This window comes from Methylobacterium sp. P5_C11 (genome assembly GCF_054049775.1).
In genome coordinates this window covers 1-46,733 of the sequence record NZ_JBFULS010000047.1, presented here as the reverse complement: position 1 = coordinate 46,733, position 46,733 = coordinate 1, and the positions used below count along the sequence as shown (strand labels likewise).

At 67.6% G+C, this 46,733-nt stretch carries 36 protein-coding genes, 1 tRNA gene, 9 pseudogenes and 1 other annotated feature; of the genes and pseudogenes, 15 read left to right on the top strand and 31 right to left on the bottom strand.

Features of this window, described 5'->3' with window-relative positions; all coding sequences use genetic code 11:
- From ACXJKQ_RS21000 to ACXJKQ_RS20990, 3 genes are all read left to right on the top strand, one after another.
- Positions 1 to 784, top strand: a 784-nt coding sequence (locus ACXJKQ_RS21000; RefSeq protein ID WP_457107647.1) for a thermonuclease family protein, incomplete at its 5' end; no start/stop codon positions are given.
- 5 nt (positions 785 to 789) lie between these two features.
- Complete coding sequence (locus ACXJKQ_RS20995) at positions 790 to 2,274, top strand: M48 family metalloprotease (RefSeq protein ID WP_457107646.1); 1,485 nt, start codon at positions 790 to 792, stop codon at positions 2,272 to 2,274.
- Between the two features lie 73 nt (positions 2,275 to 2,347).
- Positions 2,348 to 3,028, top strand: coding sequence for a glutathione S-transferase family protein (locus ACXJKQ_RS20990; RefSeq protein ID WP_457107645.1), 681 nt, complete (start codon positions 2,348 to 2,350; stop codon positions 3,026 to 3,028).
- Between the two features lie 22 nt (positions 3,029 to 3,050).
- On the opposite strand, the gene ACXJKQ_RS20985 is transcribed toward ACXJKQ_RS20990, so the two are convergent.
- The 5 genes from ACXJKQ_RS20985 to ACXJKQ_RS20965 all read right to left on the bottom strand — a co-directional run bounded on the left by ACXJKQ_RS20985 (position 3,051) and on the right by ACXJKQ_RS20965 (position 7,728).
- Positions 3,051 to 3,206, bottom strand: a complete 156-nt coding sequence (locus ACXJKQ_RS20985; RefSeq protein ID WP_457107644.1) for a hypothetical protein — start codon at positions 3,204 to 3,206, stop codon at positions 3,051 to 3,053.
- 75 nt (positions 3,207 to 3,281) lie between these two features.
- Entirely contained in the window at positions 3,282 to 3,719 is a 438-nt protein-coding gene (locus ACXJKQ_RS20980) for an EamA family transporter (protein WP_457107643.1), read from the bottom strand.
- 205 nt (positions 3,720 to 3,924) lie between these two features.
- Positions 3,925 to 6,192, bottom strand: coding sequence for a xanthine dehydrogenase family protein molybdopterin-binding subunit (locus ACXJKQ_RS20975; protein ID WP_457107642.1), 2,268 nt, complete (start codon positions 6,190 to 6,192; stop codon positions 3,925 to 3,927).
- Positions 6,193 to 6,199: 7 nt separating this feature from the next.
- Positions 6,200 to 7,207, bottom strand: coding sequence for an FAD binding domain-containing protein (locus ACXJKQ_RS20970; protein WP_457107641.1), 1,008 nt, complete (start codon positions 7,205 to 7,207; stop codon positions 6,200 to 6,202).
- Positions 7,204 to 7,728 (bottom strand): (2Fe-2S)-binding protein, encoded by a 525-nt coding sequence (locus ACXJKQ_RS20965; protein ID WP_457107640.1) that lies wholly within the window; start codon positions 7,726 to 7,728, stop codon positions 7,204 to 7,206. Before ACXJKQ_RS20965 ends, ACXJKQ_RS20970 begins: the two co-directional genes overlap by 4 nt.
- 274 nt (positions 7,729 to 8,002) lie before the next feature.
- On the opposite strand from ACXJKQ_RS20965, the gene ACXJKQ_RS20960 reads away from it, so the two are divergent.
- Positions 8,003 to 9,388 carry a M20/M25/M40 family metallo-hydrolase gene (locus tag ACXJKQ_RS20960; protein WP_457107639.1) on the top strand — a complete coding sequence of 462 codons (1,386 nt, stop codon included), beginning with the start codon at positions 8,003 to 8,005 and terminating at the stop codon, positions 9,386 to 9,388.
- Between the two features lie 12 nt (positions 9,389 to 9,400).
- On the opposite strand, the gene ACXJKQ_RS20955 is transcribed toward ACXJKQ_RS20960, so the two are convergent.
- On the bottom strand, positions 9,401 to 10,105 hold the full coding sequence (locus ACXJKQ_RS20955; RefSeq protein ID WP_457107638.1) for a nucleotide-binding protein: 705 nt from the start codon (positions 10,103 to 10,105) through the stop codon (positions 9,401 to 9,403).
- A gap of 702 nt (positions 10,106 to 10,807) precedes the next feature.
- On the opposite strand from ACXJKQ_RS20955, the gene ACXJKQ_RS20950 reads away from it, so the two are divergent.
- The 3 genes from ACXJKQ_RS20950 (at position 10,808) to ACXJKQ_RS20940 (ending at position 13,261) form a co-directional block, all read left to right on the top strand.
- Positions 10,808 to 11,977, top strand: a complete 1,170-nt coding sequence (locus ACXJKQ_RS20950) for an SMP-30/gluconolactonase/LRE family protein (protein ID WP_457107637.1) — start codon at positions 10,808 to 10,810, stop codon at positions 11,975 to 11,977.
- A 6-nt stretch (positions 11,978 to 11,983) separates the two neighbouring features.
- Complete coding sequence (locus ACXJKQ_RS20945; RefSeq protein WP_457107636.1) at positions 11,984 to 12,427, top strand: MEKHLA domain-containing protein; 444 nt, start codon at positions 11,984 to 11,986, stop codon at positions 12,425 to 12,427.
- A gap of 366 nt (positions 12,428 to 12,793) precedes the next feature.
- Positions 12,794 to 13,261: a hypothetical protein gene (locus ACXJKQ_RS20940; RefSeq protein ID WP_457107635.1), complete on the top strand. Its 468-nt coding sequence runs from the start codon at positions 12,794 to 12,796 to the stop codon at positions 13,259 to 13,261.
- Positions 13,262 to 13,387: 126 nt separating this feature from the next.
- Here the strand turns inward: ACXJKQ_RS20940 and ACXJKQ_RS20935 are convergent, their stop codons facing one another.
- The 8 genes from ACXJKQ_RS20935 to ACXJKQ_RS20900 all read right to left on the bottom strand — a co-directional run bounded on the left by ACXJKQ_RS20935 (position 13,388) and on the right by ACXJKQ_RS20900 (position 24,645).
- Positions 13,388 to 14,368 carry an ABC transporter ATP-binding protein gene (locus tag ACXJKQ_RS20935; RefSeq protein ID WP_457107634.1) on the bottom strand — a complete coding sequence of 327 codons (981 nt, stop codon included), beginning with the start codon at positions 14,366 to 14,368 and terminating at the stop codon, positions 13,388 to 13,390.
- Positions 14,365 to 15,345, bottom strand: a complete 981-nt coding sequence (locus ACXJKQ_RS20930) for an ABC transporter ATP-binding protein (RefSeq protein WP_457107633.1) — start codon at positions 15,343 to 15,345, stop codon at positions 14,365 to 14,367. The genes ACXJKQ_RS20935 and ACXJKQ_RS20930 overlap by 4 nt, the downstream gene beginning before the upstream one ends.
- A gap of 142 nt (positions 15,346 to 15,487) precedes the next feature.
- On the bottom strand, positions 15,488 to 16,459 hold the full coding sequence (locus ACXJKQ_RS20925) for an ABC transporter permease (protein ID WP_457107632.1): 972 nt from the start codon (positions 16,457 to 16,459) through the stop codon (positions 15,488 to 15,490).
- Between the two features lie 181 nt (positions 16,460 to 16,640).
- Positions 16,641 to 17,621 (bottom strand): ABC transporter permease, encoded by a 981-nt coding sequence (locus ACXJKQ_RS20920; protein ID WP_457107631.1) that lies wholly within the window; start codon positions 17,619 to 17,621, stop codon positions 16,641 to 16,643.
- Between the two features lie 9 nt (positions 17,622 to 17,630).
- Complete coding sequence (locus ACXJKQ_RS20915) at positions 17,631 to 19,244, bottom strand: ABC transporter substrate-binding protein (RefSeq protein ID WP_457107630.1); 1,614 nt, start codon at positions 19,242 to 19,244, stop codon at positions 17,631 to 17,633.
- 372 nt (positions 19,245 to 19,616) lie between these two features.
- On the bottom strand, positions 19,617 to 22,775 hold the full coding sequence (locus ACXJKQ_RS20910) for a multidrug efflux RND transporter permease subunit (RefSeq protein WP_457107629.1): 3,159 nt from the start codon (positions 22,773 to 22,775) through the stop codon (positions 19,617 to 19,619).
- A gap of 18 nt (positions 22,776 to 22,793) precedes the next feature.
- On the bottom strand, positions 22,794 to 24,098 hold the full coding sequence (locus ACXJKQ_RS20905; RefSeq protein ID WP_457107628.1) for an efflux RND transporter periplasmic adaptor subunit: 1,305 nt from the start codon (positions 24,096 to 24,098) through the stop codon (positions 22,794 to 22,796).
- 133 nt (positions 24,099 to 24,231) lie between these two features.
- The gene (locus ACXJKQ_RS20900) at positions 24,232 to 24,645 is read right to left on the bottom strand and encodes a hypothetical protein (RefSeq protein WP_457107627.1); all 414 of its coding nucleotides are present in this window, start codon (positions 24,643 to 24,645) and stop codon (positions 24,232 to 24,234) included.
- Between the two features lie 222 nt (positions 24,646 to 24,867).
- Here ACXJKQ_RS20900 and ACXJKQ_RS20895 point away from each other — a divergent pair, with 222 nt between their 5' ends.
- The 4 genes from ACXJKQ_RS20895 to ACXJKQ_RS20880 all read left to right on the top strand — a co-directional run bounded on the left by ACXJKQ_RS20895 (position 24,868) and on the right by ACXJKQ_RS20880 (position 28,403).
- The gene (locus ACXJKQ_RS20895) at positions 24,868 to 25,428 is read left to right on the top strand and encodes a L,D-transpeptidase (RefSeq protein WP_457107626.1); all 561 of its coding nucleotides are present in this window, start codon (positions 24,868 to 24,870) and stop codon (positions 25,426 to 25,428) included.
- Positions 25,429 to 25,655: 227 nt separating this feature from the next.
- On the top strand, positions 25,656 to 26,204 hold the full coding sequence (locus ACXJKQ_RS20890; protein ID WP_457107625.1) for a formaldehyde-activating enzyme: 549 nt from the start codon (positions 25,656 to 25,658) through the stop codon (positions 26,202 to 26,204).
- Positions 26,205 to 26,327: 123 nt separating this feature from the next.
- Positions 26,328 to 27,680, top strand: a complete 1,353-nt coding sequence (locus tag ACXJKQ_RS20885; RefSeq protein ID WP_457107624.1) for an L-serine ammonia-lyase — start codon at positions 26,328 to 26,330, stop codon at positions 27,678 to 27,680.
- 90 nt (positions 27,681 to 27,770) lie between these two features.
- Positions 27,771 to 28,403, top strand: coding sequence for an outer membrane protein (locus ACXJKQ_RS20880; protein WP_457107623.1), 633 nt, complete (start codon positions 27,771 to 27,773; stop codon positions 28,401 to 28,403).
- 30 nt (positions 28,404 to 28,433) lie between these two features.
- Here ACXJKQ_RS20880 and ACXJKQ_RS20875 read toward each other — a convergent pair whose 3' ends face one another.
- Genes ACXJKQ_RS20875 through ACXJKQ_RS20865 form a run of 3 tightly spaced genes read right to left on the bottom strand, consistent with a single transcriptional unit; the run spans position 28,434 to position 30,457 of the window.
- Complete coding sequence (locus ACXJKQ_RS20875; RefSeq protein ID WP_457107622.1) at positions 28,434 to 29,066, bottom strand: N-acetyltransferase family protein; 633 nt, start codon at positions 29,064 to 29,066, stop codon at positions 28,434 to 28,436.
- 32 nt (positions 29,067 to 29,098) lie between these two features.
- A complete protein-coding gene (locus ACXJKQ_RS20870) occupies positions 29,099 to 30,142 on the bottom strand; it encodes a MaoC family dehydratase (protein WP_457107621.1) in 1,044 nt (347 codons plus the stop codon).
- Positions 30,143 to 30,154: 12 nt separating this feature from the next.
- Positions 30,155 to 30,457 (bottom strand): YggT family protein, encoded by a 303-nt coding sequence (locus tag ACXJKQ_RS20865; RefSeq protein ID WP_020091350.1) that lies wholly within the window; start codon positions 30,455 to 30,457, stop codon positions 30,155 to 30,157.
- A 123-nt stretch (positions 30,458 to 30,580) separates the two neighbouring features.
- Between ACXJKQ_RS20865 and ACXJKQ_RS20860 the strand changes: the two genes are divergently transcribed.
- Positions 30,581 to 30,656: transfer RNA gene (locus tag ACXJKQ_RS20860), tRNA-Ala, on the top strand.
- A 319-nt stretch (positions 30,657 to 30,975) separates the two neighbouring features.
- On the opposite strand, the gene ACXJKQ_RS20855 is transcribed toward ACXJKQ_RS20860, so the two are convergent.
- The 6 genes and pseudogenes from ACXJKQ_RS20855 to ACXJKQ_RS20830 form a co-directional block, all read right to left on the bottom strand.
- On the bottom strand, positions 30,976 to 32,580 hold the full coding sequence (locus tag ACXJKQ_RS20855) for a recombinase family protein (protein WP_457107620.1): 1,605 nt from the start codon (positions 32,578 to 32,580) through the stop codon (positions 30,976 to 30,978).
- Positions 32,577 to 33,143 carry a DUF2924 domain-containing protein gene (locus ACXJKQ_RS20850; RefSeq protein ID WP_457107619.1) on the bottom strand — a complete coding sequence of 189 codons (567 nt, stop codon included), beginning with the start codon at positions 33,141 to 33,143 and terminating at the stop codon, positions 32,577 to 32,579. The genes ACXJKQ_RS20855 and ACXJKQ_RS20850 overlap by 4 nt, the downstream gene beginning before the upstream one ends.
- Before the next feature lie 27 nt (positions 33,144 to 33,170).
- A complete protein-coding gene (locus ACXJKQ_RS20845; RefSeq protein ID WP_457107618.1) occupies positions 33,171 to 33,719 on the bottom strand; it encodes a DUF3489 domain-containing protein in 549 nt (182 codons plus the stop codon).
- 112 nt (positions 33,720 to 33,831) lie between these two features.
- Complete coding sequence (locus tag ACXJKQ_RS20840) at positions 33,832 to 34,074, bottom strand: hypothetical protein (RefSeq protein WP_457107617.1); 243 nt, start codon at positions 34,072 to 34,074, stop codon at positions 33,832 to 33,834.
- 530 nt (positions 34,075 to 34,604) lie between these two features.
- Positions 34,605 to 34,970 (bottom strand): annotated as a pseudogene (locus ACXJKQ_RS20835) (IS481 family transposase); the annotation flags it as partial.
- Between the two features lie 51 nt (positions 34,971 to 35,021).
- Positions 35,022 to 35,635 (bottom strand): annotated as a pseudogene (locus tag ACXJKQ_RS20830) (IS3 family transposase); the annotation flags it as partial.
- Positions 35,238 to 35,354, bottom strand: a sequence feature (AL1L pseudoknot). It overlaps the preceding pseudogene by 117 nt.
- Positions 35,636 to 35,683: 48 nt before the next feature.
- Between ACXJKQ_RS20830 and ACXJKQ_RS20825 the strand changes: the two are divergent.
- A pseudogene (locus tag ACXJKQ_RS20825) lies at positions 35,684 to 36,058 on the top strand (transposase); the annotation flags it as partial.
- Between the two features lie 53 nt (positions 36,059 to 36,111).
- Here ACXJKQ_RS20825 and ACXJKQ_RS20820 read toward each other — a convergent pair.
- Together ACXJKQ_RS20820 and ACXJKQ_RS20815 are read right to left on the bottom strand one after the other, a co-directional pair.
- Positions 36,112 to 36,411, bottom strand: a complete 300-nt coding sequence (locus ACXJKQ_RS20820) for a hypothetical protein (protein WP_457107616.1) — start codon at positions 36,409 to 36,411, stop codon at positions 36,112 to 36,114.
- A gap of 1,893 nt (positions 36,412 to 38,304) precedes the next feature.
- Positions 38,305 to 38,955, bottom strand: coding sequence for a hypothetical protein (locus tag ACXJKQ_RS20815; RefSeq protein ID WP_457107615.1), 651 nt, complete (start codon positions 38,953 to 38,955; stop codon positions 38,305 to 38,307).
- A gap of 1,834 nt (positions 38,956 to 40,789) precedes the next feature.
- Here ACXJKQ_RS20815 and ACXJKQ_RS20810 point away from each other — a divergent pair.
- Both ACXJKQ_RS20810 and ACXJKQ_RS20805 read left to right on the top strand, forming a co-directional pair.
- Positions 40,790 to 41,744: pseudogene (locus tag ACXJKQ_RS20810) on the top strand (IS630 family transposase).
- Positions 41,745 to 41,758: 14 nt separating this feature from the next.
- Positions 41,759 to 42,097, top strand: a pseudogene (locus ACXJKQ_RS20805) (DDE-type integrase/transposase/recombinase); the annotation flags it as partial.
- A 575-nt stretch (positions 42,098 to 42,672) separates the two neighbouring features.
- Here the strand turns inward: ACXJKQ_RS20805 and ACXJKQ_RS20800 are convergent.
- From ACXJKQ_RS20800 to ACXJKQ_RS20775, 6 genes and pseudogenes are all read right to left on the bottom strand, one after another.
- A complete protein-coding gene (locus tag ACXJKQ_RS20800; RefSeq protein WP_457107614.1) occupies positions 42,673 to 43,254 on the bottom strand; it encodes a GNAT family N-acetyltransferase in 582 nt (193 codons plus the stop codon).
- 702 nt (positions 43,255 to 43,956) lie between these two features.
- A pseudogene (locus ACXJKQ_RS20795) lies at positions 43,957 to 44,097 on the bottom strand (IS6 family transposase); the annotation flags it as partial.
- A gap of 33 nt (positions 44,098 to 44,130) precedes the next feature.
- Complete coding sequence (locus ACXJKQ_RS20790; protein ID WP_457107613.1) at positions 44,131 to 44,742, bottom strand: hypothetical protein; 612 nt, start codon at positions 44,740 to 44,742, stop codon at positions 44,131 to 44,133.
- Between the two features lie 556 nt (positions 44,743 to 45,298).
- A pseudogene (locus tag ACXJKQ_RS20785) lies at positions 45,299 to 45,635 on the bottom strand (transposase); the annotation flags it as partial.
- A gap of 290 nt (positions 45,636 to 45,925) precedes the next feature.
- Positions 45,926 to 46,396, bottom strand: a pseudogene (locus ACXJKQ_RS20780) (transposase); the annotation flags it as partial.
- Positions 46,397 to 46,494: 98 nt separating this feature from the next.
- Positions 46,495 to 46,733: pseudogene (locus ACXJKQ_RS20775) on the bottom strand (transposase); the annotation flags it as partial.

Below are 46,733 nucleotides of genomic sequence, written 5' to 3'. Positions count from 1 at the left end.
CGCCGCGGCGTCGACGCCGTCGGCCCGGGCCGCGCCGCGGACCAGCGGCGCCGCGTGCGCGGCTGGACCCGCGCGGGTCGAGGCCGTGGCGGGAATCGGACCCCGGGGGGAGATCCGCCTGGAGTCGGGCGCCCGGGCGGTGCCCGATTCCCTGCGGTGGCCGGACGCGCCGGCGGCTGCCGCCGCAGCGCAGGCGTGGCTCGAGGCCTGGCGGGGGGCCAGCGTCACGGTGGTCCCCCGCGGGCAGCCCGACCGCTGGGATCGGGAGCGGGCCGATATCCTGACCGCCACGGAGGACGGGGATCTGGCGGGCGCCCTCATCGCGGCGGGGCTGGCCTTCGCGGACGCGAACGAAGCCGATGCGCTCTGCCGGCCCGCCCTGCGCCTCGCGGAGGCCGCCGCCCGGAGGCGCGGGCTCGGCCTCTGGCAGGAGCCGCTCCCGGCGGCGCAGGACGGGGCGGCGCTCCGGGCGCGGGCCGGCCAATTCGTAGTCGTGGAGGGCCGCGTCCGCCACGTCGGCGAGCGGGGCGCACGCACCTATCTCGATTTCGCCGCCCGCGGCACGGACGGCCTGACGGTGACGGTATCGAAACGCACTTGGCGAATGATGCGCGCCCGTGGTTTGAGTGCGACCTCGCTCGAAGGCCGGCGCGTGCGGGTGCGCGGCCTCCTGGAGGTCTGGCGCGGCCCGACCCTGGAGGCCGCCGCCGACGCGATCGAGATGCTGGAGGAGGCGGACCGGCCGGAGGCCGATCCGGACGGGGAACGGGGATTGCGGCGCTGATCGCGATGGGCGGGATCACGGGGCGAATCATCGGACGGCGCGTCCACGGGGCGTGGCACCGTCCGTGCGGGCTGGCGGCGCTCGGCGGGCTGGCCCTGCTGCTCGGCGCCTGCGTCGCCGACCAGACCGACGCGACCGTGCGGTCGGCCGTGGTGCGGGTGCCCGCGGAGGCGCCGCGCACCACCGGCCGCGAGCGCGCCGCGGATGCCGACCACCTCAAGCTGGTGGCCTCCTTCGGGGGCGGGGCACGGGCGCCCAACGTGACGCGGATGCTCACGGAGGTGACCGACCGCCTCGTGAAGGCGAGCGACCGGCCCGACCAGTCCTACACGGTGACGCTCCTCGACTCGCCCGCGGTCAACGCCTTCGCGCTGCCGAACGGGCGGCTCTACGTCACCCGCGGCCTCGTGGCCCTGGCGAGCGACACCTCCGAGGCGGCGGCCGTGCTGGCGCACGAGATGGCCCACGTGACCCTCAACCACGCCACGGCCCGCAGCGAACTGGAGCTGCGCTCGGCCCTGGTCAGCCGCGTCGTGGCCGACGTGCTGAACGATCCCGATACCGGCGCGCAGTTGCAGCACCAGTCGCGCTTCGCCCTGGCCCGCTTCTCCCGCGAGCAGGAGCTGGAGGCGGACGCCACCGGCGTGCGCACCCTCGCGAAGGCCGGCTACGATCCGTTCGCGGCCGGCCGCTTCCTCACCGCCCTCAACCGCTCGACGGGGTTGAAGGCCGGCAGTACCGGCGAGCCCGACATGCTGGCGACCCATCCGGGCACGGTTGAGCGGATCACGCAGGTCACCCGGGCGGCGCGGCGCATCGGCGCACCGGGCATCGGCACCGACGACCGCGCCTCGTACCTCGCGGCGGTGGACGGGCTCGCCTACGGCGACAATCCACGCGACGGCGCCGTGCGGGGCCACCGCTTCATCCATCCCGGCCTGGGCATCGCCTTCGAGGTGCCGGAGGGCTTCACCCTGGAGAACACCCGCGCGGCGGTTCTGGGAACGACCCAGGACGGCAGCCGACGCCTGCTGTTCGACCAGATCGAGGCCAAGGACGGCCAGCCCCTCGACGCGGTGCTGAAGGCGAGCTGGAACGACGCCTTCGACCCCGCCGGCTTCGAGACCCGTGAGGTCGCCGGCCATCCGGCGGCCTTCGCGCTGTCGCGGGGCAAGGACTGGACCTTCCGCTTGGCGGCGATCCGGATCGGCGAATCGACCTTCCGGATGATCATGGCGGCCAAGGGGGCCGCTGATCCCGATCCGGCCTTCCGCCGCTGGGCCGCAACCCTCGTCGCCGTATCACCCGACGAGACCGTCCTGCATCCCCTGCGGCTGCAGGTGGTTCAGGCGACCGCGACCAGCGCCGAGGACCTCGCCCGCCGCATGGCGGTGCCGGACCGGGCGCTCGACCGGTTCCTGGTTCTCAACGGGCTGGAACGGGGCGCCCCGCTGGTGCCGGGCCGCAGCTACAAGATCGTGGCGGAATAGCCGCCCTGCGCGGCTGCGGCTTGTGCGGATGCCCGACCCGGACATCCTTCCGACCTCGTTCAGGGAGAGCGCCGTGATTCGATTCTTCTACAATCTCAGCCCCAACCCGATGAAGGTCGCCCTCTGCCTGGAGGAGATGGGCCTGCCCTACGAGCCGGTGCCGGTGGACACCCGCAGGGGCCAGCAGTTCGATCCCGCCTACACGGCGGTCAACCCGAACGGGAAGGTCCCGGCGATCGTGGACGGCGACGTGACGGTGTTCGATTCGAACGCCATCCTGCTCTACCTCGCGGGCAAGACCGGCCGGTTCCTGCCCGAGGGCGAGCCGGTGCGGGGCGAGATGCTGTCCTGGCTGATGTTCGTGGCGACCGGCATCGGCCCGTTCTCCGGCCAGTGCGTCCATTTCCGCCACTTCGCGAAAGACGGCGGCGCCTACGCCACCGAGCGCTACGTCTTCGAGGCGCGCCGCCACTGGGGCGTCCTCGACCAGCGCCTCGCCGGCCGCGCCTACATGCTGGGCGACACGTACACGATCGTCGACATGGCGGTGTGGGGCTGGGCGCGCATGGTGCCGTTCGTGCTCGGCGAGACCGCCTTCGCGGATCTGCCCAACGTCAAGCGCCTCCTCGACACGCTCAACGCCCGGCCGGCCGCCCAGGCCGCCGAGGCGCTGAAGGGGCGCCATGCCTTCAAGGCCGAGATGGACGACGAGGCCCGGGGGTTCATGTTCCGCGCCACGCAGGGCGCCGCCTGAGCCGCGCCCGCCGCCCTCCGCCTCAGGGCGCGGGGGCGGTCACCATGAGCATCGGCAGGGTGACGGAGAGCGTGCCGGGGGGCACCCGCTCGGTGCCGAGCGTCAGGCAGGCGGCGAAGCCGAGACCGAGGGCGAGACCGAGAAGCGAGGTCTCGAATCCGCGGTAGACCCAATCCATGGCGGTCCCCTTGCGTGAGGAGACGTCAGGATGCGCTCGCCGGGTTAACGGATCGGCGCGCCGGCGCGCACTCCCTCACCAGCCCGAGGCGACGAGGGCGGCACCGGCGGCGATGAGGCCGACGCCGGTCCAGGCCGCGAGGCTGAGGGTTTCGCCGAGCAGGCTGGTGCCGAGGATCGCCACCAGCACGACGCTCAGCTTGTCGATCGGCGCGACCCGGGCGGCATCGCCCAGCGACAGGGCGCGGAAGTAGCAGAGCCAGGACGCTCCGGTGGCGAGTCCCGACAGGACGAGGAAGACGAGGCTGCGGCCGGAGATCTGGGCGAGGCCGCCGGCCTGACCGGAGCCGACGACGATCGCCCCGGCGAAGACCAGGATCACGGCGGTCCGCACGAAGGTCGCGACATCCGACGGGACGCCCGAGACGCCGACCTTGGCGAGGATCGCGGTCAGTGCCGCGAAGGCCGCCGCGGCGAGCGCCCAGAAGCGCCAGGATTGCAGCAGGTGGCTCACCGGGATTCCGTGTCGGTTCTCAGGGCAACGGGCGGTCGCATCATCGTCCTTGCGAGCGGAGCGAAGCAATCCAGGGTCGCGCCATGCTCAAGGATGTCGCGTCGCCCTGGGTCGCTTCGCTGCGCTCGCGATGACGGAGCGGTCCAGCGCGATCCGCGTTCGACTCCTTCCGAACTGTCAATGTTTCCTGTGAAACGCTCGCCGTTCACAGGAGCTTGTCGATGGTGATCGGCAGATCGCGCACCCGCTTCCCGGTGGCGTGGAACACCGCGTTGGCGATCGCCGCCGCCGTGCCGACGATCCCGATCTCGCCGAGGCCCTTCACGCCCAGCGGGTTCGCCTTGTCCTCCTCGTCCACGAAGATCACGTCGATATCGTAGATGTCGGCGTTCACCGGCACGTGGTACTCGCCGAGATTGTGGTTCATGAACCGGCCGACCCGGTGGTCGAGCATCGACTCCTCCTCGAGCGCCGAGCCGATCCCCATCACGACGCCGCCGAGGATCTGGCTGCGCGCGGTCTTCGGGTTCAGCACCTTGCCGGCCGCGATCGCCGAGACGATGCGGGTGACCCGGACCTGACCCAGTTCCGCGTCGACCTTCACCTCGGCGAATATCGCCGAATGCGTGTAGGCCTCGTATTTCTGGTTGAAGTCCTTGTCGGGCCCGGCCTGTTCGACCGCCTCGACCTTGTCGATTCCGGCCGCCTGCAGCACGGCAACGAGCGACACGCTGCGGCCCGGATCGCCCGCGACGGAGATGTGGCCGTCCGCGAACACGGCGCGGTCGAAGTCGACGTTGGCCAGGGGCGAGTTCTCCATCGCGCGGGCGAGCTTGAACACCTGTTCGCCGACGTTGCGGCAGGCCTTCATCACGGCGGTTCCGGAGGAGGCCGCCGTCCAGGAGCCGCCGGCGACCGGCGCCTCGGGCAGGCTTGTGTCGCCGAGCTTGGTGGTCACCGCGTCCATCGTCAGGCCGAGGGTGTCGGCGGCGATCTGGGTGAGGATCGTGTAGGTGCCGGTGCCGATGTCGCCGGTGGAGTTGCCCACCGTGAGGCGGCCGTCGGGCGTCAGGGTCGCGATGGCGCTCGACTGCATCATCATCGATTCCCAGATGCCGGTGGCCACGCCCCAGCCGACGAGTTCCCGGCCGTCCCGCATGGAGCGCGGCTCCGGATTGCGCTTGGCCCAGCCGAAGCGTTCGGCACCCTGCGTGAAGCAGCTCTTGAGCTCCTTCGAGCCGAAGGGCTTGCCTTTCGCGGTGGCGTCGGACTCGGCGTAGTTCTTCAGCCGCAGGGCGATCGGGTCCATCCCGGTCGCGTAGGCGAGCTCGTCCATGGCGGTTTCGATGCCGAAGACGCCGGTCACCGCGCCGGGGGCGCGCATGTCGCCCGGGGTGGCGGTGTCGAGCTTGGCGAGTCGGTAGGTCAGGGCGACGTTGTCGCAGCGGTAGAGGACCCCCGACCAGTTGACGATCACCTCCTGGTAATCTTCGAAGTTCGAGGTGCCCTGCACGGCGTCATGCCGCAGGGCCGTCAGCGTGCCGTCAGCCTCGGCGCCGAGCGCGATCGTCTGCAGCGCCTCGCCCCGGTAGGTGAAGGACCACATCTGGTCGCGGGTCAGGGTGACGCGGACCGAGCGCTTCAATTCCTGGGCGGCCAGCATCGCCAGGAACGCCTGGTATTGCGGACGCAGGCCGGAGCCGAAGCCGCCGCCGAGATAGGGATTGAGCACCCGGACCTGGTCGGGCTTCAGGCCGAACACGTTGGCGAGGTACTGCTGGCTGTTCGAGACGCCCTGGATCTTGTCGTAGACCGTGTAGGTCCCGTCCGCCTCCACCACCACCGTGGTGGCGTGCGGCTCCATCGGGTTGTGGTGCTCGTTGGCCAAGCTGTAGCCGCCCTGCACGCGGATCGGCGCGCTGCCGAACGCCCGGTCGGCGTCGCCCCACGGAGCCGGCGGCGGCTTGATGCCCTCGCGCTTGGTGGGCGGATCGTAGGCGTCGCCGCGCACGGCCTTGAGGTCGGTGACGGGCTCCTGCATCGCGTAGCCGACGCGGACGAGGGAGGCGGCGTAGCGCGCGGTCTCGAAATCCTTCGCCACCACCAGGGCGACCGGCTGGCCGCTGAAGACGATCAGGTCGTCGTAGAGGGCGCGGAACGGCGAGCCGGGGGGCGCGACCGCGTCCTGGAAGTTCTTGTCGCGCCACGCGGTGCGCGGCCGGTTCTCGTGGGTGATGACCTTGAGGACGCCCGGCACCGCCTCGGCCTCGGCGGACTCGATGGCGGTGATCCGGCCCTTGGCGATGGCGCTGGACACCACGTAGCCGTAGGCGAGACCGGGCGCGGCGAACTCGCCCGCGTATTTGGCGAGGCCCGTGACCTTGGCGGGTCCGTCGACGCGGCTGCGCGGGCTGCCGACGAAGGTGTCGCGGCCGGTGGAGCTGAAGGTCTGCGGACTTGAGGTGTGAGTCATGGCGGGCCTACTGGATGCGCTTGTCGCTGAGCGACTGGGGCGTGCCGGCGGCGGCCTGTTCGAGGCCGCGCACGATGGCGCGCCGGGCGAGATCGATCTTGAAGCCGTTCTCCGATTGCGGCTTGGCCGCGGCGACGACGAGGTCGGCCGCCGCCTGGAAGTTTTCGCGAGTCGCGGGCTTGCCCTCCAGCAGGGCCTCGGCCTCGCGGTTGCGCCAGGGCTTGTGGGCGACACCGCCGAGCGCCAGCCGGGCGGTCTTCACTTGGTCGCCGTCGAGTTCAAGCCCCGCCGCCACCGAGACCAGCGCGAAGGCGTAGGACAGGCGGTCGCGCAGCTTCAGGTAGGTGTAGTGCTGCGGGAAGCGGCTCTCCGGCAGGTCGACCGACACGATGATCTCGCCGGGGGCGAGGTTCGTGTCCCGCTCCGGGGCATCCCCCGGCAGGCGGTGGAACTCGGAGAACGGGATTGACCGGTCGCCCTGCGGCCCGGTCACCTGCACGGTGGCCTCCAGGGCGGCCAGGGCGATGCACATGTCGGAGGGGTGGGTGGCGATGCAGTGCGCGCTCGTCCCGAAGATCGCGTGGATGCGGTTCGTCCCGCCGATCGCCGGGCAGCCGGAGCCGGGCGCGCGCTTGTTGCAGGGCGTGGCCGTATCGTAAAAGTAGTAGCAGCGGGTCCGCTGGAGCAGGTTGCCGCCCGTCGAGGCGGCGTTGCGCAGCTGCGCCGAGGCGCCGGCCAGGATGGCGTTGCGCAGGAGCGGGTAGCGCGCCGCGACCCGGTCGTCGTACGCCACTGTGGCGTTGGTGGCGAGCGCCCCGATCCGGAGGCCGCCCCCGTGATCCTCGATCCGGTCCAGGGGCAGGCGGGTGATGTCGATCAGCCGGGCCGGCTTCTCGACCTCGTACTTCATCAGGTCGATCAGGTTGGTGCCGCCGGCGATGAAGCGCGCCCCCGCCCCGAAGGCCTGCACCGCCTCCGCCACCGTGCCGGCGCGGACATAGTCGAAGCGGTTCATCGGGCGGCTCCCTGCATGACGTCCTCGATGGCGTCGACGATGTTGGTGTAGGCGCCGCAGCGGCAGAGATTGCCGCTCATCGCCTCGCGGATCTCGTCCCGGGTGTGGGCGTGGCCCTCGTTCATCAGGCCGACCGACGAGCAGAGCTGGCCCGGCGTGCAGTAGCCGCACTGGAAGGCGTCGTGCTCGATGAACGCCTCCTGGATCGGGTGGAGGGCGTTGCGGCCCGCCCGGTCGCCGAGGGCGGCGAGGCCCTCGACGGTCGTGATCTCGGCGCCGTCCTTCATCACCGCGAGCGTCAGGCAGGAATTCACCCGGGTGCCGTTCACCAGCACCGTGCAGGCGCCGCACTGGCCGTGGTCGCAGCCCTTCTTTGTGCCGGTGAGGTCGAGCCGCTCGCGCAGGAGGTCGAGGAGCGTGGTCCAGGGGGCGACCTGGAGTTCGCGCCGCTGCCCGTTGATCGTCAGCGTGATGCCGATCGGCGTATCCGCCGACACCGGCGGCTGGGTCTCGAGGCGCATGATGTCGTCCACGGTCGGGGCCGGCCGGGGCCGGGCGGGAACGGATCGGCCCAAGCGGCGACCGGGAGGGACGTGCGGGCGCCGGCCCGAGGGCTTCGGTCGATAACCATTCCAATCTGCGCCTGTTCCGGTGCGCTCCGTCTCGACCACGGATCGACGGCGCCGCCGCGAAGGGGCATGGGATCAATCAACGTGTGCTCCGACGTTGCCCGCGCCGCCCCGCCTCGGCTAACCCTCGTTCCCGCAGAGTTCACGCCGCACCCCGGAGCCCCCGATGGCCGCGCTCGACGCGATCCTCAACGACATCGACACGGATCTGGAGAACGCCCTGGAGCGGCTGTTCGCCTTCCTGCGGATCCCGTCGATCTCCACCGATCCCGCCTATGCCGGCCCGTGCCGGGAGGCCGCCGCCTGGCTGGCCCAGGACCTGACCGCGCTGGGCTTCGAGACCTCCGTCGAGGAGACCTCGCTCCATCCGGTCGTGCTGGCCCACAGGCCGAAGCCCGGGGCGCCCCACGTCCTGTTCTACGGGCATTACGACGTGCAGCCCGTCGATCCGCTCGATCTCTGGACGACGCCACCCTTCGAACCGCACCTCGCCGACGACGGCCAGGGCGGCAAACGAATCGTCGGGCGCGGCGCCTCCGACGACAAGGGTCAGGTGATGACCTTCGTGGAGGCCTGCCGGGCCACCATCGCCATGCACGGCGAATTGCCATGCGGCGTCACGATCCTGATCGAGGGCGCCGAGGAGAGCGGCTCGCAGGGCCTGCCGGAATGGGTCGCGGCGAACCGCGACAGGCTCGGCTGTGACGTGGTGCTGGTCTGCGACACCGGCATGTGGGACCGGAAGACCCCGGCCATCACCTCGTCGCTCCGTGGCCTCGCCTATTTCGAGGTGAAGGTCACCTGCGCCGACCGCGACCTGCATTCGGGCTTCTTCGGCGGCGCCGCCCGCAACCCGATCCATGTGCTCGCCAAGATCATCGCCGACCTGCACGATGCCGACGGGCGGGTGACGATCCCAGGCTTCTACGAGGGCGTGCACGAGCGCCCGCCGGAGGTCCTGGAGCAGTGGCGGGGCCTCGGCCTGACGCCGGAGACGCTGCTCGGCCCGATCGGCCTGAAGGAGCCCGCGGGCGAGCGCGGGCGGATGCCGATCGAGCTGGTGCAGTCGCGCCCCTCCTGCGACGCCAACGGCATCATCGGCGGCTATACCGGCGAGGGCACCAAGACGGTGATCGCCTCCACGGCCTCCGCCAAAGTCTCGTTCCGCCTCGTGGACGACCAGGATCCGAAGCGGCTCGCCGAGGCGTTCGAGGCCTTCGTGCGCGCGCGGGTGCCGGCGGACTGCCGGGTCGAGGTCATCACCTACAAGGGCTCGCGGGCGATCAGCCTGCCCTTCGACATGCCGCAGCTCGGTGCCGCCAAGGCGGCGCTGCAGGACGAGTGGGGCGTGCCGGCGGTGACCGTCGGGGCCGGCGGCTCGATCCCGATCGTCGGCGACTTCAAGCGGATCCTGGGGCGCGACACCCTGCTGATCGGCTTCGGCCTCGACGACGACCGGATTCACTCGCCGAACGAGAAGTACGACCTGACGAGCTTCCACAAGGGCACGCGCTCCTGGGCGCGGATCCTGGCGGCCCTGGGCCAAGGCTGATCTCGGCTGATCTCAGCGGGCGGGGGCCGCTCGCATCTTGCCGTCGATCCAGGCCCAGAGCGCCCGGACCTCTTCGGCGGCCGGGCTGCCGGGGGCGAATTCCGTGACGCCGAGCCCGGTCGCCAGGGCGTCCTGGTGGTCGACCCGGTGGATGATCCCGGGCTCGGCCAGGACCCCCAGCGCCCGCAGCTGCGCCGCGTAGGCGCTGGTGCGCGGCGAGGGCGGCGGCGGGCACTGGTTCAGCACCAGGGCCAGCCGCTCCCGCAGGCCGAGGCCGACGAGGGCCTGCAACGTCGGCCGGGCGGCCACGATGTCGAGCCGGGAGGGCCGGACCGGCATCAGGACGAAATCGGCATCCTTCAGGGCGGGCGCGAGCCCGGCGGCGCTGCCGGCCGTGTCGAGGACGGCGAGCGTCGTGCCCTGCTCGGCGAGGATGCCGAGGATCTCCGAGAGCTGGCCCATCTCCCAGGGCTGGACCCGGTCGACCGCGACGGACTCGCCCGTCCGCAGGGAGCCCCAGCCGGCGAGCGAGCCCTGCGGGTCGAGGTCGAGCGCGGTCACGCGCTCGCCCGCCTCCGCGGCGGCGACCGCCAGAGACGCCGCCAGGGTGGTCTTGCCGGTGCCGCCCTTCTGCACCGCCATCGCCAGGACCCGCAGCGTCCCGTCGCGCCGCCGCGGTGCGATGTCCGGCTCCCGTCCGGATCCTTCAGGATCCATGCGCGTCCCACCTCTCCGATGTCGTGCCCGGGCCATCGCGACCGGTTCGGCTCGGCGCGGACCATGGCAGAGCTTGTACCCCCGGTGGCTCACCTCCGCGCGCCCGCCGCGCCGATCGTAGGCCGGACATCATGACGGTGAGATCATGAACACCCGACGTCGGCACGCGCATGTGCCGGCATCGGCGCAAGCTAATCGGGCGCCCTGCCAAGATCTCTTCAGCCCAGATGGGATGTCGGCGCGGGCCGGGTCAGCCGGCATCACGCGGGGGCAAATCCTTGCGGGAAGATTGATTACTTATACTATGTGCCTGTTAGCCCGCAGGCCGCATTCCCGTCAAGACGTTCATGTTTCGCTCACCTGCTCGACAACTTATCGATTGATGTTTTATTGATAAATATAGCTTCCGATTACGATAGACGATTCCATCCATTGCATTGGAATTCATTCCATCAAGATCGTTCCGACCCGATCGTTTCAATCCGAGATCCCGCCAGCCCTCATCGGGCGCGAACGGACGCGGCGACCCGCATCGTGCGTCCGCCCGGCGAAACCTGCCCTGAAGGACCTGCGCCCGCGCGCCGCCGGCCCGTTGTTGGGATCGCCTGCGGACGCCCGCGCGTTGGAGCGGCGGCTTGCGGCCATGGAGGCCGAATTGGAGGCCGACGGGTCCAGCCGTCGCCATGACAGGACGGGACGCGCATGCCAATCGACCGCCGCCGCCTGATCGGATCCGGCCTCGTAGCCCTCGCGGCGGGACCGGTCCAAGCCGGGACGCCCTCAGGGCGTGAGCCGCCCGTGAGCCGGCCTGTCGGGCCGCTGGAACTGGCGATCGCCGCGGATGCCCCCTCCACCCCCACCGGGCTGGCGATCGCCCGGGGTGGGCGCATGTTCGTGATGATGCCCCGCTTCACCGGAGCCGAGCCGGTCACCCTCGGCGAGGTGCTGCCCGACGGATCGGTGAAGCCCTACCCGGACGCGGCGACCAACCGGCCGGATCGACAGGCGCCGCAGGCGTCGCTGTTCCACGTCCCCAACGGCGTCTTCGACCGCGACGACACCCTCTGGGTTCTGGATGCCGGCCTGCCCGAGGGCAAGGGCCGCCCGGTGCCGGGGGGCGCCAAGATCCTGGCGATCGACATCGCCCGGAACAGCATCCGCCGGACGATCCCCCTCGACGCAGGCGTGGGGCCGGACTCCTCCCTGAACGACCTGCGGGTCGACGTGCGCGACGGGCGGGCGCTGGCCTACGTCACCGACCAGGGCCAGGCCGGGACGGGCGCGATCCTCGCGGTCGACCTCGACAGCGGGCGGGTGATCCGGCGCCTCGCGGACCATCCCAGCACGCGCTCCGAGGAGGGCCTGGTCAAGTTCGTGGAGCGGCGGCCCGTGATGGAGCGGAAGGGCGACGCGCCCGAGAAGAGCCCGAAAGGCGGCGCCAACGGCATCGCGATCAGCCCGGACGGCCGCCGCCTGTACTACGCGCCGCTGATGAGCCGGCGCCTCTACGCGGTCGAGACCGCGGCCCTGCGCGACCCGGACGTCCCGGAGGCGGCCGTGGCCGCCGCCGTCCGGGATCTCGGCGAGAAGGGCATGACCGGCGGGCTGACCACCGATTCCGAGGACCGGGTCTATCTCAGCCTGCAGGAGCAGAACGCGGTCGGCCGGCGCCTGCCGGACGGCACCGTGGAAGTGCTGGCCGCCGATGACCGGCTGGTCTGGGCCGATACCTTCTGGATCACCCCGGACCGGTGGCTCTATATCTCGGCGGCCCAGGTCAACCGGCGGCCGGAATTCAACCACGGCCGGGACCTGCAGCAGCCGCCCTACGCGATCCTGCGCATGCGCATCGACGCCGATCCCGTCCTGTAGCGTGTCATGACGGACCTCTCGCACGACCCGGACTTCTTCGCCCTGCTCACCGGCAGCTACGCGCGGCGGCTCGGCGAAGCCCTGGTGCCGGCCGGCGCGGATGCGGACTGGCTCTACGCGGAGGCCCCCTTCGCGGTCCTCGCCCATGACGGCGGCGCGGATCCGCGCTTCGTCTATGCCAACCGGGCCGCGCAGGCCTGCTTCGGCTACGCGTGGGAGGACCTCGTCGGCCTGCCCTCGCGGCTCTCGGCCGAGGCGCCGGAACGGGCCGAGCGGCAGCGGCTCCTCGACGCCGTCACCCGGGAGGGCTTCAGCCGCGGCTACCGCGGGCTGCGGATCGCCAAGGATGGGCGCCGCTTCTGGATCGAGCGGGCGGTGGTCTGGCAGCTCGACCGCGACGGCGTCACGGTGGGGCAGGCCGCGACGTTCTCGGAGTGGCGCGACGCCTGAGCGGCGGCGACCCGCGGGCGCGATCGCCCGGGACGGCAAGCCCGCATACTCTCCGGATCGGGGCCGCGCGACGGCGACCGAGAAGGGCGGGGTTCCCGGCCGTGCGGCTTCCGCGGGCGCCGAGGATGCGGGACCGAGCGCAACGGGCAGACCGCGTTCCGATCCGGGCGCTCCCTGCACAGGGGCGACGGCCCGGCGCGCATGCGTGCAACGGGGCTCCAGCCGGCAGCGACCCTGGTCCACGGGGGCGCCCGCGTCCCGCGGCACGGACCCGGTGATGGAACGATATGGGCGGCCGCAGCTTGCCGTTCTGATCCGGCAAGACATTTGCGAGGATCGCCGCACATTCCCTGTCACAGGCTGGCCGTGTCGATGCCTTTCGGACGAACGATTCTCGCGGCCGTCCTATGGGTTGTTCCCACGTATGGCTGGGCTCAGGCCTCACCGTCGCGGATCAACGATTGCACGTTTCTGACGGATCCGACGGATCTGCGGTACTGCCTGTTCTTCGAGCAAGGGGGCCGACCGGCACTGCCGGTCACGATCCTGGCGACCGGTGACGGCCTGTCGTCGATCGGGACAGACGACAGGCTCGGAGGCTATCGACGGCCCGCTCCGATCGCCTTGTCGCCGCTCGGGAGGCCGAAGGTCAGGGTCCGCCTCGGTGGGGCGGACAACGCGACGTTTCCGCAGCAACCCTATTTCCTTGCCTCGGCCGGCCTGGACCCCCGCGGTGTTCACATCACGCAGGTGTCGAGCCTGGGCCTCGGCAGGCGGGATCGCGCCTCCAACCGCCGCAGCGATGTCTTCATCGCGCAGGTCGGCACTCGGTAGGATCGTCGATGTCCCGCGCCACGGCGCGGCTCGGTCGCCCGGGTTCGAACGCCGAGATCGGAGCGCCGGCGGCCTCAGTGCATGGAACGGCCTGCGCCCCGAAGCCCTCCGTGCAGGCCGCCACGGTCAGGCCCGTCCCTCCTGCACCGCGTGGCACGCGACGCCGTCGAGGAGCGCCGGCACCTCTGCGCGGCAGCGGTCGTTCGCCAGCGGGCAGCGCGGGTTGAAGGTGCAGCCGGGGGGTGGGTCGATCGGATTCGGGATCTCGCCGGAGACCGGCACCCGGGCGCGACCGACATGGGCGAGGTCGGGGACCGCGTCGAGCAGCATCCGCGTGTAGGGATGGCGCGGCGTCGCGAACAGGTCCTTGGCGGCGGCGACCTCCACGAGTCGACCCAGATACATCACGCCGACCCGGGTCGCCATGTGGCGGACCACGGCGAGGTTGTGGGAGATGAACAGGTAGGTCAGTCCCAGCCGGTCCTGCAGATCGCGCATCAGGTTCAGGATCTGCGCCTGAACCGAGACGTCCAGCGCCGAGGTCGGCTCGTCGCCCACCAGGAACTCGGCCTGGCTCGCGAGTGCCCGGGCGATTGCCACCCGCTGGCGCTGGCCGCCGGAAAATTCGTGCGGGTATTTTCTGGAATCGTCGGGGTGGAGCCCGACGAGGCCCAGGAGTTCGGCCACGCGGGCGCGGATCGCCCCCTCCCCCTGGATCAGGCTGAAGGCCCGGATCGGCTCCGCGATGATCCGGCCCACCCGCCAGCGCGGGTTCATGGACGCGTAGGGGTCCTGGAAGATCATCTGGATGCGCGCCCGCAGGCGCCGCCGGGCCGCGGCCTGGCGGGGATCGGTCATCGAGACGCCGGTGATCGTCACCTCGCCAGCCGAGGGCGGCAGCAGGCCGACCACCATTCGCGCCACCGTCGACTTGCCGGAGCCGGATTCACCGACGATCGCGAAGGTCTCGCCCTTCTCGATCGTGAACCCGACCCGGTCCACCGCCGTGAGGAATTTCCGGGGCTCGCCCTCGAGCACCCGGTTGAGCCAGGGCTTCGAGACGTCGAACCGGCGGCGCAGATCGGTGACTTCGACGTAGGCGCTCACGCCGCGCGCTCCGCTGCATCGTACAGGTGACAGGCGACCCGGCTCGCATCGACCGGGATCGGCTCGGGCCGCTCGACGCGGCACCGGGCGAACACCTTCGGGCAGCGCGGGTTGAAGGCGCAGCCCTTGGGAATGGCGGTGAGGCGCGGCATCACGCCGGGGATCTGGCTCAGCCGGTCGGACTCCTGCGACAGGGTCGGGATCGCCCCCATCAGGCCGACCGCGTAGGGGTGGTGCGGCTTGGCGATCACCGAGGCGACCGGGCCGATCTCGGCCACCCGCCCGGCATACATCACCGCCACCCGGTCGGCGGCCTCGGCGATCACGCCCATATCGTGGGTCACCAGCATCACCGCGGTGCCGTGCTCGCGGCAGAGACGCTTCAGCAGCGTGATGATCTGGGCCTGGACCGAGACGTCCAGCGCCGTGGTCGGCTCGTCGGCGATGATCAGTTCCGGCTCGGCGGCGAGCGCGAGCGCGATCACCACCCGCTGGCGCATGCCGCCCGAGAATTCGTGCGGGTAGCCGTCGATGCGCCGCTCGGGGGCCGGGATGCCGACCTCGGCGAGGAGGTCGATGGCGCGGGTGCGGGCGGCCCTGCCCGACAGGTCGGTGTGGGTCCGCAGGGTCTCGACGATCTGGTCGCCGACCCGGAACAGCGGGTCGAGGGAGGTCAGCGGATCCTGGAAGATCATGCCGATGCGCTTGCCCCGCACCCGCCGCATCGCCTCCGGGGAGAGGTTGTCGATGCGCTCGCCGCGCAGACGGATCTCGCCGCCCGCGATCCGGCCGGGCCGGTCGATCAGCCCGATCACCGCCGAGCCGGTCACCGACTTGCCGGCCCCGGACTCGCCGACGACGCCCAGGATCTCGCCGCGGCCAATGTCGAACGAGACCCGGTCGATGGCGGTGAGCGGCCCGCGGCGGGTGTCGAAGGCGACCGTGAGGTCGCGCACGGAGAGGATGGTCTCGGTCATGGCGTGGCGGCTCCGGTGGCAACCCGGCTTCGGATGGGCGCCCCCGTCCTTGCGAGCGGAGCGAAGCAATCCAGCGGCGCCACGCTCACCAAGGTCGCGCTGCCCTGGGTCGCTTCGCTGCGCTCGCGATGACGATGTCCCATCATTGCAGCTTCGGATTGAGCGCGTCGCGCAGCCAATCCCCCAGGAGGTTGATGGCGATGACGAGGCCGGCCAGCGCCAGCCCCGGGAAGGCGACGATCCACCACTCGCCGGAGAACAGGAAGCGGTTGCCGGTGCGGATCAGCGTGCCCAGCGACGGCATGGTCTCGGGCAGGCCGGTGCCGAGGAACGAGAGGGTCGCCTCGGTGATGATGGCCAACGCGAGGTTGATCGTCGCGATGACGAAGACCGGGCCGGTGACGTTCGGCAGGACGTGGCGGACCAGGATCACCGGGGAGGACAGGCCGATCAGCCGTGCCGCCTGGACGTAGTCCTTGCCCTTCTCGACCATCACGGAGGAGCGCACGGTCCGGGCGTACTGCACCCAGAAGGACAGGCCGATCGAGACCACGATCAGCCCGATCAGCGGCCCGACGTCGAGGGCGCTGCCGAAGGTCGCCTTGGCAACGCCGTCCACCACCAGGGCGATCAGGATCGCCGGGAAGGTGAGCTGCACGTCGGCGACCCGCATGATCAGCGTGTCGAGGACCCCGCCCGCGTAGCCGGCGATCAGGCCGAGCGCGATGCCGAGGATACCGGAGGTCAGCACCCCGAGCACGCCGACGATCAGCGACAGCCGCAGGCCGTAGAGCACCGCCGAGAGCACGTCCCGGCCCTGGTCGTCGGTGCCGAGATAGTAGGGCGCTTGGCCCTCGGCCTGCCAGATCGGCGGCAGGTTGGAGTTGATCAGGTCGAGCTGGGCCGGGTCGTAGGGGTTCTGCGGGGCGACCAGGGGCGCCGCGAAGGCGAGCCCGACCATCAGCAAAGTGGCGATCAAAGCCGCCATCGCGGTCTTCGAGCGCAGGAAATTCGCCAGCAGATCGGAATCCCGCCAGCGCGCGAGGCGGGAGGGCTTCGCCTCCGGCAGCGGGACCGGCGGGGCGTCGCCCGCGTCGAGGTCGTATCCGCTCATCGGCCGACCCTCACGCCGTGTCCGGTTGACGTTTTCGGGGCTGAAGCCACCGTCTTTGCGAGCAGAGCGAAGCAATCCAGCAGCGCCACGCCGACAGAACGCGCGCTGCCCTGGGTCGCTTCGCTGCGCTCGCGATGACGGTGTAGGGGCAGGCAACCGGAGCCTTCGGTCATGGCCGCCCTCACGTCGCCCGCCCGGTCGAGAGCCGCAGGCGCGGGTCCACCACCGTGTAGAGGATGTCGACCACGAGGTTGATGGTCACGAAGATCAGCGCCACGAGCAGCAGGTAGGCGGACATGATCGGGATATCGACGTTCTGCACGGCCTGGACGAAGAGCAGGCCCATGCCGGGCCACTGGAACACCGTCTCGGTGATGATCGAGAAGGCGATGACCGAGCCCAGCTGGAGCCCCGCGATGGTGATGACCGGCACGAGGGTGTTCTTGAGCGCGTGGCGCAGGTGGACGGCGCGGGTGGTGAGCCCCCGCGCCCGGGCGAAGCGGATGTAGTCGGTGCGCAGCACCTCCAGCATCTCGGCGCGCACCAGCCGCATGATCAGCGTCATCTGGAACAGGCCGAGGGTGATGGAGGGCAGGATCAGCGCCTTGAGCCCCGACGCGGTGAGGAAGCCCGTCGTCCACCAGCCCAGCCGCACCGTGTCGCCGCGCCCGTAGGAGGGCAGCCAGCCGAGCGTTACCGAGAACAGGTAGATCAGCAGGATGCCGATCAGGAAGGTCGGCAGGCTGATCCCGATGAGCGAGACCGCCTGGAACAGCCCGGCGAGCCAGGAATCCCGGAAGAGCGCGCAGTAGACACCCATCAGGATCCCCACCACCAGGGCGAAGATCGTGGCGCAGAAGGCAAGTTCCAACGTCGCCGGCATGCGCTCGGCGAGGAGTTGCGAGACCGGCTGCCGGAACTGATACGAGATGCCGAATTGCCCCCGCACCACGTTGCCGGCGTAGCGGGCGAACTGGACCAGCACCGGGTCGTCGAGGCCGAGAGTCTTCCGGATCTCGGCCCGCTCGGACACCGTGGTGTCGGGTCCGACGATCTGGTTCACGGGGTCGCCCGCGAACCGGAACATCGCGAAGGCGATGAGCCCGACGACCGCGAGGACCGCGGCCGCCTGGATCACCCGCCGCAGCAGGAAGGCGAGCACGCCGCGCGCCTACTGCGGATCCTTCGACACCCAGTAGAGCAGCAGCAGGTTGTCGGCGCGCTGGGTCAGGTGGACCTTCTTGGACACGCCCCAGGCCAGCGCCTGCTGGTGCAGCGGGATGTAGCCCCAGTCGGTGTTGAGGACGTCGAATCCCTCCTTGATCAGGGCGTCGCGCTTGGTCTTGTCGGTCTCCGATTCCACCTTGTCGGCGATTTCGTCGATCTTCGGGTCGCAGTAGCCCGCGAGGTTCCAGCCGCCGCGACCGGACTTGTCGCCCGGCTTCCGGCAGCCGACGATCTCGTAGAGGATGTTGTGGCTGTCCAGCGAGGACGGGGTCCAGCCCAGCAGGTAGAACGAGGTGTCGTAGGCCGGCGCCAGCACCTTGGCGAAGTACTTGGCCTTCGGCTGCGCGTTGAGGTTCACCTTGACGTTGATGCGGGCCAGCATCGAGACCACCGCCTGACAGATCGCCTCGTCGTTGACGTAGCGGTCGTTGGGGCAATCCATGGTGAGCGAGAACCCGTCCGGATAGCCCGCCTGAGCCATCAGCTCCTTGGCCTTCTTGAGGTCGGTGGCCGGACGCTTGAACTCGCCCCCCCGGTCGTAGAGGGCCGGGGCGATCATCAGGGCGGAGGGCACCGCCTGCCCGCGCATGACCCGCTTGGCGATCGTGTCCTCGTCGATGGCGAGGTAGAAGGCCTCGCGGACCTTGATGTCCTTGAACGGGTTCTTGCCCTTGACGCTCGAATCCTTGAGCTCGTCCCGGTCCTGGTCCATGCCGAGGAAGATCGTGCGCAGCTCGGGGCCGGCCATCACGGTGGCGGTGCCGCTGGCGTTGACCCGCTGCTGGTCCTGCAGCGGCACGGGGTCGATCCAGTCGACCTCGCTGGAGAGGAGCGCGGCGACGCGGGTCGCCGGATTGGCGATGGTGGTCAGCACTGCCTCGTCGAGGTTCGACTCGACCTTGCCCCAGTAGCCGTCGAATTTCTTGAACACCGTCTTCACGCCGGGCTGGTGCTCGGCGATCACGAACGGGCCGGTGCCGTTCTCGTGCAGGGTGGCGTAGCTCGGGCTGGTGGCGCTGGGAGGCGTCGGCTGGACGACGCCGTTCTTCTCGGACCACGCCTTCGACATGATCACCCAGGTCGGGAACTGGGCGATGGCGATCGGGTTCGGCTTCTTCAGCACCATGTCGACGGTGTAGTCGTCGACCTTCACGAACTCGGCGTCGGCCGGGACGTTGGTGGTGAAGTTCGAGCCGGAGGCCCGGACGCGCTGGGCGGAGAAGATCACGTCGTCGGCCGTGAACGGCGAGCCGTCGTGGAACTTGACGTTCTTGCGCAGGTGGAAGCGCCAGCGGGTCGGCTCGGGCGTCTCCCAGGACTCGGCGAGGCCGGGGGCGAATTTCAGGTTCTTGTCGAGGGTGACGAGGGGCTCGTAGGCCGCTTGCTGCATTCCCTCGGTGAAGCTCTCCTTGAGGGAGTACGGATCGAGGGACTTCAGATCGCCCTGGAAGGCAAAGCGAAAGACGTTGGCGGCCTGTGCGGGCAACGCGAAGGCGAACGTCGCGACCGCGACCGCGGACACGCCGCGGGCGAGGGTCTTCAGGGCTGAACGGGACAAGCGGATCTCCGGAACCGTGAATGCGCCACCGGCCGGCAGCCCCGGCGGTGTCCACCGCGGCGCCAGCAAGCATCGGACCATCTGTATACAAGACCGAGGTCGAGGCTGTCGCGGGGGAGTGACACGACCCGGCCGCCTGAACGCGTTTTTCCCCGCCTCATCCCCGTTTTCGATTGAAGACTTCGGGGGCTCGGGCTCAGGGGGCCTGAAAGCGATGCCGTGTTCCCGAAGTGGGGCGCCGCGGGTCCCCTCTCCCGTGCGGGAGAGAGACCGGGTGAGGGGCGCGATCTCTCCGGAGCGTTCTCGACCCTCTCCCGAACGGGAGAGGGGGCGCGTCGCGCCTGGCAGGAACCGAGGCGCGACGCGTCTGGCCTATTCGGCCGCCACCCGCGCCGGCTCCTGCCGCGCCGCGCCCTCGGCCCGCTCGCCCTCCGCCACCGCCTTGCGCCGGAACAGGCGCATGACGACGACGAAGAACACCGGCACGAAGAACACCGCCAGCACGGTCGCGGTGATCATGCCGCCCATCACGCCGGTGCCGATCGCCTGCTGGCTCTTCGAGGCGGCGCCGGTGGCGATGGCCAGCGGCACCACGCCGAAGATGAAGGCCAGCGAGGTCATCACGATCGGCCGGAACCGGAGGGTCGCCGCCTCCACCGCGGACTGCACCACCGAGGTCCCGGGCTTCCAGAGGTCCTTGGCGAATTCGACGATCAGGATCGCGTTCTTGGCCGAGAGCCCGATGATCGTGATCAGCCCGATCTTGAAGTAGACGTCGTTGGGCATGCCGCGCAGATGCACGGCCGCCACGGCGCCGATGACGCCGAGCGGGATCACCAGCATCACCGAGACCGGGATCGCCCAGCTCTCGTAGAGCGCGGCGAGGCACAGGAACACGATCAGCACCGAGAGGGCCAGCAGCAGGCTCGCCTGGCTGCCCGCCTGCTTCTCCTGATAGGACTGGCCCGTCCAGGCGTAGCCGAACCCCTTGGGCAGTTGGAGCATCAGCCGCTCCATCTCACTGATCGCGTCGCCCGACGTGTAGCCGGGGTTCGGCTCGCCGGTGAAGCGCACCGACTGGTAGCCGTTGAAGCCGACGATCTGGCTCGGCCCCATGCTCCATTTCAGCTCCGCGAAGGACGACATCGGGACCATCGTGCCCGTGGCGTTCTTCACCGCGTAGTTGAGGATGTCCGACGCGTTCATGCGCTGGAGCTGCTCGGCCTGCACGTAGACGCGCTGCATCTTGCCGCGGTTGGGGAAGTCGTTCGGGTAGACCGAGCCGAGGTTGAGCTGGATCGTGTTGTTGATGTCCTCGAACTTCACGCCGAGCGCCGCCGCCTTCTCGCGGTCGATGATCAGCTCCGCCTGCGGGGTCGGCGGCAGGCCCTCGATCTTCACCTTCTGGAGGACCGGGCTCTGCGAGGCCAGCTTCAGGAGCTGCTCCTGGGCGGAGAGCAGCGCCGCGTAGCCGCGGTTGGCCCGGTCCTGCAGGCGGAACGAGAAGCCCGCCGCGTTGCCGAGGTTGTCCACGGGCGGGGGTTCCTGCGCGTCCACCGTGGCGTCGCGGTAGCTGGCGAGCGCCGCGTTGGTGCCCGCGACGAGGGCGGCGGCCGAGTTCTTGGCGTCGCGCTCGGACCAGGGCTTGAGGGTCACGAAGGCCTGGCTCGTGCTCGGGGCCTGCCCGGAGAACGAGAAGCCGTTGAGCATCGTCACGGTGGCGACGCCCGGTTGCGCCAGCAGGTGCTCCTCGACCTTGCGCACCGCCTCCTGGGTGCGGTTGTAGGAGGCGCCCGGCGGCGTCTGGATGTCGACCGTGAAGAAGCCCTGGTCCTCCACCGGCAGGAAGCCCTCCGGCAGGTTGACGAACGCGTAGGCGGTGCCCGCCACGAGGGCGAGATAGACCAGCATCACCCGGCCGGATTTCCGGATGAACCACTGGGTGCCGCGTCCGTAGCGGGCGGTCTCCCGGTCGACGAACCGGTTGAACAACCCGAACACGCCGCCCTTGGCGTGGCCGTGTCCCTTGGCCACCGGCTTCAGGAAGGTCGCGCAGAGGGCCGGCGTCAGCGACAGGGCGAGCAGCGCCGAGAACGCGATGGAGGTCACCATCGCGATCGAGAACTGCCGGTAGATGATGCCCACCGAGCCGGGGAAGAACGCCATCGGGATGAACACCGCCATCAGCACCAGGGTGATGCCGATGATCGCCCCGGTGATCTGCCCCATGGCCTTCTTGGTGGCCTCCTTGGGGGGCAGCCCCTCCTCGTTCATGATCCGCTCGACGTTCTCCACCACCACGATGGCGTCGTCGACCAGGATGCCGATGGCCAGCACCATGCCGAACATGGTGAGCACGTTCACCGAGAAGCCCGAGATCCACATCACCGTGACCGTGCCCATGAGGGCGATCGGCACGACGATCGTGGGAATCAGGGTGTAGCGGATGTTCTGCAGGAACAGGAACATCACCAGGAAGACCAGCACCACCGCCTCGACGAGGGTGTGCAGCACCTTCTCGATGGAGGCCTCCACCGCCGGGGTGATGTCGTAGGGGATGTCCCACTTCAGGTCCGGCGGGAAGAACTGGGACAGCTCGACCATCTTGGCGCGGATCGCGCGGGCCGTCTCCAGCGCGTTGCCGTCGGGGGCGAGCGTTACCGAGATGCCGGCGGCCGGGCCGCCGTTCAGCCGGGTGGAGAACTGGTAGGCGTCGCCGCCGAGCTCGATCCGCGCCACGTCGCGCAGGCGCACGTTCGAGCCGTCGGAATTGGCCCGCAGCACGATGGCGCCGAATTCCTCGATGGTGCCGAGCTGGCCCTTCACGATGATCGGCACGGTGAGCGCCTGCCGGGTCGGGCTCGGCTGCGCGCCGACCGAGCCGGAGGCGACCTGGACGTTCTGGTTGCGGATCGCGTCGGTCACGTCCGAGGCGCTGAGCGAGAGGCCGCGCAGCTTGTCGGGATCGACCCAGACGCGCAGCGACCGCTCCGTCGAGTAGAGCGTCGCGCGCCCGACGCCCGGGATGCGCCGGATCTCGTTGATGACGTTGCGGATCAGGAAGTCGCCGAGGCCGACCTCGTCCATCGACCCGTCCTTGGAGACGAGGGTGATGATGTTGAGGGTCGCGGCCGAGGCCTCCTCCACCAGGATGCCCTGCTGGCGCACCTCCGCGGGCAGGCGCGCCTCGACGCGCTTCAGCCGGTTCTGCACCTCCACGGAGGCCAGCGCCGGGTCGGTGCCGGGCTGGAAGGTGGCGGTGATGTTCACGGAGCCGAACGAGTCGGTGGTCGACTCGAAGTTCATGATGTTGGCCGCGCCGTTCAGCTCGTCCTCGATGAGCCGGGTCGTGCCGATGTAGAGGCTCTCCACCGAGGCCCCCGGATAGGCCGTGGACAACGCGATGGAGGGCGGCGCGATCACCGGGTACTGCGCCACCGGCAGGTTCGGGATCGCGAGCGCACCGCCGAGACAGATGAACAGCGCCACCACCCAGGCGAAGACCGGGCGGTCGATGAAGAAGCGGGCCATGATCGGGCTCTCCCGGGCTCAGTGGCGCTGCTGGACGGCGGCGGCCCGCTGCGCGGCCTCCGCCTTGTCGGCGGGCGTGTCGAGCGCCTCGTCGGCATCGTGCTTCGGACCGGCCTCACCGTGGACCGGGGTCTGGTCGAGGGGCTTCACCTTCGCGCCGACGGTGATCTTCTGGAAGCCGTCGACCACGACCCGCTCGCCGGCCTTCAGCCCGGAGCGGATCAGCCAGTTCTGACCGACCACGGGTCCGACCTCGACGGGCTGGCGCATCACGGTCTCGTCGGCGCGCACCACCCAGACCTCGGCGCGGCCGTCATCGGTGCGCTGGATCGCCTGTTGCGGCACCGCGATGGCATCCGAGTCGATGCCCTGCTTGATCCGCGCCCGCACGTACATGCCGGGGAACAGCTCGTCGTGCGGGTTGGGGAACTGCACCCGCAGGGTCACCTGCCCGGTGCTCGGATCGGCGGTGACGTCCGAGAACAGCAGCCGGCCCGCCAGCGGGTAGAGCGACCCGTCGTCCATGATCAGGTGGACGTTGGCGGTGTTCTCCTCCAGCCGCGCCAGCTCGCCGCTGGCGAGGTCCCGGCGCAGGCGGTTCAGCTCACCGACCGACTGGGTGATGTCGACGTAGATCGGGTCGAGCTGCTGGATCGTGGCGAGCGCCCCCGTGGAGCCGGGCTCGATCAGGGTTCCCTCCGTGAGCAGCGCCCGGCCGATCCGGCCGGTGATCGGAGCCCGCACGTCGGTCCAGCCGAGGTTGAGCTGCGCCCGGTCGCGGGCCGCCTTGGCGCCGGCGACCTCGGCCTCCGCCTGCTTCTTGGCCGCGAAGGCCGCGTCGTACTGGGCCTGGCTGGCGGTGGCGCGGGACAGGAGCTGTTCGAGGCGGTCAGCCTGCTGGCGGGCCAGCACCTGGGCGGCCTCCTGGCGGGCGAGCGCGGCCTCGGCGCTGGCGAGTTCGACCTCGAAGGGCGCCGGGTCGATCTTGTAGAGGATGTCGCCCTCCTTGACCTGGCTGCCCTGCTCGAACAGGCGCTTCACCACGAGCCCGGAGACCCGGGAGCGGACCTCGGCGATGCGCATCGGGGCGACGCGGCCCGGTAGGTCGCGGAGATAGGGGATCGCCTGGGGCTCCACCTTGACGAAGCCGACCTCGGGCACGGGCGGCGTCGGCGTGGCGACCGGCTTCGGGTTGCAGGCCGCGACACCGAGCAGGAGCAGGGCTGCGGGCAGGAGGGCGGCCGCGCGGGCCGAGGCGCGGAACGAAGACGGGGTTCTGGCGGATACAGTGCGGGTCACGGGTAACGACGCTCCTGAAAGCATGCGTCTGCTGAGGCCGGCGCGGCGCAAGGGGCCGCGCGTCATCGAAGCGGATCCCGCGACCGGCCACGCGGCCGGTCGGTCGGAGATCGGGACAGGCGCGCACTCTAGCCGGCCGTCGAAGCCGGCGCGCGCGTCAGGTCAGCCTTGGAGGCCGGTGCGGCGCGCCATCCGGCGCGGACGGCGGCACGATGTCGGCCGCATACCCGAACGATGCGGTGGCCGTGTGACGGGGCCGCGGCGCCTCGACCGGCGGGCGCGGCAGCCCCAACTCGGTCAGGATCTCGCTGTCCGCGGCACAGAGATCGGTACGGCCGAAGGCCGAGCGCTCGGCCTCGGGCTGCGTATCCGGCGCCCCCGACAGAACTGCCATGCGTGGGCTCGCGACGGCGCAGGCCGGCCCCGCCGCCCGCTCGGCCTGCGCCGGCGCAGACGCGGCGAACAGCGCCGTCGCCGCGAGGACGAGCAGCGCCAGCACGGCGAGCCCCCGGGCAAAGCGGGCCGGCAGGCCCGCGACGCGGCGGGCCAGAAGGGCGACGGATCGGATCACGGACCCGAGATAAGCATGGCCGTCGCCCGGCGCAATCACCCCTTGTGCCGCGCCACCCGGTGCCGCGCCACCCGCGGGGTGTTGCGCGCAGCACACAGTCACGCCCGGACGTTCACGCGCCCGCGGGTCGGCCTCAACCTTGCCGCGAAATCCGGGCCGGCTCGCGGGAGGAGCGCGCGGCCGCCGCATCGGCCACGCCACGGCGAACGAAGGATGGAGACCATGTCGAGACGGATCGCGATGCTCGGGCTCGCGGGGCTGCTGCTCGGAAGCGCCCCCGCGATGGCCAACCCGCTGGACCGGGGCCCGATCGCCGACTTCCTCAACGTCTTCCGCAGTCAGGCGATTCCCCGCGAGACCGTCGCCTGGACCGGCAAGGAGAAGCCGGGCACGATCGTGGTCTCCACGCGGCAGCGCCGGCTGTACTACGTCCTCGGCGGCGGCGCGGCGATCCGCTACGGCGTCGGCGTGGGCCGTCAGGGCTTCTCGTGGTCCGGCACCAAGACCGTCACCATGAAGAAGGAGTGGCCGGATTGGCGTCCGCCGCAGCAGATGCTGGCCCGCCGCCCGGACCTGCCGCGCTACATGGCCGGCGGCCAGGACAATCCGCTGGGCGCCCGCGCCCTCTATCTCGGCTCCTCGCTCTACCGGATCCACGGCTCCAACGAGCCGGAGACGATGGGCGCGGCGGTCTCGTCGGGCTGCATCCGCATGACCAACAAGGACGTGGCCGACCTCTACGACCGGGCTCGGGTCGGCACCAAGGTCGTCGTGCGCGACTGATCGCGGCGACGGGCGACGCGGCTCCGGGGCGGGCATCGGCCCCGCGGGGCATCGACACCCCCGCGGAGCCGGGCTCCCCGGGGGCCATCCCGGAAGGATCGGCGTTCGGCCGGCCCGCCCACCCGGGCGGGGCCGATGACGGCCGCGCGTCGACAGGCGCGGCGACCCGATGATAGGACGCGCCTCGTCGGCCAAGGCCGGAGCGCCCGATCCCCACGAGGTACAGCATGAACGAACGCATCATCCTGCGCGCCGGCGAGGCACTCGTGGCGGGCGGCCCGCCTAACACCGCCTCCGAGCCCGAGGTCATCATCGGCGAACTCGACGGACCCGTCGGCACCGCCCTCGCGACGCTGACCGGCGACCAGGTCGTCGGCCACAGCCGCGTCTTCGCGCTGCTCAACACCGACATCATGGTCCGCCCGGTGACGCTGTGCGTCTCCAAGGTCAGCGTGACCGAGAGCAAGTACACCTCGATCCTGATGGGCACCGTGCAGTTCGCCATCGCCAACGGCGTCCTCGACGCCGTGCGGGCGGGCTACATCCCGAAGGAGAAGGCCAACGACCTCGGCATCATCTGCTCGGTCTGGCTGAGCCCCGGGGTGATCGAGGCGCAGAACGTCGACCACAAGGCGCTGTTCGACATCCAGCGCAAGGGCATGACCGAGGCGATCCGCAAGGCCATGACCAACGAGCCGTCGATCGACTGGCTGCTGGAGAACCAGGACAAGATCGTTCACAAGTATTACCAGATGGGCCTCGACGGAAAGATCTGAGGCGCCCGACCGCGCTCAGCCGGCGGCCACGGCGCCTGTCCGGCGGACGTGTCTGCGTGACCCGTCTGGCCGGCTTCCTGCAGGGTCGCGTCCCAGGCCGTGCCGGTGGAGAGACGCCACGCGATGATCAGTGCGTTCGATCTGTTCAAGATCGGGATCGGCCCGTCGAGTTCGCACACGATCGGCCCGATGGTCGCCGCGCGCCGCTTCCGCGACCGCGTCGCCGGCCGTCCCGGCATCGCGCGGGTGAGCGCGGAACTCTTCGGCTCCCTCGCCTGGACCGGGCGTGGCCACGGCACCGACGTGGCGATCTTCCTGGGGCTGCTCGGTCACGCGCCCGCCACCGTCGATCCCGACGCCGTGGCCGGCTACACCCAGGCCCTGGCCGAGACCGGCGCCCTCGGCCTGCCCGGCCTCGCCTTCGACTGCACCCGGGATCTCCTGTTCAACTTCGCCGAGGTGCTGCCGCGCCACACCAACGGCATGCGCTTCCGTGCCTACGACGCGGCGGGCGCCCGTCTGGACGAGATGGTCTGCTACTCGGTCGGGGGCGGCTTCGTGGAAGAGGAGGGCGCGGCGACGCCGGCCGACCTGGGTGCCGCGGCACTCCCCTATCCCTTCGAGAGCGGGGCCGATCTGCTGCGGATCTGCGCCGAGACCGGCCTGACGATCCCGCAGGTGCAGATGGCCAACGAGCGGACCCTGCGCCCCGAGGTCGCGATCGCGGCCGGCCTCGATGCCATCCGCGACGCCATGCTCGCCTGCATCGCCCGGGGCCTTCGGATGGACGGCGAACTGCCGGGCGGCCTCAAGGTCCGGCGCCGTGCCAAGCGGCTGCACGCGACGCTCGAGGCGAACCGGCTCTCCAACAGCCGTCCGGCCCACGAGATCATGGACTGGATCAGCCTGTTCGCCCTGGCGGTGAACGAGGAGAACGCCGCGGGCGGGCGTGTCGTCACGGCACCGACCAACGGCGCGGCCGGCATCGTGCCGGCGGTGCTGCGCTACGGCATCGATTTCTGCCCCGGCTGGAGCGAGGCGCGCGGGCGCGACTACCTCCTCGCCGCCGCCGCGATCGGCGGCCTGATCAAGCGCCGGGCCTCGATCTCAGGGGCCGAGGTCGGATGCCAGGGGGAGGTCGGCTCCGCGGCGGCCATGGCGGCGGCGGGGCTCGCCGCTGTTCTGGGTGGCGACGCCCGGCAGGTCGCCAACGCCGCCGAGATCGCCATGGAGCACCATCTCGGCATGACCTGCGACCCGATCGGCGGCCTCGTCCAGATCCCCTGCATCGAGCGCAACGCCTTCGGCGCCAACAAGGCGGTGGCCGCCGCCTCCCTGGCGCTGCACGGCGACGGGGTGCACTTCGTCAGCCTCGATCAGGTCATCGAGACCATGCGCCAGACCGGCCACGACATGCAGGACAAGTACAAGGAAACCTCCCTCGGCGGCCTCGCGGTCAACGTCGCCGCCTGCTGAGCGCGACGGCCCCGGCGCGTCCCGCGCACGATCCCGCGGGCGGGTCGGTTCCGCCTGTCGCGACCCAGGCGCTTAGGCTAGCATGGCGGCATGATCAGACGCGCTGATTCCCGCCCGTTCCGCCGCCTCGCGGCCGGTCTCGTGCTCGGCGCCGGCTGCCTCCCGCCGGGTCCCGCCGCCGCCCAGGCGCTGTTCTGGCCGTCCGTGGGCTTCGCGCCGCTGCCATCCTTCGCGTGGCCGCAGATGCCCGAGGATGCGTACGGCCGCTGGACCGGGTCCTACGCGCGTCTCTCGACCGGCTACGCGGTCAGTTCATCCCGGCATGGCGGCGGCTTTTCGGGTCCCACCCTCGGCCTCGAGGCCGGCCGGATGTGGCAGGAGGGTCCGATCCTCTACGGCATCAGCGGCGGCTTCGACTATCTGGCCGGCCTCGACGGGACCCTGACCCCGGGCTTCGGGCGCCTCGCCTACACCCGCGATTTCGCCGGCGCCCTGGAGGTGAAGGTGGGGACCCTCGTCGCGCCGGACGTCCTGCTCTACGCCAAGGGGGGTGTCGTGGCCGCGCACGAGACGCTGCGCATCGGGCCGACGCCGTCGACCCTGCCGATCACCCGCCAGGACATCGCGGTGCGGCCGGTGGCGGGCGTCGGCGTCGAGTGGGCGGTCACCGACCGCCTCTCCCTGGCGGTCGAGGCGGGGGTGGTGGGACGCGGTATCCGCTGAGGCGCGGGCGGCCCGTGTCCGCCCTGCCGGTCACCCGTCGTCGCGCGTCCGCGTCTTCGCGCTCCGTCCGCCGCGCCCCCGTCGGCGGCCTCGATCCCCCGCCGCCGCGAGCGGAGCGAGATCGCGCCAGCCATAGGCGACCTCCGCGAGGCGGCCCTGTCCCCGGACCGCGGCCTCGACCCGCGTCCCGCCGAGGACTTCGCAGTACCGTCGCCCCAGGGCGTTACCCTGCAGCACCCACGATCCGGCGGCGGCATACCCGGCCTTCTGCAGCTGCGTCGCAAGGGCTGTCGTCAGGGCGCTCCCGACCCCCTGCCCCTGGGCGGCGCGCAGGACGTAGAGGCCGCTGATCTCGCCGTCGTAGCCGGCGGCTGCCAGCAGGTCTGAGCGCTGGGCGTTGCAGGTGCCGAAGCCGACGGCCTCGCCCCCGCGTTCGGCCAGGAAGGCCGCCCCGCCGGGGGTGGCGGGCGGAGAGCTGAGGATCTGCGCCCACCAGGCGAGCCGGGCCTCGTAGGTGAGGGCCGTGATCATCTCGGGCGGCAGGAGCCCGGTATAGGTCTCGTGCCACGCGGCGACGTGGATCGCGGCCACGGCGGGGGCGTCCTCCGGGCGCGCCCGCCGCACCGTCACGGGGCGCGCCTTCGGGATGCGGGTCGCCGCCATGGCGTGCGGCGGCGCGCGCCGGAGCCTGCGGGCTACTTCGGCACGAACGCCCAGTAGTCCAGGTCGAGGATCACCGCCGGGTCGTAGCCCTCGCCGGCGCGATCCGGAAAGGCGTCGCAGGGCTGGTTCTTGGTGGCGACCGTGCGCAGGCGCAGGAGGCCGACATCGGCGCGGCCGACATCGGCGGTCGCCAGCACCTCGCTCCAGGCATAGACCGTATCGCCGGCAAACAGCGGCGCCACGTGCCGGCCGGCATTGATCCCGGCGATCGCGAACACGTTGGCCAGACCGTTGAAGCTCAGCGCGCGCGCCAGCGAGATCACGTGGCCGCCGTAGATCAGGCGCCGGCCGAAGCGGGTGTCCTTGGCTGCCAGCCCGTCGAAATGGACCTTGGCGGTGTTCTGGAACAGGCGCGTGGCGATCTGGTGCTCGGCCTCCTCGACGGTCATGCCGTCGACGTGGTCGATCTTCTCGCCCACGGCGTAATCCGCGAAGCGGTGGGGGCTGCCGGCCAGCTCCGTGTCGTAGGCGGCGGCCGAGAGCGTCGGCAGGACGCCCGCGAGGTCCTTGGGATCGACCACCTTGGCGAGGTTCGGCACATGCTCCTCGGCCACCGTCGCCTCCGGATCGCGCTTGCGCACGAGGACCCAGCGGCAATAGCTGAGGACGGGCTCGCCCTGCTCGTCGGAGCCCACCGAGCGGACGTAGACCACGCCGGTCTGGCGGTTCGAACTCTCCTTGAGGCCGATCACTTCCGACACGGTGGAGAGCGTCTCGCCCGGATAGACCGGCCGGCGGAATCCGCCCTCGGCGTAGCCGAGATTGGCGAGCGCGTTGAGGGAGACGTCCGGCACGGTCTTGCCGAACACCATGTGGAAGGTGAGCAGGTCGTCCAGCGGGCTCTTCGGATAGCCGAAGGCGCGGGCGAACGCGTCCGAGGATTGCACGGCGAAGCGGGGACCGTAGAGGCCCGTGTAGAGCGCCACGTCGCCCACCGTCACGGTGCGCGGGGTGGCGTGGCGGATGGTCTCGCCGAGGCGGAAATCCTCGAAGAAGCGGCCGGGATTCGTCTTCACGGGCGTTCGACCCTACTGCGTGTAAACATAGGCTGCGGGCACAGCGTATTCATGCAGCAGACGACTGATGAACAGCAGCAGCAGGATGAGGATGATCGGCGAGATGTCGACGCCGCCGAGATTGGGCAGCAGGTTGCGGATCGGCCGCAGCACCGGCTCGGTGAGCCGATAGAGCACCTCGCCGATCTGCGCGACGATGGGATTGCGCACGTTCACCACGTTGAACGCCACGAGCCAGCTGAGAACCGCGCTTGCGATGAGGACGTAGATGAAAAGCTGGACGACCGTGTCGAAGAGCCAGATCAGGGCATTCATGCGGGTTCGCGTGCTATCCTCGGGGCGCCCGCACCCCAGCGCCGGAGCGGCGCGCGGCGGGCGACGTTGAAACAGGGAATTGACAGGCTGAGCCGCCCGCGCCTACAAGGCCGGCGCCTCGACGGGGCTGTAGCTCAGATGGGAGAGCGCCGCAATCGCACTGCGGAGGTCAGGGGTTCGAATCCCCTCAGCTCCACCAGGCAGTCTTCACAAACTGCATGTCTGGTGGTCATCGGAAATAATGTCGCCGGTTCCGCGACTTAGCCGGGCCACTCCGTCTGCGTGGCGGTCTCTGCCGCCCGAGACGGGCGTCAAGCGGCCACCTAACGGCTCTGTCTCTGCTGCAGGCAAACCCGTTTCCGCAGATGCACCCCGCCGGCCGGTGCCTGCGTGCTCACGCATGTGCAGCTTGGGGGCTGCGCGATCCGGGTGTGTGATGCCGGATGCGGCGATCGCCGTCGCAGGTTTGATCGAACCCGAATGGCATCGAGTGAGAGATGACCGGCAGCGCGTCCGGTTCAGAACCCCAGCGATTGCTCCTGCTCAGCCCAGGATGCCGGCAGCTCGGCCAAGTGCCGGATGCCGATGCCGCGCGGCAGCCGGCCGTCGACGATCGCCCTGACGATCCGCGGCGAGAGTTGCGCCAGCGGCAGCATCATCCGCACCGCGCGCTCGCTGCGGGCCTCGGTGGCAGCGATGGCGTCCGTATCCGCAACACGGGAGGAGACGAGGTCGTCGATCCAGGCACGGCTCCGGGCGATGGCCTTGAGGATGCGGACGCGATCCTCGACCTTCATCGGCCGCAGCCCGGCGCGCTCCGCTTCTGGCGGGACGATGATGTCTCGGCCTCGGCGGTTCTGTGTCGGTGCCCAGGCGATGCGGAGCGGCTCGCGATCGCCCGCGCCGATGAGATCAAGCTCCAGGGCATCGGGATAGACCGTCACCTGTCCGAGGTGACCTGCAATGAGTTCGGCATCGCTGATGGGGCCGGATGAGCCCGATGAGACTGACAGAGCGGGTGCCGCGCGCAATGCTCCGACCACGGCAGCCTCGATCGCGTGGGCCGCGATGCGGCGGATCGGGCCAGCCGGCCTGCCCTGAAGCACGGCCTGGCTGACATAGTAGCGATAGCGCCGAGCGCCCTTGGCGGTGTGGCTCGGGGTCATGGTGTTCCCGTGATCATCTCGAATGCGCCCGACCAGCAGATGCCCACAAACCCGCCGACGGGTGGCATGGCCATGGTGATTCCGGGCAAGCTGCGCCTGGACCGCGTCGAAGATCGCCGGATCGACGATCCCGGCATGCTGGCCCTCGTGGACCCGACCCTTGTGCGTGAGTCGGCCGACATAGATCGGGTTTTGCAGGATCTGGTAAAGCTGACCGCGGCTGAAGGGGCCGCCCCCGACCGTTCGGCCCTTGCCGTCGGGTCGCGTAGGGACACGGATGCAGGCCTGCGCCAGCTCGGTCTTCACGGCGCTGACGGAACCCAGCGCGAGGTAGCGGGCAAAGATCATCCGCACGATCTCCGCCTGATTCGGGACGATATGCAGCGCCCGGTCAGCCGCCCGGTAGCCGAGCGGCACGACGCCGCCCATCCACAGTCCCTTGCGCTTGGAAGCGGCGATCTTATCGCGGATGCGCTCGCCGGTGACCTCGCGCTCGAACTGGGCGAACGACAGCAGCACGTTGAGGGTGAGGCGCCCCATGCTGGTCGTAGTGTTGAACGCCTGGGTCACGGATACGAACGACACGCCGTGCGCATCGAACAGCTCGACGAGCTTGGCGAAGTCCGAGAGTGCCCGGGTCAGGCGATCGACCTTGTAGACCACGACCACGTCGATGCGCCGAGCCTGGATCTCGACGAGCAGCCGCTGCAGTGCAGGGCGATCCAGCGAGCCGCCCGAGAAGCCGCCATCATCGTATCGGGCGGCCGAGCAGCGCCAGCCCTCGTGAGCCTGGCTCTTAATATAGGCCTCGGCCGCCTCGCGCTGGTTGTCGAGGGAGTTGAACTCCTGCTCCAGCCCGTGCTCGGTCGAGACCCGGGTGTAGATCGCGCACCGCCTCAGCGTCGGCTTCGGCGCGGGCTCGCGTATTCCGCGTATCCCCTTAGCCGCGGCCTTCATCGAGCCCCTCCCCCGCTCTCTGTCGCCTGCCCCGGCGCCTTCTTTTTCCCCTGCGTGCGCAGGCCAAAGAAGCGTGGGCCGTTCCAGTTCGTCCCGGTGATTGCGCGGGCGACGCTCGAGAGGCTGTCGTAGCGGCGGCCGCCCCAGGCGAACCCCTGCTCCAGCACCGTGACCCGCTGCAGGCTGCCCTGCCACTCTCGGACCAGCAGTGTACCGGGACGGCTTGCCTGCGCGGCCGGCGGGATGGGCTCCGCCGCCCGTCCACCAGCCTGTCGGTCCGGTTCATCGGTCATACCCCGACCGAGCCGATCGAGCTGTCTCGCCGTCTCGCGGTCCAAGTCGCCGAAGGCGGCGGCCTGAATGCGATAGGCCAGCAGCCGGTACAGCAGAGGCCGGGGGAGATGGCCGGGCGCTGGACGCCCGACCATCCTGCGCCAGCGCTGCCTCAGGCCGGCCAGGTCGAGACCCGCGAGCTGGGCGAGATCGGTTTCGATCCGATCGTCGCGGCTTGTAGGCGCTACCGCGACATCGGCCGACCTCGGTGCGACTATCACGTTGGTCATCGGTGGGCTCACGGCACGCGCCGCCCGTCAGGCCGCCATGCCTTGGGTCTTGGCGATCTTGCGGCGCGCAGCATCGCCGGGGCCACGCCCGCGGGAAGTCGGCTCCTCCGGCACGATGCGGTAGGCCGTTGCGCCATCGGCGCGCGAGCTCTTGCTCAGGATGTGACCGGCCGACCGGAGGCGCGAGAGCGCCGCCCGAGTCGTGTGCGGCAGCCATCCCGTGGCGACGATCAGTTCAGAGAGAGACGCGCCTTCCGTCCGGGCGAGTAGCCCCAGCACGAACTCACGCTTGCGCATCTTGGGCGCAGCCTCGCCTCGCGCGACGGCGGCCACCCGGGGAGAAGGGGGCGCCATCCCGATCGCCGCGTACCCGGCCGGTGTGAGGGCAAATGCGGCGCCGCCGATTCCCTCGCGCGGCTCGATGAACCCGTGCTTCAGGAACCGGCCGATCGTGCGCTTCACGGCCAGCGAGGTCATCGTCTCGGGAAGGACGATGCAGCCGCGAGGCTGTCCGGCCGCGGCGGACAGGAGGGCGGCATCGTTGCGGGAGAGAGCGGTGTGGGTGACGATCGACATGGAAAGGCTCCGGGTTTGGCAGAGGTGCCACCACCCCGACCCCGCGATCGGCGTCACGCCGGCGGGGCAGAGCGAACCGGAAGAACCCGAATGTCCCAGAGCGGACGAACGGTCAGTCGTCCGGCGTCTTCCGACGCTCCTGAGCTCGAGCCATCCGGCCTATAAGGTAGACGGCGCCGTGCAGCGTCGTGGCCTCATGCAGGCGGGTATCGAGATCCATGATGATCTGCAGGGCCTGGTGCTCCGAGCCGGCTTCGGCACACGCCACCGCCGCCTTGGCGATTGCGGCTGCATCGCTCAGTTGAATGTAATCCTCATGCAGGCATGCGGTTATATTCATTTGTGCTTGGCTCATTGCCGTCGCTCGCCTTGCTCCGCCAGCACACACATGCTCGAACAAGCGGAGTAGTCGAGTAGAATCAGCACTTATTTCGTATCTATTGCCGAATATTCCAGGCCTGGTGCACACGTCATCGCCTGGACGGAGGAGCCTTACGGCGATGGTGAGCTTCGAAGGATACGGTCGCGACAGCATTGACCGCTGACAGCAAGCCAAATATGCAGCGCAACGAGGGTTCGAATCCCTCCGTCTCCGCCATTCATGCTACGTAACCAGCTGGTAAGAATGGATTTTTTGGGAATACGCCTCTGGGCACCCCAACAATTACCCCGACATAGGCGCTGGATCCCGGCGGACTTCTGTGGACGCCGACATGTCGGGCGCGCTGAAGCTTCAGGACGCTGATTCGACGCATCAGCCTCAGGAGAGGGCTCGTAAGGACCTGTCCGTCGCGAGCCGTGCTCGCTCGCCTAAGTGGTCGCGCGGATTGGCGCTCAGTTCAATGTGCGGCCATGTGACGAGCGAGCTTAGCGGCGCGCCAGGTTGGGCTTGTCGCCGTCAACATCCGGCAGGCGGCTGATGCCGTGACGCTGCAGGCAGCGATGCAGCGACGAGCGGGTCAGATGCGGCAGGCTCGGCTGCAGCACGTAGAGGCAGTCGTCGAGCGGCAACAGGGTATGCCGCCGGAAGGCGACGATCACCGCCTCGTCCTCCAGACTGAGCACGCTCGAGCGAGGCTCCTTCGACCCCATCCGCGCATCCGTGCTGGTCTGGCATCAGCGCCACTTCTGCACCGCCGTGGCGCTGATGCCGTAGCGCTTGGCAGCAGCCCTTACGCTCTCTTGACGAGCTTGGATTGCCCGACGGATCGTCTCAATCGTCGTAGCGCTGCCGTGGAGAACCTGTCCCATAGCGCGTCCCTGCATGCAGCATCAGTCGTACCACCACACAGCGGGACCGAACCTCAAGCCCAGCGTCCGCATCAGCCGGGCCACCGTGCAGCGCGCCACCACGATCCCCTCGCGGGCGAGTTGCCGCCAGACCTTGCGCACCCCGTAGACCCGGAAGTTTGCCTCGTAGACGCGCCGGATCTCGGCCGAGAGCGCCGCGTCGCGCTTGGCCCGAGCCGGAAGCCGCTCCGGATCAGTCCGGCGCGCGGCATGGGCGTGGTACGTCGACGGGGCGATCGGCAGCACCCTGCAGATCGGCTCGACCTCGTAGGTGGCGCGATGATCGTCGATGAAGGCGATCATGACCGGACCCGGCGGTCGAGCTCCGCCTGGGCAAAATACGCTGATGCCTTCCTCAGGATCTCGTTGGCCTGCCGGAGCTCGCGGTTCTCCCGCTCTAGCGCCTTGATCCGCTCGCGCTCGTCCGTGGTCGGACCGGCTCTCACACCCCGGTCGCGTTCGGCCTGGCGCACCCAATTGCGCAGCGTCTCGCCCGAGTATCCGATCTTGGCCGCAATCGCGCGGATCGCGCCGTACTGAGAGTCGTGCTCGCCCTGGTGCTCCAGCACCATCCGCACCGCACGTTCACGGACCTCAGAGGAAAACGGTGGGGTTCGCTTCGTCATGGCTGCATCCTCGCAAGAGTTGGGGCCTCCGGGAAACCCAGCGCGGTTCAGGAGGAGACCCTTCTGACCTCTGTTCCTGGCGTTGGGCCGACGATCGCACGAACCCTGATCGCGGACCTGCCCGAGCTTGGAAGCGTCAACGGAAAGCAAGTTGCCGCGTTGGTCTGTCTGGCGCCCTGGACACGGCAATCCGGTCAGTGGCGCGGCAGGAGCTTTATCGCGGGCGGCCGCGCGCCTGTCCGCACGGCGCTGTTCATGGGGGCCATGGTGGCCAGCCGTCACAACGCCGCGCTGAAAACCTTCCGTGACCGGCTCATCGCGGCCGGCAAGCCCAAGCTCGTTGCTCTGATTGCCACCGCTCGGAAGCTGATCACCATCCTCAACGCCATCCTGAGGGAAGGAACGCCATGGCAAACCGCTTGACCGGCAAGACAGTCGCTCACTTGGCTCGGTCGAAAATGCCGGTCAGGTCAGTATTAGGCCCGCACCCACATATGGGTACCCGAGCCGCACCGCAGCCACACGCGACGATACCCAATGCCGGCCATGGCATCGTCCTCAATGGCCTGAGCGCCCTTCTCATCTTCCGCACGGACCGCTTCGGCGATTTGTGCGCGCAGACTGACGAGCCTAGCTCGCTGGTCCGGCGTGAGCGGGTCGGTCTTCAGGTGCATGTCGACCACCTCGCCGGGCGCCGGAAGCCTGTCGGTTCCGCAGGCTGCCGCGGGCGTCAGGCCGAGACCGGCCAAGACTGTCGTAAGAAGGAGGGCGCGCATATCATGTCTCCTGTCTCAAGGTGAGTGTCGTGTCGCGGCCCCTGGTCAAGATTATTGAGCGAACATGCGCGGGGAAACCCTGCCGCCCCAGCGCTCGCACCAGATCTCATTAGAGCGGATGCAATTGGCCGCCTGGGCAGGGCCGTCCGGCCCGGCCGTGATCACGATCCCCACCCGAGTCATGCAATCGGACGCATTGGCATCCTCGTGTGGCATGGTCACTCAAAGACTTTCGACCGGACAGCGGGTCACGTTCGACGATTTCAATTATGACGGAAGCTTGCCCAGGCTCCGCAGCTTGAGCGCTGAAACACTCCGCCCCGTACGCAAGCCTGAATCATGTATGTAGTCGGCCCTGAGCGTTCCCTTCGCAGATTGAACGTGCCAGACCGCGGTCCTTCTCGTTGAACTGGGTCGGGGCAGAACCCCTCGCAGCTCGTGTTCAGAAAGTAGCCCGAGCGGATATTGACGTGACTCACGGGCCCATTCTGGACTCGGTAGGTTACGTTCACCACTCCGCCATTGGTCACGCCGCTCGCACATATCCCTCGTGCGCACCCGGCGCTTGCTGCCCCGTTCCAAAGCAGCCCCGCAAAAGCAACCGTCAGGGGAGCGACGAATTTAGATAGGCTGACCATGTTCACCTCTCTATTAGTACAACTACAGTTCATTTGGCTACAGACCAGCTCCCCGGCGCCGTTGTCGTAGCGGCATTTGGGGCTGTATCGGCCAAAAGACGTGCGACGCCATAAAGGAGGTCGAGCAGCGCATCGGCCTGGCCCCGACGGCCCGGCCAAGCGGTCGCGTCTACCAGTTGCTAAACGGCTCCTTAATGGTGTGACGAAAATTGGCCCACGCGCCGCAGGATGAGCGGCCAAAAAGCCCTGTTCCCTTCACACAGCTTTGTATAGAATAGCGCGTGGTTGAGAACCGCCGGAGTTTGACGGCGCCGCTTGGCCCGCCCTCCCACTGGTTCCCGTCGGGTGTGCGAATGTTGACGTTCGTCACCGGACCATTCTGCACGTGGTAGCGGACCACCACCCCCGATCCGTTGTCGTGACCCGAAACGCAAATCCCATTTTGGCATGCCTCGGCCTGAACTGGCCCGGCAAATAGAAGCGGGGTGGCGAGAGCGGCAATCCCTATTACAGATGAGTTGAACATCTCTTTTTTCCTTTTGTAATCCCGATTTGAACAGAATCGATGTGAGTGGCACGAGAGGCGAAATCAGTACTTAAATCGCCCCTCCTTCAGGGCGTTATCTTGCTTCGTTTGGGCCCGCTGCGCAGGCGTCACGCAGACCGTGTCACCGACATAGGATTCCCTCCAAACATATCCGGACTTGCACGTGTTTGGACCATACGCGCCAGCCCCCTGCCGCCGTTCACCTGCATTGTAGTTATCGGAGCGGGCTTGGCGGCGCTGAGACGGGGTAACGCAGGTGGTATCGCCGGGGAATGCTTCGCGCCAGACGTAGCCCTGCCTGCAGGTGTCTGCACCGTAATCGCCGGCCTGAGCGCCACTACCGACCAGACAAAGGCCTCCTAGGAGCGCTAGGGCTGAAAAACCCGAGATGATCATCACTTTCATGGCAACTCTCCTCTGGTTCGAAGCTATTGTGAACTTAGAGAATGGGTTCCTCGTCGCGTCTGGATTTACATATCATCCGGTCAGAGGAAGCAACTCTCTTGCATGATGGCGGGCAAGTAATCAAAACCCACGAACTCAGACATGGGAACGGCCGAGCCACTTCAGCTCGCATATGTTGCTTCATACAGACTTAACTGAGACTGAACGGACCTGCCAGGGGCAAGAACGCGCTAAACCTCGTGCAGTGTMGGCACTCTGCGGAGCGCCACGCAAGGGACAGTCCGGGAACGTATCAGGGCCGAATCATTGAATGTCCCCCGCGCGTGCGGCCCGCGCATACTGTATTAGTTCAAAGCGAAGATTGTCAGCACGACGCTCTAGGAACTCGTCGATGACGAATTGCACCCGAGGCTCGCAATGAGCGAGGTGCCCTAGCCCGTGCAGGGCGCTTTCGTGGCATGCCGGATTGCTACAATCGAGACCGACCTGCAGCACGTCGATGACGGCATCTCGACCAGGCCCCCAACGCAATAGTGCTCCCGAAGCATCCCATAGCATGTAACAGGTGCCGGCCAGCCCCTCTTTGTGTGGCTCGTCGAGGTGGCTAAGGATCGGCTCGCATCGTGTCTCAAAGCATTCCGGATAAACGGAGCCAATGGCCCGCAGAGTGGCCATTCTTACGTCGAGGGCACAGCAGTTTCCCACAATGGCCGGCACGATTTGAGACTTGTAGGGGCAGAAGATATTTCTCACACCCTTCGCAACTTGCTCGTTGTCGAAATGCGCGATCTCGGATCGCAAATTCCTAAACAGGTATTCAACAAGGAGGATAGTTTCGATGTGAAGCTTTGGCGGCTCGACGGCAGACTCGGGAGCTTCAAATATGTATGCCAGCCATTCGTGATAGCCCTCAGGCGGGGGACAATCGGACGTTGAAAAAGCAGAATTGCTCATAGAGTTGCCGTCCCTAAGTGTCTGTTTCGAAAGAAGGCCTTTTTCTGCATCCAACGAAATCCTCACAGGTCAGCTTAGGTGGGGTTCCGTAGCCCGCGGAGCTCTCATCAACTATCAGCAGAGTAGCCAGAGTGGAGAGCGTGGCCATTGCAGGTAACGTGAGCATCGCTGCGTTCCTTATGTTGCCCGAGATGGGCGAGAAGAAGCATCGTCCAGAAACGCGGGTGTTTCTGTGCGGCTGCTCACATAAAATCGTACCAGAGACGCAGTGGCGCGTTCACTGCGTATTCACCTGCTTGCGCTAACGAGAAATACGCGGAACCCGTGACGAGGTCGCTTGCACCACGCCATCAAGCAAAAGAACGGAGCATTAGGAGCTTCCGGCCACCCGGTGGGAAGTAGCGAAGCGAACGACAAACAGGGCCGGCTACCCCGCCCGGCTTTCTAGTCTCCTTCCACAATGATCCGGTCGCGACGGACCCACCCCGACTTGCAGGGGCCTTCGTAGACCCCGCTTTTGGTCACTTGATCGAGACATCTGGATTGCTGAGGGATGATAACTCCGGCCCAGGAGCCTGAACTCGCGCAAACGAACACCGTATCGCCCGGGTGCAAGGCGCCGACCTGGCGGGCCTCGGGAGCGGCGGCTGCCCGAACCGGGGACGGATCGAGTTTTGGCCCGGTGACGCGCCCTGTGCCGCAGGCGACAGATCGGCCGTCCATCCTTAAGACAACACCGGAGTCCGCGAGGGCATTGCACCCAAGTGGTGCGGTCGCTCCGATCCCCGCGATTGCTACGGCGACGGCGAGCCGTGCAAAATCGTAGTTCCCAGCTGCTCTTCTCACCTCTTCCTCCTAATCCGCGCACGCGAGCGAAACAGTCGAGCTTTTGTGCTCTGTCCCAATAACCACTTTGATGCTCAGAGGGTCTGCGCTAGCGATGTCTGGGACGAGAACAGCTTTCAAGATTCGCCCACCCGTGAGTTGGCGTGCGTGGGCCGGAATACTCCCGAGATTGACCGGCATACTTAGGGCGAGAGCGCGACTGACTGTTAAGCCGAATTTCATCTAACTCACCTTCCGCCTTCTCCCGCCATCCATCCGTCCCAATCCTCTGAAGGGAGAGCCTCTGGCAACACAGAGAGCCCAGCTTTGGGTCTACAGTCAATTGAAGAGTGCCCCTATGCTGGGCGGGTTTTTTCTCGACCTTACCACACATTTGGTAAGGATCACGCAACCGCAATTGGCCGAACAGATCGCTGATTTCAAGAACATGTTCGAGGTCGGGTCCGAAGGCGTTTATGAAGCGGTTTTTGGCAGTTCCATTCTGTGATTTTATGGYACATTTAATGTTTATCAAGCAACTAAAATCAGAATTTAGGCATAGTATTAATAAGTTTTGTTCGTTGATTACCCAGGACCCGGGCTGATAAACTTTGGTTAATGCAACTTTTGTACTATCTGCAGGACGAAGTGCGAAATAAGAGCTGCGACGCGCAATCGCGAATGACAGCTGCGTTTGCGCCGCTGCTCGGGTTGGGGCTGTGCGATGTAGCCCCAACCTCACTACTTGAGATGATACGCGGCTTGCCCCTGGCTCGGATCGCGGCCTCGGACTGGGCGCCCGCAAAAGCGCTGCCACAATACACCAAGTTCGCTCTAGCATTAAAGTGTTCGTGGCCAGTGGCGGTATCTCTACTGGGCCGTCGACAAACACGGAGAGGCGGTCGGCTGCCTGCTCACGACTAGAGCCGCGTCCGGCTGGGTTGAATCGTTGGGGGTAGCGGGCAGTCTGCGGATCGGATTCGCTGTTGGGCTTTCTGAGGAGGTCGGGATGCCGTCAGCGCTATCGGTGGATCTGCGAGAACGCGTGATCGCGGCGATCGAAGCGGGAGCTTCGCGCCGACAAGCAGCCCGGCGCCTCGGTATCGGCGCATCCAGCGCGATCCGCTGGCATGAACGCTTCCAGGCGGAGGGCGCGATCGCACCCCGGCCCTCGTGTGGGCAGCGACCCGCACCGGCCATCGAAGCGCACGCCGAGCGGATCCTTCAGATCGATCGCGATCAGCCGCAGGCCTGCCTGCACGAGGTGCGCGACATCCTGGCCGAGCAGGGTGTCCGCACGAGCGTCAGCGGGCTGTGGCGGTACTTCGCCCGGCATCGGATCACCCGTAAAAAGGGGCTGTCTACGCGGCCGAGTAGGAACATCCGGACGTGAGAGCCGCACGGGAGGCGTGGTTCGAGAGCCAACTCGACCTCGACCCCGATGCTGTCGTCTTCCTTGACGAGACGGCGACCGCCACGAACATGGCCCGCACCTACGGTCGGGCTCCACGCGGCGAACGCTGCCGGCTCCTCGTGCCTCTGGGCCAGTACAAGACCATCACCGTCAACGCCGCCCTGCGTACCAGCGGCTTGGTCGCCACCACCCTGTTCGCAGGGGCCGCCAACGGCCGCGCTTCCGCGCCTACGTCACCGACATCCTGGTCCCGGTGCTGAAGCCCGGCGACACCGTCATGCTCGACAACCTGCAATCCCACAAAGTCGTCAGCGTGCGCGAAACCATCGAGGCGGCCGGCGCGCGGCTCCGTTACCTCCCGGCCTACTCGCCCGACTTCAACCCGATCGAGCAGCCCTTCTCAAAGCTTTAGGCGCTGCTGCGCACCGCCGCGGCCCGAACCGTCCCAGACATTTGGGCGGCCATCGCCCGCGCCTTCGCAGCCTTCACCCCAGCTGAATGCCGTAACGACATTACCGCCGCCGGATACGACGCTTATGACCCAACCTAAACGGCAACAGTTTTAATCGGGATCTCGACGCCGCCAAGCGGTTCTTCCGCAAAATGCCCCAGGATCAGCCGCTGCTCGCACTGGAACGCATCGGCACCGATGCCGCTGGCCCTTACCCATCAGCCATCGCCGACAGCTGCAAGGAGGGTCTGCTATCCCGGGCGCACACCCGCTACATCACCAAACACCTGCAGCAAGGGATCGATAGCGATCACTTCCGGGTCAAGCGGGCGATGATGCGCGTAGGTGGCTTCCATTCATTCCATACCGYCCGGCGCACCATCTGCGGCTTGGAATTCTTGCTGTGGCTTCGCGAGAGCTTCGGATTTTCGGGCGCGTGGACAGTGCGGTAGCAGAACCAGCTGCCGGCCTCCTGCTTCAGCCTTCCCGTCGCGAACAAAGCATGAAAGCGGGACGGTAAACGTCCCTTCGCGGCTTGCGTGCAGTTTTGCGACACTCCCCTTGAACCCGAGCGCGCCCGGATCATGGGCCGGCTCCGGAGCGGGGCGGCAAGCTGAGCGGGTGTGGCTAACGACTCGCGAACGAAGGGCCGTCCGGGCTTGCGACAAGCCCGATCCGACTGAACCGCTACAGCTACCCTTAGCGAGCCTAAAGATGGCAAACAACCTTCCGCTCAACGCCGGCTGGATGTTGCCCGATCAGAGGTGGCGTTAAAGTCGTAGCACACCTGTTTCGTCCTACACAGGTCACCCCAACAGCTGGGATCGACTTTTACCATCTTGCAGACCCTGCGAGCAGCGGTCTCTTCAGTCATGGATCTCGGCGTGGCGGGATCCCCAAGAGGAATAGCTTGTGCTGTTGCTGAAACTAGAATCGCGCTCAAACACAAAGGACCAGCAGTCCACGAAATTTTCGAAGGCATCTCAACCTCCTGTGAATGCTCGAGAATAACAAATATCGTGTATCATCAGACAATCAAGCCTTCAAGACTGTTGATGTGCGATTTATCACATGGTATGAATAGTATCGGTGCCAATCCCTCCTGCGTGATCTCCCAGAGCTCTGATGGTAGGCGGCCTGACACAAAGCTCTGTTCACCGACATGCACGATGCGCATTCCGATCTGTTGCGATAGCCGCCGAGATGCTTCGTTCGCAGCGGCCTTCGGTTCCCGCAGGGTTGGGCGATCAAGGTCGGTGAACCAATATTGCGTTGCGGCATTGGACGCCTCAAGCATGAACCCGCGGCTTCTCCAACGAGGAGCAAGCCAGAACGCGCGGTTGCAGTTGGCCTTGTCCATGAGGCTGATCACGCCGATCAGGCGTTCCGGCTCGGACCGGAGTCTGATCGACCAATGCCACTCGCATCCGGCGCTGGCGGCAGGCAGAACAACGTCGCGGATCAAAGCCAAAGCTCCGTCGCTCGGGTATGGCCAGGGAATTTTAGCGCTTAAGTACTGGACAGTCTCCCAATTCTGGAACACCTTCTGCACTGCGTCCGCGTCAGAAATAGCAAGAGGTCGCAGAAACAAATTCTGTGTTGAAAACATGGGAGCGCACATTCGTCCCTCGCGTGAAATTGTTTCATAGTAAATGCAGTCGTGCCTTTCTATGCATTGTCTCAGTTTGATCCATTGCAAGTTTTGTATTGTAAACTTTTTTTATCCATCCGGCATAATCAATATCTAATTCAAGGTTCGTAATAGCTCTGCCGATGACTTATTTGCAAATACTTCTCTTAACTTTCTGCCTGAAAATAGACCGCTCACTGCGCGGAGACTGGTCAAGTGAGCTGACTAGGCGGATTTTAGACGGCTCACTTGATCTATATCAGCTTTGATCACTGTGTACTTCTTTTATAGCGCCGGAAGGTAAAGTGTATCGGCTACTGCCATTTCACCAGGAGCGGCGCATCGGCATACGGTTGTTTGCCCGAGCGCGATCAGTTCGCGCGGCCTTACAGAGACCCAAAGCAAGATTAGCAGCCTGCATGTCCTCTCTGCTGCCCCGACTTTTTTGATAGATTTCACCGGCCCGATTTTGGCAGTCGAAGCCAGTTGGGCGATCGTATGCGAAGCTCTCTCCTGTCATTAGCAGAATGCTAACAGAGACCGCCGTTGCAGTAAGCAGCATACGAACCTGATTGTTTGACATGGCTCTAATCCTTGCTCTAGCCGAGATGGCACTGTTCCATCATCAGACAGGTTGAATTTTTATCGAGGGGCTCTGGAAGTTCCGTGATGCAGCGCACGCCTGCGGAGTTGGCGCAGGCGCTGCTCGATGGCCGGCGCATATGTCAGCACCCAGCGGTTGATCGTGGAGTGCTCCGCCTCCAAGCGGCATTCCATGAACAACTCCCTGATATTGAGGTAGCCGAGTAGATAGCGAAGATACAACCCAGGGGCGAAGACCAGTCTCGCCGATCCTCAATCGGCAAACTGAAGGCGTAGGCTGCCGTCTGCACCACGTGTGGTCGCGAAGGTGTAGGTCTCCCCGCTGCGGGTGGAGAGGCTGAACTGGCACATGTCCGCCCCCCGGATACGGTCGTGCCCAACGAACTCGGCCTTAGTCGCGATGAGCGGCGGCTGCAGAACGTGGTCCCGGTTGGCCTGCGCCACCACAGCCCGCGCGCCCTGTGGAGAGCGACAGTACTGCGCGCTCAGGACTCCGTTTTCACCGGACGGGGCGCTAGCCTTGCTGCAGCCAGCACGGCACTTGATGCCGCTCACCGTCGGTTCGCCCCCACCGACTGTGCTGACGGCGATGAGGGTATCGCTGCGCCGCCAAGTGAACAGGCAACTGCCCACGCCGGTGCCAGCGCAGGCTTCTATCTCAGGCCGACCGACACAGCGGCTATCACCGCCGCAGGGCTGGGCGTCCGGGGTCTTCGCAGGCTTCCAGCCGAGCGTAATCAGGCTGCTGCGGGCGGAGGCGTAGCTCGTGCCCTTCGAAAACGTGGGCACCCCATCTGCGGCGGCACTCTCGATGCAGAGCGAGGCGACGATCAGGCAGGCGGCGCAAGTCGATTGACGGAACATGGTGTCATCCTTTTTCTGAGCCGGTCACAAGATGGGCTGTCGGTCCGCGTCTCGGTGGGCTATAACCCCAGCCGCTGTACGCGCGACGACGAGGTTTTCACGTTAACCTCCTGTAATCGCTCGATGATTGCTACAGGAAATAGTTCTTTTCGTCGCAAACTAAGTTTCGGGCGCGACCTATGTCTACGCTGGTTGACGTCGCGCTAGATGTATATTTGCGCAGACGGAAATTCATTTCTCGCTCGCCGTATTTAACGACGAATTCGAATCGGTTTCGCCTATACAGTGATGATTTGCTTAAAGCCTATTAACGAAATCTGAACGCAGCGTTTCTGCTTTTGTTATCTGCTGTGACGCCGCAAGTTGGCGCCCGGCGAGTTCGATGAAGTGCGTTTTTAACACCGTCGCCAATTATTTACGTCGCCGATCTTGTGTCATCCGCGGGGCTTTGCGCTATCGCGTCAAGTAATACTCTAGTCAGTCTTGTCAGAATGTTCGTGCTATAGCGCACCTGGAACTTCATCGGCATGATTCGGATCGCGGTTACCGTCCGGATTCATAACCCGTAGAAGACGGTAGCCGCGAGGCAGACGGCAGCGAGGTCGTTGCGGGCGAGCCGGTCGTAGCGGGTGGCGATGCAGCGGAAGTCCTTGAGGCGGCCGACCATGCGCTCGATGGCGTTGCGGCCGCGGATTGTGCACGGGCGAGAAGCACGGCTTCCAGCGGCGGATGATCGTGGGCGGGATGTTGGGTGCGGCTCACATGGCCTCAATCTGCCGGCGGATGGCATCGCCGTCGTAGCCTTTGTCGGCCAGGACGATGCGACAAGTGGGCAGGCGCTCGAGAAGCAGCGCACCAGCTTTGCAGTCGGCGACTTGCTCGGCGGTCAGCAGGATCCGGCGGTGGTCGGTGGCGGCCAGCGCATCAAGAGCGTGGCAACTGGATTTGAAAGCTGCTGCTGAGGTGATGAGGTCACCGCAGACCCGACTGTCCGGCCACGAATAGCGTGTTACGCGGCAGGGGTTCGCTAAGGCGCAGCCGACCAACTGATTTTATGCCGCCTCACGCAACGATCGAAGCAATATTGGTGTAACCCACCTTAACCATACGATCGCTCCGAGACATCCGATCCACGGCTGCGCAGACAAGGAGACGAGCGATGGCCACCAAGATCATGACCAATGTAGTTGCGGTCCCGGTTGTTGACCGCCTTGAACTTCGATCTGTCCAAGGCGACGGTCGCTCCGGCGAAGAGCTGCAGATTTCGGCACAGCATCACGAACTGCCGACAGGCCGCCTGGATCGCGGGCCCGTTGTCACGCCTGAAGTTGGCGATCGTCTTGTGATCGGGAGCCAAGCGACCGGTCAGCCACATTACCTCGATGTTGCGCTGTGCCTCACGCTCAAGTCGCCGGCTCGACGGCACGCGGTTGAGATAGCCATAGAGGTAGAGCTTCAGAAGCGTGGCCGGATCATAGGCAGGCCGTCCCGTCGCCGCGGGCTCGAAGCGGATGAAGCCGAGGGTGCCCAAATCGAGTTCGTCGATGAAGACCTCGATCACCCGAACCGGATTGTCGGCGGTGACGTAGTCGTCCAGCGAACTGGGCAACAACCAGGACTGCCGACGGCCTTGTCCTTCGACGAACCGACCCATGCTGGCCTCCGCAGGTAAGGCCGAAAGTCTATCTCAGGAGGGAGTTTTGACACAGCCTCGGTCGGAAGGAGGCCGTCCGCTTTTCCGACTAGGGCGTGTCATCGCTTGAGCCAGTCGAGGGCTGCGGCGAGGGACAGGACACCCATGAAGCTTGTGGCGGTTTTCTCGTAGCGGGTTGCGATGGCACGCTATTCCTTGAGCCTCGCCCAGAGGCGCTCGACCTGATTGCGATTGTTGTAGATCCAGTCCGGGCAGGCGACGGGGGTCTCGTGGCGCTGAGGCGGGATCGCGGGGCGCGCACCCATGTTCCAGATGTGCTCGCGGAAGGCGTGACCGG

Coding starts and splice junctions, on each gene's coding strand:
- ACXJKQ_RS20995 (WP_457107646.1), top strand. CDS start 790: ATGGGCGGGATCACGGGGCGAATCATCGGACGGCGCGTCCACGGGGCG.
- ACXJKQ_RS20985 (WP_457107644.1), bottom strand. CDS start 3,206: ATGGATTGGGTCTACCGCGGATTCGAGACCTCGCTTCTCGGTCTCGCC.
- ACXJKQ_RS20975 (WP_457107642.1), bottom strand. CDS start 6,192: ATGACTCACACCTCAAGTCCGCAGACCTTCAGCTCCACCGGCCGCGAC.
- ACXJKQ_RS20970 (WP_457107641.1), bottom strand. CDS start 7,207: ATGAACCGCTTCGACTATGTCCGCGCCGGCACGGTGGCGGAGGCGGTG.
- ACXJKQ_RS20965 (WP_457107640.1), bottom strand. CDS start 7,728: ATGCGCCTCGAGACCCAGCCGCCGGTGTCGGCGGATACGCCGATCGGC.
- ACXJKQ_RS20960 (WP_457107639.1), top strand. CDS start 8,003: ATGGCCGCGCTCGACGCGATCCTCAACGACATCGACACGGATCTGGAG.
- ACXJKQ_RS20955 (WP_457107638.1), bottom strand. CDS start 10,105: ATGGATCCTGAAGGATCCGGACGGGAGCCGGACATCGCACCGCGGCGG.
- ACXJKQ_RS20950 (WP_457107637.1), top strand. CDS start 10,808: ATGCCAATCGACCGCCGCCGCCTGATCGGATCCGGCCTCGTAGCCCTC.
- ACXJKQ_RS20945 (WP_457107636.1), top strand. CDS start 11,984: ATGACGGACCTCTCGCACGACCCGGACTTCTTCGCCCTGCTCACCGGC.
- ACXJKQ_RS20930 (WP_457107633.1), bottom strand. CDS start 15,345: ATGACCGAGACCATCCTCTCCGTGCGCGACCTCACGGTCGCCTTCGAC.
- ACXJKQ_RS20925 (WP_457107632.1), bottom strand. CDS start 16,459: ATGAGCGGATACGACCTCGACGCGGGCGACGCCCCGCCGGTCCCGCTG.
- ACXJKQ_RS20910 (WP_457107629.1), bottom strand. CDS start 22,775: ATGGCCCGCTTCTTCATCGACCGCCCGGTCTTCGCCTGGGTGGTGGCG.
- ACXJKQ_RS20905 (WP_457107628.1), bottom strand. CDS start 24,098: ATGCTTTCAGGAGCGTCGTTACCCGTGACCCGCACTGTATCCGCCAGA.
- ACXJKQ_RS20895 (WP_457107626.1), top strand. CDS start 24,868: ATGTCGAGACGGATCGCGATGCTCGGGCTCGCGGGGCTGCTGCTCGGA.
- ACXJKQ_RS20890 (WP_457107625.1), top strand. CDS start 25,656: ATGAACGAACGCATCATCCTGCGCGCCGGCGAGGCACTCGTGGCGGGC.
- ACXJKQ_RS20885 (WP_457107624.1), top strand. CDS start 26,328: ATGATCAGTGCGTTCGATCTGTTCAAGATCGGGATCGGCCCGTCGAGT.
- ACXJKQ_RS20880 (WP_457107623.1), top strand. CDS start 27,771: ATGATCAGACGCGCTGATTCCCGCCCGTTCCGCCGCCTCGCGGCCGGT.
- ACXJKQ_RS20875 (WP_457107622.1), bottom strand. CDS start 29,066: ATGGCGGCGACCCGCATCCCGAAGGCGCGCCCCGTGACGGTGCGGCGG.
- ACXJKQ_RS20865 (WP_020091350.1), bottom strand. CDS start 30,457: ATGAATGCCCTGATCTGGCTCTTCGACACGGTCGTCCAGCTTTTCATC.
- ACXJKQ_RS20855 (WP_457107620.1), bottom strand. CDS start 32,580: ATGAAGGCCGCGGCTAAGGGGATACGCGGAATACGCGAGCCCGCGCCG.
- ACXJKQ_RS20850 (WP_457107619.1), bottom strand. CDS start 33,143: ATGACCAACGTGATAGTCGCACCGAGGTCGGCCGATGTCGCGGTAGCG.
- ACXJKQ_RS20845 (WP_457107618.1), bottom strand. CDS start 33,719: ATGTCGATCGTCACCCACACCGCTCTCTCCCGCAACGATGCCGCCCTC.
- ACXJKQ_RS20840 (WP_457107617.1), bottom strand. CDS start 34,074: ATGAGCCAAGCACAAATGAATATAACCGCATGCCTGCATGAGGATTAC.
- ACXJKQ_RS20820 (WP_457107616.1), bottom strand. CDS start 36,411: ATGCGCGCCCTCCTTCTTACGACAGTCTTGGCCGGTCTCGGCCTGACG.
- ACXJKQ_RS20815 (WP_457107615.1), bottom strand. CDS start 38,955: ATGAGCAATTCTGCTTTTTCAACGTCCGATTGTCCCCCGCCTGAGGGC.
- ACXJKQ_RS20800 (WP_457107614.1), bottom strand. CDS start 43,254: ATGTTTTCAACACAGAATTTGTTTCTGCGACCTCTTGCTATTTCTGAC.
- ACXJKQ_RS20790 (WP_457107613.1), bottom strand. CDS start 44,742: ATGTTCCGTCAATCGACTTGCGCCGCCTGCCTGATCGTCGCCTCGCTC.